Here is a 57,671-nt window from a genome sequence, read left to right on the forward strand (position 1 = left end):
GAAATCCGGTCCGCACGAGGGCGAGGCTCCGGACGAAGCGATCAAGCGAAGCGAGTGAGCCCGAGGTCCCTAGAAAAACCCCTAGGCAGGCGCGTGCGCGCCCGTACCGCAAACCGACACAGGTGGGTGGGTAGAACATACCGAGGCGATCGGGTCAACCATGGTCAAGGAACTCGGCACAATGGCCCCGTAACTTCGGGAGAAGGGGTGCCCGCGCGTACGTGAACGGACTTGCTCCGGGAGCGGAGGCGGGCCGCAGTGGAGAGGCCCAAGCGACTGTTTACCAAAAACACAGGACTCTGCAGAAGCCGCAAGGCGACGTATAGGGTCTGACGCCTGCCCGGTGCCGGAAGGTCACGCGGAGGAGTTAGCCGCAAGGCGAAGCCCCGAAGCCAAGCCCCGGTAAACGGCGGCCGTAACTATAACGGTCCTAAGGTAGCGAAATTCCTTGTCGGGTAAGTTCCGACCTGCACGAAAGGCGCAACGACTTGGGCGCTGTCTCGACCATGGACCCGGTGAAATTGCACTGGTCGTGAAGATGCGACTTACCCGCGGAAGGACGGAGAGACCCCGTGAACCTTCACTGCAGCTTGGCATTGGCCGCTGGTCCCGCGTGTAGAGGATAGGCAGGAGGCATCGATCCGGAGGCGCCAGCCCCCGGGGAGCCGCCCTTGGAATACTGCCCTCGCGCGACCGGCGTCCTAACCCGAGGCCGTCGACCGGCTCGGGGACCGTGCCAGGCGGGCAGTTTGACTGGGGCGGTCGCCTCCTAAAGGGTAACGGAGGCGCGCGAAGGTCCGCTCGGGACGGTCGGCAACCGTCCTTTTGAATGCAAGAGTACAAGCGGGCTTGACTGCGAGGCCCACAAGCCGAGCAGGTGCGAAAGCAGGCTCTAGTGATCCGGCGGCCCCGAGTGGGTGGGCCGTCGCTCAACGGATAAAAGGTACTCCGGGGATAACAGGCTGATCTTGCCCAAGAGTCCACATCGACGGCAAGGTTTGGCACCTCGATGTCGGCTCATCGCATCCTGGGGCTGGAGCAGGTCCCAAGGGTACGGCTGTTCGCCGTTTAAAGCGGTACGCGAGCTGGGTTCAGAACGTCGTGAGACAGTTCGGTCCCTATCCTCCGTGGGCGCAGGAGAATCGATGGAGGCTGCCCCCAGTACGAGAGGACCGGGGTGGACGCACCTCCGGTGAACCGGTTGTCGACCAACGGCACGGCCGGGTAGCCGCGTGCGGCGCGGATAACCGCTGAAGGCATCTAAGCGGGAAGCCGTTCCAGGGATTAGTTCTCCTTCCGGTAAGGGCCCAGGTAGACTACCTGGTCGATAGACGGCAGGTGCAAGGCTGGCGACAGCCTCAGCCGAGCCGCACTAATCGCCCGAGCTCTTCCGGAACCGCACCTCGCGGCCCGCGGGACTTCGCGCTCGAAAGCGCGGTCCGGGCACGAGGATGCCCCCGAGTCAGATCTCCCCTATGCGCCATGCGGCCCCCAGGGCACGTGTATGCGATACCGGACACCGTAACGGTGGGCGCCGCCCACCGGTCAGCGGCCAGAGCATGGGGGGCACGCCCGGTCCCGTTCCGAACCCGGAAGCTAAGCCCCATCGCGCCGAGAGTACTGCGGGGCCAGCCCGTGGGAGGCCAGGGCGCCGCTGACCGGTGGACGGCACCGAGCCGTCGCAAGACTTGAAGAAGGGGGAGGCCGCGAGGCCTCCCCCTTTTTTGCGTTTGATAGAGAGCTGTAATACAAGAACTCGCCTTCGTTTAGCTTGTCTTACTGTTTGGCTGTATTTTGAGTCCTTCTTTTGTATTTGCGCGATAATAACTCCCATTGGCGTTAGGGAGGGCTTGATGTTTACCGTATTTGTCTTGGGCAATATTGCTTCGGGTAAGTCGACTGCCTGCCGCTATCTCGAATCTCATGGCGCCATGCTTATCGATCTGGACGAGCTTGCCAAATCGCTGTATGTGCCAGACTCCGATATCGTCAATGCCCTCGCTGAAGAATTCGGTTGGGACATTCTAGACGGGGAGGGCGGCATTCGCCGCGATGTCCTCGCTGCTCGAGCTTTCGCCTCTCCTGATACAGTTGCGCGGCTCAACGGCATCGTTCATCCGGTTCTCATCGAACAGCTGTCACTGAGGATTCTTGATCCGGTTTGCTGCACGGTTTCGTCCCCCCGTTATCCCTTTGCGGTTGTCGAGGTTTCTGCCCCGACTGGGTTTGAGGATGCTTTTGGCCTGGCTGATGAAATTCTGGTTATCAGTGCCCCTTTGGCAGTTCGTCGCGTGCGTGCCATTCATCGTGGTATGGAGTCCTCTGATTTTGATGCTCGCTCTGCATGCCAACCTGATGAGGCTTCGCTTTGCCATCTCGCTACGACGGTAATCGATAATGCGGCAGGCGATAATTCGCTCTTTGAACAACTGGATGCATGGCTTGCGCGCCATGGCTTCGTGGATGTAACGGATAAGGAGGAGGCCGATGCCTAAGACACGTTTCTTTACGTGGTATCGCGTGGCGCCACTTGCCGTTGTGTTCGTCTTCGGCCTTATTTCGCTCGTCTACTCGTATGCTCCTGCCGCCTTCTTTAAGCCTTTGTATCCAATTGACTACGAGGCGTATGTAAAGCAATCGAGCATTTCGCACAATCTTGATCCATATCTGGTGTGTGCTGTCATAAAGTCGGAATCGAATTGGGATCCCGAGGCTGAGTCGAATCAAGGCGCTCGGGGGTTGATGCAGCTGATGCCCGAGACTGCCCAGGATATGATTGCCAAGGGTCTTGTCGATGGTGGCGAGTACTCGGCCGACAACCTTAACGATCCGGCTACGAACATCGAGTTTGGCTGTGCGTATCTTTCGTATCTTCTAACGTATTTTAACGGGTCGACTGACAGTGCCATTGCCGCCTATAACGCCGGCATGGGCAATGTCGACGGATGGGCGCAGCAGAGCACCTCGCTTCATAATGCAATCACCTTTCCCGAGACGCAGGCGTATCTGATTCGTGTCAATAATGCCTGGGTTCGCTACAAGACCCTCTATCCCGATCGGTTCGTATAGGACTATGCCTGCCGCCTGCGTATACTGCAGATGTATGAGTTAGGAGTATCCATGGCGGATTTTGAAGTTGAGCGTGTTGGCGGAGAGCTCAAACGTTTTGGCGTTGAGGGCTCTGATGTGCCGTTTAAGGTCGTGTCTCCCTATGAGCCTGCAGGTTCCCAGCCGAAGGCCATTGAGTCGCTTGTGAAGGGTGTGAGGGACGGAGACCGCTATCAGGTTTTGCTTGGCGTGACCGGTTCGGGCAAGACCTTTACCATGGCCAAGACCATCGAAGCTCTCGGTAAGCCAACGCTGGTCATGGCCCCCAACAAAACCCTCGCCGCACAGCTTGCGAGCGAGCTCAAAGAATTCTTTCCCAACAACGCTGTGGTCTACTTCGTCTCGTACTACGACTATTATCAACCCGAGGCATATGTACCGCAGAGTGATACGTATATCGAGAAAGACTCGTCGATTAACGAAGAGGTCGAGATGTTGCGCCATCAGGCGACGGCATCGCTGCTTTCTCGACGGGACGTGATTGTCGTCGCATCGGTCTCGTGCATCTATGGCATCGGTTCTCCTGAGGACTATGCGGGTTTGGCGCCGAACGTCGATAAGAAGGTGCCGCTCGAGCGCGATGACTTTATCCATGCGCTCATCGACATTCAATATGATCGCAATGACTATGATTTGGCGCGCGGTACCTTTCGCGTGCGCGGAGATGTCGTCGACGTGTATCCGCCCTATGCCGAGCATCCGTTGCGGTTTGAGTTCTTTGGCGACGAGGTTGAGCTGATTGCCGAGATCGATGAGGTTACCGGTGAGATGTTGCGTGAGTACGAAGCGATTCCCGTGTGGCCGGCTTCGCACTACGTGACCGAGAAGCCAAAGGTGAAGGCGGCCCTGAAATCGATCAGCGAAGAATGCGAAAAGCGCGTGGCGGAGCTCAAAGCGACCGACAAGTTGCTCGAGGCACAGCGCCTGCAGCAGCGGACCGATTATGATCTCGAAATGCTCGAGACGATGGGCTTTTGCAACGGCATCGAGAACTACTCGCGCCATCTGGATGGACGTAAGCCGGGCGAGCCGCCGTTTACCCTGATCGACTACTTTCCCAAGGACATGCTTTGCATCATCGACGAGAGCCATGTGACGGTGCCGCAGATTCGCGGCATGCACGAAGGTGACCGTTCGCGTAAGGTGACCCTGGTGGAGCATGGTTTTCGCCTGCCCTCGGCGCTCGATAACCGCCCACTTCGTTTCGATGAGTTTGAGGCGAGGATTCCCCAGTTCATCTACGTTTCGGCCACGCCGGGTGACTATGAGCTGCGTGTGAGCCAAAATGACGTTGAACAGATCATTCGTCCGACCGGCCTGCTCGATCCCAAGATCGACGTTCGTCCGGTCCGAGGCCAGATTGACGATCTTGAGGACGAGATTCGCGAGCGCGTGGCCCGCAAGGAGCGCGTGCTGGTGACCACGCTCACCAAGCGCATGGCCGAGGATCTGACCGATCACCTGCTCGACGCCGGCATTAAGGTCAACTACATGCACTCCGACACGGCGACGATGGACCGTGTCGAGATTCTGCGAACGTTGCGCGAGGGCAAGATCGACGTTTTGGTTGGCATCAACCTGCTTCGCGAGGGTCTAGACCTTCCTGAGGTCTCGCTGGTGGCAATTCTCGACGCCGATAAGGAAGGTTTCTTGCGTAACCGCCGTTCGCTGATTCAGACGATTGGCCGTGCGGCCCGCAATGCCGACGGCGAAGTCATCATGTACGCCGACGTCGTGACCGATTCGATGAAAGAAGCCATCGAGGAGACGCAGCGCCGTCGTGAGATCCAGATGGCCTACAACGAAGAACACGGCATTGTGCCCAAGACGGTGCGCAAGGCCATCAACGACATTTCGAGCTTTATTGCCGAGGCCGAAAAGACCGTGGGGTCCAAGGGACGCTCGAAGGGCGACTCTCTGGGCCATGGTGCGTTCTATACACCCGATGAAAACGGCGAGGGCGAGGTGCCAGAGACGGTGACGCCTGAACAGACGCTTGCCGAGCAGCTGGAAGGGCTGCCGCATGACGAGCTGGTGCGGATCGTCGAGACCATGGAGGAAGATATGCGTAATGCCTCCGCCGCCATGGACTTTGAGGAGGCGGCGCGCCTGCGTGATGCCGTCGTTCAGATTCGGGCGATGCTTGAGGGCGCGTCCGAGGACGAAACGATTGAGCGCCTGCGCTCGCAGGCCCGCAAGGGTTCCACGTTCGCTTCGGGCAGAAAACGCCAGGGCGCGCGATTTAAGAAATAGGGTACAGGCCCCGCGCTTCTCGTTGAGCTCGGGGTCTGTGTCTTTAGTGTGCTAGAGGTCTGCAATCAGGGCTTCGGCGCAACGGATACCATCAGTGGCGGCGCTCATGATGCCGCCGGCATATCCTGCTCCCTCGCCGCAAGGGTAGAGGCCTGGAGTCGCCACGGCGTGACACGCGCGATCTCGGGTGACGGTGATCGGGGAGCTCGAACGCGTCTCCACGCCGGTAAGCACGGCATCGGGACGGTCGTAGCCCCGTAGCCTTTTTCCGAGCAGGGGAATTCCCAGGCGAAGCGACTCGACGATATGCTGCGGTAGCGCCTCGTCAATTGCTGTCCAAGTCACACCGAGCGGATAGGTGGGCTTAACCTTTCCACATGCCGTGCTGGGACGTTTTGCAAGGAAATCGCCGACGAGCTGTGCCGGTGCATTCCAGTTAGAGCCGCCCAGGCGGTAGGCAGCCTGCTCGCAAGCGCATTGGAGTTCAATGCCCGCGAGAGGGTCATCGCTGGGAAGGTCGTCGGGCGTGACGTTAACGAGCAGGGCGGCATTTGCGTTGCGTCCGTTACGGGCATTGAGGCTGGCCCCGTTGACGCACAGGTGGCCCGGCTCGGAAGAGGCGGCGACAACCTGCCCGCCGGGGCACATGCAAAACGAGAACACGCTGCGCCCGTTGGGGAGATGGGCGACAAGCTTGTAGGGGGCTGCTCCGAGGGCGGGATGTCCCGCCGAAGGGCCATATTGAGCGCGATCGATATCGAGCTGTGGGTGCTCGATGCGTACGCCCATGGCAAAGGTTTTTTGCGCGAGGGCTACGCCATGGTCCTTGAGGAGCTCGAATACGTCGCGGGCGGAATGGCCGCAGGCAAGGATAAGGTGCTTCGTGGCGATTTGCTCAGTCGCGGCATGTTGAGACGCCTGGACATCGATGCCGGTGATGGCGCCGGACGCGTCGGCGCGAATGTCAACGAGCTTTGTTCGATAGCGGACGACACCTCCGAGCCGTTCGATGCGCTGGGAAATATTGGTGACAACAGTGGGAAGGATGTCGGAGCCAATGTGCGGCTTGGCATCCCATAGAATGTCTCGGGGTGCACCAGCTTCGACGAAGGTGTCCAGGATAAGGCGATGGGCGGGATTTTTGGTTCCCGTATTGAGCTTGCCATCCGAGAAAGTCCCCGCACCGCCCAAGCCAAACTGGATATTGCTCTCGGGGTCGAGGGCGCGCTCCTTCAGAAAGAGGTCGATTGCCTGCGAGCGGCGAAGCGCTGGGTCGCCCCGTTCGATAAGCAAGGGCTTCAGACCTGCTTCGGCGAGGGTAAGTGCGGCGAAAAGGCCAGCGCATCCGGCGCCGACGACGACGGGGCGCTCTTTGGGCGCGCCGGAAACGGGGGAGGGGAATGAAGGCTTATTGTCTTCTATCGTGCGCACGTGTGAGCGGTCGCGCACAGCAACGCTGTCGAGCACTGTCTGCTCGATGTCTGGGCTCGTCAGCTCAACACGAAAGCTCAGGATAAAATGAACGTCTCTTTTTTTGCGGGCATCGATGGACTTGCGGTGGAGCTCGATGGACTTGATCTCGGAGTCTTTGCAGCGCAGGACGCGTTTGACGACTCGCTTGCCAACGATAAGGCAAGCTTTTTCATCGCCGGCTTCATCGAGCGACGCAGTGACTTGGGTGATTTCGATCATCGAGGTCTCCTTAGATGCAAGAAAGAGGCCGTCCGGTGTCCCAGACGGCCCGAATGCGTTTTGATTATAGACTGCGCGGCTATAGGCTGCTTGCAGCGCGAATACCCGAGATCCAAGCCCACGCAAGGTTGAAACCGCCGCAATCGGCATCGATGTCGAGCGCCTCGCCACAGATGTAAAGTGGGGTGCCTGCCGCGTTGCTCACGCAGAGGTTGGGAGCTGAGACGCTCTCGATGGGCACGCCGCCGCGCGTGACCTGGGCCGAACGCTCCTCTGTCGTTCCCTCGACGAGCAGCTTAAAGTGCTCGAGGATTGAGACCAGATGGATGGCGTCGTGCGACCCGGGGTGGCACTGTTCGAATGCGGTGCAGACAACGCGAGAGAACTGCGGGGCGAGCATACCGTCGAGCCAGCGGGGGTCGCGGGGCGAAAAGCCGCCGAGCAACTCAACTCGCTGGTTGAGCATATCGAGCAACTCGTCTTTGGAGAGGTCGGGGAAAACGTCGAGCAGAATCGTGTCGCCACGCTGGACGCGACGGGAGAGATTAAAGGCGGCAACGCCCGAGATGCCAAAGGTTCGGAAGAGCACTTCGCCGTCTTCGCGCCAGAGCTCCTCGTGATTGCGGGTGAGCGTCAAACGGGCGCGGACGCGCAGGCCATCCAGTGTCTTGAGCGCAGTCTGGTCGCCGAAGACCGATGCCGACACAGGGCAGAGGACGGGGTGCTGCGGTGTGAGGGGAAGATTGAACGTCTTCGCGATGTCGGCAGGGTTGCCGCCCGTAGCGATAATTACGGCCTTTGCCTGCAGCGTCTCGTTCTTGCGAGGGGTGTCGGCGAGCGCCTTCCGAAGCGAGCGGAGTTCCGATTTTCGGTCATCGTGCTTTTTTGCCTTGAGTGCTCGCGCGGGACGGTCTATTTGGAGTGCCCAGCCCTCGGGGGCTTTGAATGCCGAGGCAACGTTTGCTCCACATACCAAGGTGATACCCAGACGATTACAAGCGTTGAGAAGCGCATCGCGCACCGATTCGGCACGAAGGGAGCGCGGATACAGCCGGCCCTCCTCGGAGGTCGTCATGATGCCCAGCGAGGAGAAGAAACTGCCGAGCTCTTGCTCAGGCTGGGGACCCATGACGGATTCGACGAATGCGGGGTGGTTGTACCGCTGGAAATCAATTGATTCGTTGGAAAGGTTGCAGCGGCCGTTGCCGGTCGCAAGAAGTTTAAGGCCGCAGGCAACATCGCGCTCAACGATGCAGGCGCTTTTGCCTGCGCGTGCGGCCGTAACGGCGGCGGCGAGACCCGAGGCCCCGCCGCCGATTACCAGGACGTCATAGAAGGCGCTCGCGTTCACTTAGGCCTCGGCGGTCTCGTGCGGGGCAATGGCCTCGACGGCAGAGACGGCCTGGGGCAGCATGTGTGCGGGCAGTGCGGTCTCAACCTCGCCCTTATCGCAAGCCTCGGCGAGTGACGGATTGATGGGAAGCTGACCCAAGATGTCGAGGTTGTAACGCTCGGCGACCTCGGGGAGCTTGCTCTTGCCAAAGACTTCGATCTTCTTGCCGCAATCGGGGCACTCGATATAGCTCATGTTTTCGACGATTCCCAGAATGGGGACGTTCATCTTCTCGGCCATGTTGACCGCCTTGGCGACGATCATCGAGACCAAGTCTTGCGGGCTCGTGACGATGACGATGCCATCGACGGGCAGCGACTGGAAGACCGTGAGGGCGACGTCGCCCGTTCCCGGAGGCATGTCGACTAGCAGGTAGTCGATGGGGCCCCATGAGGTTTCGCTCCAGAACTGCCTGATGGCACCCGCGATAACCGGACCGCGCCAGAGGACGGGGTCGGTTTCGTTTTGGAGCAGCAGGTTAGAGCTCATAACCTTAACGCCGTGCTCGGAGATTTCGGGCAGCATAAGGTTGCCGAGGGCATGGACGTGACGTCCGCTCATGCCGAACATCTTAGGGATAGAGGGGCCGGTAATATCGGCATCGAGGATGCCGACTTTGTTGCCGCGGCGGGCAAGCTCGGTGGCGATGGCGCCGGTGACGAATGACTTGCCGACGCCGCCCTTACCGGAAAGCACGGCGATAACGCGCTTGACCTCGGACAGCGTATTCTCCTCAAATTGCGACGGCGACGTTTGCCCGCCGGCTGCCTGTGCGTGCTCGCAACCCATGTAAGACTCCTTATGAATGATATTGGGACCAGGATCCCACGATGTGACACGAGCGTCATTGTACCCTCGTTTGCGAGCGGGAGTCATTCATGATGCGTGGTAGGTGATCGACGGTATTCGAAAGTACGTTCCGAGCGTGCAGTCTGCGGCGTCAGGCAACGCAAAAGGTCTGCGAATCTTGTATTACGAACATCTGTGCGCGTCGAGTGCGCTAAACTCATCGTCAGTGTGATTTGAAGTTGTAGGAGGCAAGGAGCTTCCATGTCTGATTCTTCTATCGTTATTCGCGGCGCGCGCGAGCATAACCTGCGCGATATCGATGTTTCCATTCCGCGTGACCAGCTCGTGGTCATAACCGGTCTTTCCGGATCGGGCAAGAGCTCGCTGGCGTTCGATACCATCTATGCCGAGGGCCAGCGCCGTTACGTCGAGAGCCTTTCGAGCTATGCGCGTCAGTTTTTGGGCCAGATGGACAAGCCCGATCTGGACTCGATTGACGGCCTGTCGCCGGCTGTGTCGATCGATCAGAAGACGACGTCCAAAAACCCACGCTCCACGGTGGGCACCGTAACCGAGATTTACGACTATCTGCGCCTGCTGTTTGCTCGCGTGGGAACGCCGCACTGTCCTGAGTGCGGTCGTGTCATTGAACGTCAGACGACCGATCAGGTCGCCGATAAGGTGCTGGCGGCGGGGGAGGGCCGTCGCGCGTTTGTGTTGGCGCCAGTGGTTCGTGGACGCAAAGGCGAATATGCCAAGCTGTTTGAGGACCTGCGTGCGGAGGGCTTTAGCCGCGTGCGCGTCGACGGCGAGGTGCGCTCGCTTGACGACCCTATCGACCTGGACAAGAAGTTCAAACACGACATTGAGGTCGTGGTCGACCGTATCGTGATTCGACAGAACTCCCTGGGTCGCATCGCCGAGTCCGTTGAGCAGGCGACGGCACTGGCGCACGGTAACGTGAACGTGTACATGCTGCCCGACCGCGACGCTCCCGAGGGAACCGAGGGCGAGCTGCTGGAGTATTCGCTGGCACTGGCGTGCCCGGAGCACGGGCATTCCATCGACGACCTGCAGCCGCGCGATTTCTCGTTCAACGCGCCCTATGGTGCATGTCCCGAGTGCGATGGCCTGGGCTTTAAAAAGACAGTCGATGCCGAGGCGCTGATTGAAGACCCCTCAAAGTCGATTGCCGACGGAGTCTTTGGCAGCCTGTTCGGCAACTCCAACTATTATCCGCAGATTTTTGCTGCGGTCTGCAAACACTTTAAGGTGAGTGCCGATACGCCATGGGAGGACCTGCCCCCGCGGGTGCGTCGTGCGTTTTTGGATGGCATGGGCGACACGAAGATTTCGGTCGACTATCAAAAGCTCGATGGGCGTCGCAGCCAGTGGGACACTAAGTTCTCGGGTGTGCGCAACATCCTGTACGAGCGCTACAGCGAGACGACGAACGAGAACACCAAGGCTCGCTTGGAGAAATACATTCGCGAAGAGCCATGCTCGAGCTGTCACGGTGCTCGCCTGCGTCCCGAGATGCTTGCCGTCACCGTAGGCGGCAAGTCCATTTACGATGTCTGCTGCCTGTCGTGTCGCGAGTCGCTCGAGTTTTTTGAGGGCCTGGAGCTTACCGAGCGTCAGCGGTTTATCGGCGGGCGCATCGTCAAGGAGATCCTGGAGCGCCTGCGTTTTCTGGTCGACGTCGGACTCGACTATCTGACGCTCGATCGTGCCTCGGCGACGCTTTCCGGCGGTGAGGCCCAGCGCATTCGCCTGGCAACGCAGATCGGCGCCGGCCTCATGGGCGTTCTGTACATTCTGGACGAGCCGTCGATCGGCCTTCACCAACGCGATAACGAGCGCCTGATCAAGACGCTCGAGCGCTTGCGCGATATCGGTAATACCGTTATCGTCGTCGAGCACGACGAAGATACAATTCGCGCTGCCGACTACGTGATCGATATGGGTCCCGGTGCGGGCGTTAACGGTGGACACGTGGTCGCCGCGGGAACGCCTGCCGATATCATGGCGTGCCCCGATTCCATGACGGGTGCCTATTTGACCGGCAAGCGGATGATCCGCGTGCCCGATGAGCGCCGCAAGCCCGGCCGTGGCTGTCTTAAGATCACGGGTGCCCGCGCCAACAACCTCAAAAACGTTACCGCCAAGATTAAGTTCGGTACGCTCACGGTCGTTACCGGTGTTTCGGGATCGGGCAAGAGCTCCCTGGTCACCGATACGATTGCGCCCGCTCTTACGAATGCCATTCATCGTTCGACGCGTCCCGTGGGGCCGTACAAGAAGATTGAGGGCATCGAGTGCATCGATAAGGTAATCGATATCGACCAGTCACCGATCGGTCGCACACCGCGTTCGAACCCTGCGACCTATATTGGCCTGTGGGATGATCTGCGTGCGCTATTTGCAAGCACGCCGGAGTCGAAAGCGCGCGGCTACTCGCCGGGACGTTTCTCCTTTAACGTAAGCGGCGGTCGCTGCGAGGCGTGCAAGGGCGATGGTCAGATCAAGATCGAGATGCACTTCCTTCCCGATATCTATGTCCCCTGTGAGGTATGTGGCGGCAAGCGTTATAACCGCGAGACACTCGAGGTTACCTACCGCGGCAAGACAATCTCGGACGTGCTCGACATGAGTGTCGCCGAAGCGCTGGCTTTCTTTGGGAATATCCCGCAGATTAAGCGCAAACTGCAGACCCTATATGACGTGGGTCTGGGCTACGTGAGCTTGGGCCAGCCCGCTACGACGCTTTCGGGCGGCGAGGCGCAGCGCGTGAAGCTCGCCAAGGAGCTCCATCGTCGTCAGACAGGCAAGACGTTCTACATTTTGGACGAGCCCACAACCGGCCTTCATTTTGAGGATGTTCGCCAGCTGCTCGACGTGTTGCAGCGCCTGGTCGATGCGGGCAACACGGTTCTGGTGATCGAGCACAACCTTGATGTCATCAAGGTTGCCGACCGCCTGATCGATATGGGCCCCGAGGGCGGCAACGGCGGCGGAACCGTCGTGGTCTCAGGCACGCCGGAGCAGGTCGCGGCATGTTCGCAGAGCTACACGGGCAAGTTCTTGGCGCCGCTGCTCAAGCGTGACTGTGAGCGTCAGGCGCAGCTCGACGCGCAGTAAAGAGACGTTGTAGTACCGACGCGCCACCGATTCCTTCTGATTCGGTGGCGCTTCTGTGTGTCGAGATGGCATATGCGGCGGAATTGGCCCTATACTTAATCTTTATGTCGCTCTGCGAGGGAAAGGATGTGCCATGGCAAAGGCTGTTAAGACGCCAAAAACCAATGCGATGCGCGAGCTGGAAAGCGCCGGCATCTCCTATGTTCTCCATACGTACGAAGACGGTGGCGATGAATCGTCAGGTCTGGGCGTCGCGATTTCCGAGCAGCTTGGCGAGGAGCCCGGTCAGGGATTTAAGACCCTGGTCTGCACGACGCCGTCCAACGACCATGTCGTGTGCTGCATTCCTGTTGCCGACGAGCTCGACCTCAAGGCCGCCGCGCGCGCCGCAGGCGAAAAGTCGCTGACCATGATGCATGTCAAAGATTTGCTTGCCGCGACGGGGTATGTCCGCGGCGGTTGCAGCCCGGTCGGTATGAAAAAACGCTTCCGGACGCTGATCGATGAGACATGCGTCCTTTGGGATACCATTTTTATCTCGGGTGGCAAGCGCGGCTATCAGCTTGAGCTTGCTCCCGATGACTTAGTTGCATTTTGCGGGGCGACGGTTGCCCCGATCACGAGAGAGGACTGAGCGATGCCGCAGGAAGAACCAAAGTCCGGCGCTCACTTTGCAAAAGGGTCGGCTCCTCAGGCGCCCGCGCCCGAGGCCGCTTCGATCGATAGCGAGATTCGAAACGCCTGGTCTGCTGCCGCTGACCCGGGCGAGACGGCCGTGTACTTGCGTGCCGCCGGTGCCGGCACGGCGCTTCCCCGTACGGTTCTTTCTTCGGCTCGTCCCGATGAGACGGCTGTCTTTTTGGCCGCCGCTCAATCGAGCGCCAGCGTGATGCCGACCGCCTCTGAGGCTCCTCGTGCGCCGCGTCCCGATGAGACGGCGGTGTTTTTGATGGCGGCCCAGGGAAAGAGCACGCCGCAGAGCGCTCCTGCCGCTCGTTCCGCCAAACCCGCGGCTCATGATGATGGCGAACCGCTTCTTTCGGATGACGAATGGTCGCCGCTTGGTTCGACCGATCCCATCGAGGGCGTGGCCATCGACGGTGATGACGACTGGGATCCTCTGTCGTTTTCTGCCCGAACCGTCGCCGCCAAAGAAGTTGACACGGTGTTTGGCGACCACGCCATATTCGATGATGATGCCGTATCCGGTAACAACATGCCGAACAGCGATGACGCCGCACCTGCTGATGACGCCGTTTTGGTTGACGATCCCTTTGCTATGACCGGCTCCTTTGCCCTCGTGGACGATTTGCTGCCACAAGATGAGGTTCATGAGGACTCTCAGGACGACGTAGACGATATGGGTTCGTCGGACTACTCCACGGTTGGTCGTTCTGCTGGCCTCATGACCGTGCTGACCATCGTGTCGCGCGTCACCGGGTTTATCCGCACGTGGGCCATGGCGGCCGCCATCGGCATGTCGCTGCTCTCGTCCTCCTATCAGGTTGCCAACAACCTGCCCAACATGCTCTACGAGCTCGTGATGGGCGGCATGCTCGTTACGGCGTTTTTGCCGGTGTATATGGGCGTGAGGCGCGAGCAGGGCCGCGAGGCATCGAACGAGTATGTCGGCAACCTGCTCGGTATTCTGCTTCTGCTGCTGGGCGGCATCTCGCTGCTGGGCACCGTGTTTGCTCCCGGCTTTATTTGGACGCAGTCGTTCCTTTCGGGCAATGGCGGCAGCATGGATACCGCTGCGTTCATGTTCCGCTTCTTTGCTATCCAAATTCTGTTTTATGGCTTGGGCTCGGTGTTCTCGGGCGTTCTCAACGCACACCGCGACTACTTCTGGTCGACGTTTGCCCCGGTTCTCAACAATGTCATCGTCATCGCCAGCTTTATGGGCTTTGCTCCCGTGTCTGCACAATTTGGCGAGCAGGCCGGTATTATCTTGATCGCAGCTGGCACGACCCTCGGCGTCTTTGTCCAGATGGCCTGCCAGATTCCCGCGCTTGGCAAGCATGGCGTGCATCCTCATATCCATATCGACTTTAAGGACCCCGCGCTGCGACAGACGATTGCGCTTGGTATCCCGACGCTGCTCGCCACGGTATGCATGTTTGTCTCGACCTCCATTACCAATGCCGCCGCGCTGGTGGTGCAGCCCGAGACCGGCCCTTCCGTCATCGCCTATGCGCGCCTGTGGTACACGCTGCCCTACGCGCTGATTGCCGCCTCGCTTTCGACGGCGCTCTATACCGAGCTCTCTCACGACGCACAGGAGAAGGATTACGACAGCGTCCGCACGGGCATTTCGCGCGGTGTCGCCCAGATGCTCTTCTTCCTGATTCCGTTTGCACTGTATCTGATCGTCTTCGCCCGTCCGCTCAACATGATCTACTGCGCCGGCAAGTTCGATGAATCCGGCGTGGCGCTGGTGTCGGAGTTCCTTATCTATCTGGCACTTTCCTTGCCGCTCTACGGCGTGGTCGTGCTGATGCAGAAGAGCTTCTCGGCCCTGCTCGATATGAAACCTTATAGCCGCTATTGCCTGTACTCCGCTATCGGTCAGGCCGGTTCGGTGCTGCTGTTTGGCGTGGTGCTGGGCTACGGTATGCCGGCAATTGCGCTTTCGTACGTCGTTGACTACGTTGTCTTGGTCGGATGCTCACTGTGGTGGCTGCGCCGTCGCCTGCATGGCCTTCAGGTCAAGTCTATCCTGCACGGCGGTTTCTTCGGCCTATTGTTCGGTGTCTTGGGTGCTGCCGCGGGCGCCGGCGTCATGTGGGCACTCGAGCACTTTGTCGGAGTGCTTGGCAGCTCGATCCTAATTACCCTGGGCTACGTTTGTGTTGCAGGCGTCGTCTCGCTCGCTGTAACTTTTGGCCTTGCCTTCGTCTTTAAGATGCCCGAGGTCTCGGCGCTGCTTCGTCGCAAGTAGGTGCGCGTGGCAGGTCACGAAAACATTCCAACACTTGCCGAACAGGTTTCGCGCGTTCCCACGCAACCCGGCTGCTACCTTTGGAAAGATGCCAAGGGCGATGTCATCTATGTGGGCAAGGCAAAAAATTTGCGTGCCCGTATGCGTCAATACGTGACGCTGCAGGACGAGCGCCAAAAGATCCCGCTCATGATGCAGCTGGTGGCGAGCTTTGACTATATCGTGGTGGAGACCGAGCACGAGGCATTGGTGCTCGAGCGCAATCTGATTGGCCAGTACCATCCGTACTTTAACGTCGATCTCAAAGACGATAAAAGCTATCCCTTTATCGCCATCACCAAGGGCGATTTGTTTCCGGCAATCAAATACACGCGAGAGCGTCATAAACCGGGAACGCGCTATTTTGGCCCCTATACCGATAGCCGCGCGGCGCGTGAGACCATCGATACGCTACGCAAGGTTATTCCTATTTGCTCGGCATCCTGTGCGGAATGGCGCCGCTGCCGCCGCATCGTCGAATCTCATAAGGGCGAAGAAGACATCGTCAATATGATTTGCGCGCAAAACGGGCGTCCCTGCTTTGACTACCATGTCGGGCGCGGGCCGGGCGCATGCGTCGGCGCGATTTCCCCTGCCGACTATGCCAAGAACGTCAAGCGTGTCGAACGTTTCTTGTCGGGTCATCGCAAGGATGTCGTCGACGAGCTTACGTCCGAGATGACGGAGGCAGCCGAGACACTCGATTTTGAGCGTGCGGCGCGCGTCAAGCGTCGCCTGGAAGTCATTAGGGGTCTGGACGATCGCCAACAGGTCGTTTTTCCATCAAGCGTCGATATCGACGTCATCGGCTTCTATCGCGAAGAGACTATCTCTGCCGCCTGTGTCTTTGTCGTTCGTGAGGGCCGAACGGTTCGAACTTGTGAGTTCATCCTCGATAAAGGCCTGGACGTCGACGAGGAAGAGCTTCAATCGGGCTTTCTTAAGCGCTATTACGACGAGACGGCTGATATTCCAGCCGAGATCAATCTCTCTGTCGAGCTTGAGGATGCCGAAGCGTTGGGGGAGTGGCTTGCGGGCAAGCGCGAGCGCTCTTGCCATCTCCATAGGCCGCAGCGCGGCGAAAAGCACCGCCTGCTCGATATGGCTTCCAAAAATGCGCGTCATGCCCTCATGCGCTACATGATGCGCACGGGGTATGCTGACGATCGCACCAATCAGGCGCTTCTGGAGCTCGAAAGTGCTCTGGCGCTGCCTGCGCCGCCGTTGCGCATCGAGTGCTTCGATATCTCGACGTTGCACGGTACCTTTACCGTCGCTTCGATGGTGGTATTTACCAACGGCCGTGCCGACAAGGGCCAGTATCGTCGCTTTAAAATTCAGGCCGAATTGGACGAGGCGAACGACTTCGTGTCGATGTCCGAGGTTCTGGGGCGTCGTTATGCTCCCGAACGCATGGCGGACGAGCGCTTTGGCTCGCGCCCCGATTTGCTCGTTGTTGATGGCGGCAAGCCGCAATTGACCGCTGCAATTAAGCAACTTGAGGCACTCGGCCTCGATATACCAGTTTGTGGCTTGGCAAAGGCCGATGAGGAGGTTTTCGTGCCGTGGGACGAGACTCCCGTCGTGCTGCCGACCGGCTCCGCTTCGCTTTATCTGATCAAGCAGGTTCGCGATGAATCCCACCGATTTGCGATTACGTTCCACCGCGAGTTGCGCGATAAGGCTATGACGGTTTCGGTGCTTGACGACGTTCCAGGCGTGGGGCCCACCAGAAAACGTGCAATTATGCGCCATTTTGGCTCGATGAAGCGTTTGCGCGCGGCCAGCGAGCAGGAGATTGCAGAAGTTCGAGGCGTTCCGGCCGATGTCGCCAAAGCGGTCCACGAGGCACTTGTTGCATGGAATGCCGAGCGCGCCCAGGCATCGGCCAACCGTTCCGAAAGCTAAACGCGCTTCTAAACAACTGATATACATGATTGGCCGATTTTCAATCATTTGTTTCGCGGCGATTACCTGCCGATTTCGGGTTTTATTAACGCTAAAACGTTTGACTCGACATGGTGAATAACACTGCTATCCTGCGGGTTGACGAAGACTGATATCTCACCTCGTCGATACATACTGTCTGTCGAATCATTTGTCAATGAATTCGGTGAACGGTAGTAAATACCGTTCAAGCGTATGTATGTATCGGTCGCCGAGTGCGGCACCTCAGTTGGGTTTGTCGGTAGGTAAGGTATATATCGTCCGCAAGTTGCGCGGGGGCAAGTCTAGGTGCTCCCGGGTAAGATTCTCTATTGATAGGAGAAGACATGGCCATCATCAACAAGGGTATGTCCAGGCGTTCGTTCCTCGGCCTCACCGGCAGCGTCGCTGCTGTCGCAGGGCTTGGTCTCACCGGCTGCGGTGGCAGCTCTAGCGACGAGGGTTCCGCTTCCGGTTCCGCCGATTCCGCCAACCGTGGCGGCGGCGTGATCACCGCTGGTTCCGCTTACGCTCCGTCCAGCTTCGACCCCGCCAGCACCGGCTCCGCTGTGGGCCTGGGTGCTAACTGGCACGTCGTCGAGGGCCTCTACGGCATCGATTACCACGACTACAGCACCTTCAACGAGCTCGCCACCGACGATCCCAAGTCTGTGGACGACACCACTTTCGAGGTCACCATCCGCAAGGGCGCCAAGTTCTCCGATGGCACCGAGGTCACCGCTGACGACGTCGTCGCTTCCTACACTGCTTGCGCCGCTTCCGCTACCTATGCTCCGTTCTTCCAGCCCTTCGAGTCCATCGAGGCCAAGGACGCCAGCACCGTGACGGTCAAGACCAAGGTCCCCAACTTCTCCCTGCTCAAGGATCGTCTGGCCATCGTCCGCGTTACCCCGGCCACCCAGACCGAGGAGGATCGCGCCAAGCAGCCGATCGGATCCGGCCCCTGGATGTACGACTCTATCTCCGATACCGAGATCACCCTGGTTCCCAACCCCGAGTACAACGGTGAGTATGCTGCCGAGGATAAGAAGATCCAGTACAGCATCCTGACCGACCCCACCGCTCGCGTTACCGCTCAGCAGGAGGGCTCCACGCTCGTTATGGAGCTTGTTACCGCTGACGCCGTCGACCAGCTCGAGAGCGCCGGCTGCAAGATCGATAACGTTCAGGGTTTCGGCACCCGCTTCATCATGTTCAACGTCGCCAAGGAGCCTTGGAACAACGTCAAGGTCCGTCAGGCTGTCATGTATGCGCTCGACACCGAGAAGATGGTCAGCAACACTTTCGCCGGCCTTGCCACCGCTGCCAGCTGCTACCTGCCCAAGAGCTTCACCAACTATCATGAGGCTTCCACGGTGTACAAGACCGACGCCAAGAAGGCTAAGAAGCTCATTGAGGAGTCTGGCATCACCCCGGGTGCCATCACCCTGCGCACCACCGACAACGAGCAGATCAAGGGCATGGCCGCCCAGGTCAAGAATGACCTCGACGCTCTCGGCTTCGATGTGACCATCCAGACCGATACCTCGCCGGCCACCTACGCTGCCATCGACGGCGGCGAGGCCTACGATATCCTCCTTGCCCCTGGCGATCCTTCCTGCTTCGGCGCCGACCCCGACCTGCTGCTCAACTGGTGGTACGGCGACAACGTCTGGATGCAGACCCGTTGCCCGTGGAAGGAGTCCGCTGAGTGGCAGAAGCTCCACGGTCTCATGGACGAGGCTCTTGCCGCTGAGGGCGATGAGCAGCAGAAGAAGTGGAACGAGTGCTTCGACATCATTGCCGACAACGCCGTTCTGTACCCCGTTGTCCACGTCAAGACCGTCTCCGCTTCCTGGGACGATCCGTCCACTGCGCCCAACGGCGAGGCCCTCGATGGCTTCAAGGGCATCGGCACGACGAGCATGTCCTTCAGGGGCGTTGCGACCGTCAAGGCGTAAGACTCGCTTGAGTCTGTATGCAGGATGTCGGTCGTTGGGACCGTATCCTCATAGTTGAAACAAAGACCCGGGCGACCTCGATGTCGCTCGGGTCTTGTAATGAGTATCCGTACTCATATACCAGTTGGTCCTACCGACAAAAGAAAGGGGAGAGAACGTGAACAACTTGCTACGTTTGATTGGAAGGCGTCTTGTGGCGCTGCCGATCATGGCATTGGGCGTCACCGTCCTGGTGTTCTTCCTTATGTCGTTCTCCAAGACCGACCCCGCCTACACGGCGTTGGGTGACGGTGCCTCGCCCGAGGCGGTTGCCGAGTACCATGAGAAGTATGGTCTGGACGACCCCTGGCCTGTGCGCTACGTGCGCTATATGGGCGATTTGATCCATGGCGACATGGGCACCTATGGTGCTGCTCGCAACTCCGTTGCCAAGCGCATCTCCACGGCCCTGCCCGTCACGATGCAGCTGACCTTCATCGGCCTTGCCATCGGTGCGGTCGTTTCGTTTTTACTCGGCGTCATCGCGGCACTGTATCGCGACAAATGGCCGGACCAAGTGATCCGCGTCTTTTCCATCGCCGGCTTGGCAACCCCGTCGTTCTGGCTTGCCGTTCTGTTGATCCTGCTGTTCTCTTCCTACCTTAAGGTGCTTCCGGCATCGGGTGCTCTGCCTCACTTCACCACGAATCCGGCTGGCTATCTGGGACGTATGATCATGCCCGCTATCGCCTTGGCATTTCCGCTGACGGGCCAGATGACTCGTATCGTGCGTACCGCCATGGTCGAGGAGCTCGATAAGGATTATGTCCGTATGGCTCGCGGCGCCGGCGTTCCCGAGAAGGTCGTCGTCGGCATCAACGTTCTTCGCAATGCGCTGATCACCCCGGTCACCACCCTCGGTCTTAAGATCGGTTACCTCATGGGCGGCGCCGTCGTCATCGAGGTTATCTTCAACCTCCCCGGCATGGGCACCGCGATTCTGCAGGGCGTTCAGGGCAACGAGGCGAACCTGGTTCAGGGCGTCGTTATCGTCGTTGCTCTTGCCTTCATCATCATCAACATCGTGGTTGACATGCTCTACCTGCTCATCAACCCGCGCATCAGGACGGTGTAGATTATGGTAAAGATTCGAGAGAAGCAAACCGAGCAGCTCGAGAAGGCTGCCTCCAAGGGGCTCAAGCTCGGTGGCTGGAAGAAGATGACGCTGTCTTCTAAGATTGCCGCCGTCGTGTTGGTGCTGGTCGCCCTGACTGCGATTCTGGCGCCCCTTCTTGCCCCCTATAGCCCGGTCGAGATTTTTACGGCTCGCCAGGCTCCCGGCAACGGATTTATCTTCGGTACCGACGATAAGGGTCGCGACATTCTGTCGCGCATGCTCTACGGTGGTCGTTACTCGCTGATTATCGGCTTTGGCGCCACTGCCATGGCTCTGGTCTGCGGCTCGGTCGTGGGCGCCCTTGCGGCGGTTTCGCGCAAGGCCGTTTCCGAGACGATCATGCGTATCCTGGACATCATCATGTCCATCCCGGGCATCGCCCTCGCGGCCGTCTTCGTCTCCATCCTGGGCAACTCCGTGCCGTCGATCATCTTTGCCATCGGCTTTATGTACACTCCGCAGATTGCCCGTATCGTGCGCGCCAACATCGTGTCCGAGTACGGCGAGGACTATGTCCGCGCGGTCATCGTTTCCGGCGCCAAGGCTCCGTGGATTTTGATCAAGCATGTTCTGCGTAACTGCATCGCCCCGATCATGGTCTTCACCGTTACCCTGGTCGCCGACGCCATCATCTTCGAGGCCTCGCTGACCTTCATCGGCGCTGGTATCCAGGAGCCCACCGCTACCTGGGGCAACATCCTCGCCGACGCCCGCGGCGGCGTGCTCGCCGGCCGTTGGTGGCAGGCGCTGTTCCCGGGCCTGGCCATCATGATCACCTGCCTGGCGCTCAACATCCTCTCCGAGGGCATTACCGACGCCATGGCCGCTGCTCCCTCCGCCGCCCTGGATCCGACCGATTCCTCCAAGCGTCGCGAGGCCGACCTGCTGGTCTCCGACCCCGTTCGCGCCTACAAGGAGCAGGCCCAGTCCCTCTCCGCTCGCCTTGGCGCCCTGCGCGATGTCGAGCTCAAGCGTGACGATCGCCATGTGCCCGACGAGTCTGTCGAACCGATCCTTTCGGTCCGCGATTTCTGCATCCAGTTTGAGCATCACGGCGATATCAACGTCGTCGACCATGTCAACTTTGACGTCCGTCCTGGTCAGACCATGGGCCTGGTGGGCGAGTCCGGTTGCGGTAAGTCCATCACCACGCTGGCCATCATGGGCCTGACCGACGACGATGAGCACCTTTCCGGCGAGGTCCTCTGGGAGGGCCGCGACCTGCTCAAGATGAGCAAGAAGGAGTGGTTCGGCCTGCGCGGTACCGATATCGCTATGGTCTATCAGGACGCCCTGTCCTCGCTCAACCCCTCCATGCTCATCTCTGCCCAGATGAAGCAGCTCACCAAGCGCGGCGGCACCCGCAGCGCCGAGGAACTCCTGGAGCTCGTGGGCCTCGACCCCAAGCGTACGCTCGAGAGCTACCCGCATGAGCTTTCCGGTGGCCAGCGTCAGCGTGTCCTGATCGCTATGGCCCTTACCCGCGACCCCAAGCTGGTCATCTGCGACGAGCCCACGACCGCTCTGGACGTTACCGTCCAGAAGCAGGTCATCAAGCTGCTCAACGACCTTCAGGCCAAGCTCGGCTTTGCCATGATCTTCGTCTCGCATGACCTGGCGCTGGTCGCCGAGGTCGCCCATAACATCACGGTGATGTACGCCGGTCAGGTTATCGAGCAGGCGCCCACCAAGGAGCTGCTCACCAACCCGATCCACGAGTACACCCGCGGTCTTCTGGGTTCCGTTCTGTCCATCGAGAGCGGTTCGGGCCGCCTGCACCAGGTGCCCGGCGCCGTTCCGAGCCCGCGCGATTTCCCCAAGGGCGATCGCTTCGCGCCCCGCTCGAGCCATCCGCGTATTGGCCTGGACACCCGTCCGGTCTTCAAGCGCGTGCCCGGCACCGAGCACTTCTATTCCGAGCTCCCCGACGAGGTGCTCAAGGCAAATGGTTTGACCCCTCACGCGGAGGTGATGTAGATGAGCGAGACCGCAGTCAACGGCGTCGAGCCGATCATCTTCCTTGATGACGTCCACGTCACCTTTAGGACCCGTACCGGCTCGATTCTGCACCCTAACCTGGTTCACGCCGTCCAGGGTGTAACGATTAGGCTCATGCCCGGTCAGACGATCGGCATCGTCGGCGAGTCCGGTTGCGGTAAGTCCACCACCGCCAACGTCATGTGCGGCCTGCAGGCCCCCACGAGCGGCAAGGTCTACTTTAAGGGCAAGGACGTTACCAAACGTACCGCCGAGGACCGTCGCCACATGGGTCGCGTCATCTCGGTCGTGTTCCAGAACCCGGCCACGGCACTCAACCCCCGTATGGTCGTTCGCGAGCAACTGCTCGACCCCATGCGCGTCCACAACCTGGGTACCGAGGCCGAGCAGGAGAAGCGCGTCAAGGAGCTCTTGGAGCTCACCGGTCTGCCCAGCTCCGCCGCCGAGGTTCTTCCCGGCCAGCTTTCGGGCGGCCAGCGCCAGCGCGTCGCAATTGCCCGTGCCCTGTCGCTGAACCCCGATGCCATCATCGCCGACGAGCCCACCTCGGCTCTGGACGTTTCGGTTCGCGCGCAAATTCTGAACCTGCTGACCGACCTTAAGAAGGAGCTCGGCCTGGCCATGGTGTTCATCAGCCATGACATCCAGACGGTCCGCTATATCTCTGACGACATCATCGTTATGAATGGCGGCAAGATCGTCGAGCAGGGCGAGGCCAAGCAGGTCTTCCAGCACCCTCAGGACCCCTACACCAAGATGCTGCTCGGTGCTGCGCCGTCGCTGCTGCATCCCAAGCTCGGCGAGTAGCCTCGCTTTCCCTCCCGTGCGCCCGGTTCCCTTGCCGGGCGCACCTCCGTTGCGATTTCGAAAGGTTGGGTTCACGAGCCATGCCAAGTGCTCAGGAGCTACAACAGCAATTTGGTGGGTATCGGGGCGCCATGCCCCGTCCATCAGATTTCGATCTCTTTTGGAAGGACCGCATGGCCGAGGCCGACGCCGTCGGACTTGACTATGCGATCGAGACGGCATCGGTCACCGATGCCGTGACCTGCCAGCTTTTCGACCTCTGGTATACCGGCATGTGTGGCGCTCGCCTGCATGCCAAGTACCTTAAACCCGTCTCGGACGAGCCCGTGCCATTGGTACTTCAGTTCCATGGGTATCCGGGTGCAAGCCGCAGCTGGTTTGAGCAGGCGTCGTTTGCGGGCATGGGCATGGCACTCATCGCCCTCGACTGCCCCGGCCAAGGAGGTCCCTCCGAGGACATTGGTGGATTTGAGGGCACAACGGTCGCGGGCCATATCGTCGCCGGTATCGACGGCGATCCGGCCAACCTCTACTATGTCCGCTTGCACCAAGATATTCGCATCCTGTGCCGCATCGTTCGCGAGCTCGAGGGCATCGATCTTGCCCGTGTGTTTGTGAACGGCGCGTCGCAGGGCGGCGGTTTGGGCATTGCGACCTGTGCACTTAACAGCGAGCTTATCAATCGCGCCGCCATCCTCTATCCCTTCCTGTCGGATTTCCGCCTGGTCTGGGATTTGGATGCCGACGACATTGCCTACGAGGGCCTGCGCTATTGGTCTCGCTGGTTTGACGAGGACTCGACTCGTATCGACGAAGCCTATGCCAAGCTGGCGTACTTCGATTCCAAGAACTTTGCCCCTATGGTCAAATGCCCCGTGCTGTTTGGCACCGGCACAGCCGATACCGTCTGTCCGCCAGCGACGCAGTTTGCGGTCTATAACAACCTGACCTGTGAAAAGCGTCATGAGTTCTTTGAAGGCTTTGGCCACGAGGAGATTCAGGATTTTGACGATCTGATCATTCCGTTTTTCTGCAAGGGAGGGGAGGCTCATGTCTAAGTGCGAGAGCAATGTCAATGAGCTGATTGTCTCCGACCTTGTGGGGATTCCCGGAACGGTCTCGTCAAGGCTCGCTGATTTCCGGGATTGGCGCGGTGATGCTTCTGCGGATGTTTCCGAATTAGAGATAGCCGCTTCGGACCTTGAGGTTTGCGGGCCGAGTATTACGGCGATCGATTTCGCCAATCCGTATGCCCGCTACTCCGAGGTTTCCTTTGAGCTTAGTGGCGATGTGGTCCACGCGCGTTTGATCGAGCCTGCCGGTCGCGCCCGAGCATCCGAGCTTGTGCCGCTATGTCTGATGTTTCACGACATCGACCGACCCGTGCGGGGATGGCATCACATGACGAGGTTTGCGGCCATGGGATATGCCGTGCTTGCGCTGGACGATGAGGCGATTGGATCCAGCGAGCTGCAGCAGGGGATTGCCTCTCCTGCTTTTGTCAAGCGCGTCCGTTGGGGTTGCGCGATGGCGAAGGTGGCGCGCAATCTTGATGGTGTGGACCCCGACCGCATCTTTGCATGGGGCGAGGGCCTTGGCGGCGGAGTCGCGCTGGCGGTTTCTGCTCTGGACGAGCGGGGCCTCGCCTGCACGGCGGTTGCCAATCCAATTCCCGGTGGCCTCGAGGCGTTGTCGTCTCGGGTGCGTGGATCGGTGCTCATGGGCACATCGCTCATGGATGCCGTGAGTGATCCCAAGGGCCAGTTTGCCGTATTCAACGGTCTTGAGTGTGACCGGAGGCATATCATCTATGCCAAATACGCTCATGAGCGCATCAACGCGTTCGAAAACGAAGTCATCGACTTTTTTAACCAAACGTTCTACCCGTGTTCTTTGGCCTAGACGGCCTGGACACTGCCAACAAGAGTGGGTGGCATAGGGCCGCCCGCCAGACAACTAAGGAGATTCTTGTGGCAACTCAGAAATTCACCGGCGTTATCCCTCCCGTCGTTGTTCCCGATACCGAAGACCACCAGCTCGACGTTGCCTCCTTTGAGCGCAGCATCAACCGCATGATCGATGCCGGCGTCGATGGCCTGTTCTTCCTGGGCTCTTCGGGCGAGGTCGTTTTCTCCACCGATGAGCGTCGTCGCCAGATCATCGCCGAGGCCGTTCGTATCGTCGACCACCGCGTGCCCGTCCTGGTCGGCATCATCGATACCGAGACCGAGCGCATGATCGAGCACGGTAAGGTCGCTCAGGAGCTGGGCGCCGATGCGCTTGTCGCCACCTGCCCGTTCTATGCCCTGCAGGGCATGACCGAGGTCGAGGAGCACTTCCGCATCCTGCACGAGGAGCTCGACCTGCCCATCTTTGCCTATGACATTCCCGTCTGCGTTCACACCAAGCTCCCCTGGAAGCTCCTTGCCAAGCTCGGCGCCGAGGGCGTCCTTGCTGGCGTCAAGGATTCCTCGGGTGATGACATCTCGTTCCGCTATCTCGTTCAGGAGAACGAGAAGAACGGCCATCCGATGAGCATCCTCACCGGTCACGAGGTTGTTGTCGACGGCGCTTACCTCGGTGGCGCCGACGGTTCTGTCCCGGGCCTTGCCAACGTTGAGCCCGAGGGCTACGTGCGCCAGTGGAAGGCCGCTCAGGCCGGCGACTGGGCTACCGTCAAGGCCGAGCAGGATCGCCTCAATGAGATTTCGCACATCTGGGACGTCACCTCGGGCGTCCAGGGCTATGCCGGTGGCGTCGGCGCCTTCAAGACCGCTATGAACCTCATGGGCATCTTCGACAGCCCGACCATGCCGCGCCCGGTGAAGGCCATGACCGGCGAGAACGTCGAGGCGATTAGGAAGGTCCTTCAGGACAACGGTCTCCTGTAAAGCTTCCCAGGCACCCGACCTCGCCGTTCAACCGTGTGGCCATGACCCATTAGGTCAATGGCCACACGGTTTCTCGGCGATCTCGGACACCTGGAAAACCTTTACTGCGCTGTGACGGCTAGCCTGACGGCGCATTTCCTGTAGTTGTTTTTATCTCCGAAGGAGAGCGACATGGAGAACAAGTACGTCTGCTCTGTCGATATCGGCGGAACTAAAATTGCGACTGCCATCATGGAGTACCCGGCTGACGGTAGTGTGCCCCATCCCGTTTTTGAGGCCGAGATTCCTACCGAGGCCCAGGAGGGCGGCGAGGCCGTCTTCCAGCGTATCGAGGCGTCTATCAAGGCCGCTCTTGAGGCGAATCCCGATGTCGAGGTTCTCGGTGTCGGTATCGGTGCCGCAGGCGTCGTCGATCCCAAGACGGGCGCCATTGCTTATGCCAATGAGATCATGCCCGGCTGGTCCGGCGTTCAGTTGGGGCCGCGTCTGCGCGAGGACCTTGGTCTTCCCGTTGCCGTTGTGGGCGACGTGCAGGCTCATGCTCTGGGCGAGGCCCACTGGGGCGTCGGCAAGGGCAAGTTCTCCGTCTTGTGCCTGGGAATCGGTACGGGCATCGGCGGCGCATATGTCGAGAACGGCCGCGTGATGCAGGGCTTCCATGGTGCTGCCGGCCATATGGGCCATATCGAGTGCTCGGCTGCTGCCGGAATTCCCTGCGCCTGTGGTCGTTCTGGCCATCTTGAGTCGGTAGCCTCGGGCACCTCGATTGGCCGTGTGTACGACGAGCGCTTCGGTCGAGTTGACCCCAGCCGTCCTTCGGTCGGTCGCGATGTGAACGACCTGTGCCGTGCGGGCGACGCAAAGGCGACCGAGGTCATCCATGACGCCGGCTTTGCGCTGGGCGCCAGCTTGGGCTCGCTTGCCAACATCTTGGATCCCGAGGTCATCGTGCTTTCGGGAGGTGTGATTCACCAGGGTCCCGATTGGCGTTCGCAAACGTGGAAGGACTCGGTGCACGAGGGCTATGCCAGCCAGGCGCTCGACCCGCTTCAGGACACGCCGATCCTCATCGGTTCTCTGGAGGGCGACGCGCCGCTCATCGGCGCCGCCGAACACCTTCTTGCGTCGTTGAAGTAAACATAACTACCAAGTGCGCCTTCTGAGGTGCCGCAGATTGACGTGAAAGAGGAGCGAAGCGTACTTCGGTACGCGAGCGACGGTTTGAACGTCAAGGTGCGGTGTCTCAGAAGGCTGTTTTGAGAAAGGTTGAGTCGAACATGACCGTTGATCCTTTGATCCAGTCCCTAAAGGGCAAGCTCGTCGTGAGCGTTCAGGCGTATATGGGCGAGCCGCTTCGTACGCCCGAAACCATGGCTCAGATGTCTCGCGCCTGCGAGCTTGGCGGTGCTGCCGCTATTCGCTGCCAGGGTCTTGCCGACATCGCCGCCATTAAGGGCCGCTGCGAGGTCCCCGTCATCGGCTTGTGGAAGGATGGACACGAGGGCGTCTACATCACGCCGACGCTGCGTCATGCTCGCGCCTGCGTTGCCGCCGGTGCCGACATCGTGGCAATTGATGCCACTGATCGCCCACGTCCCGATGGCAAGACCATCGAGGACACCTTCCGTCCGCTGCACGAGGAGGGCGTGCTCCTGATGGCCGACTGTGCCACCATCGAGGATATTCGTCGTGCTGTCGATATGGGCTTCGACCTGGTGTCCACTACGCTTTCTCATGGTGTTGCCGCTATCGATTGCACCATGGCCGACGGTCCCGACCTGCCGCTCCTGCGTCAGGCGACCGAGGAATTCCCCGGTCTTCCCATCATCTGCGAGGGCCGCGTGCACACGCCCGAGGAGGCCCGCGCCGCAATTGATGCGGGCGCCTGGGCAGTTGTCGTGGGCACCGCCATTACGCACCCCACGAGTATTACGAGTTGGTTCAAAGCCGCGCTTGAGGCGTAAGACGGACCTCGTATCCGCTTGGGGCGGTATACTCAATAAAGGCAATTGATCGCGCGGGATCCGCTGGCCGGGTCCCGCGCTTGTTTTAGGAGGCACACATGCAAAAGGGAGATGCCATGGATGCGGCGGAGCGCTCGGAGCGCATCCCCGATATCGTCATCATCACCGGAATGTCTGGATCGGGCCGAACGCAGGCCATGCATGTGTTCGAGGACATGGGCTATTTTTGCATTGATAACCTGCCTCCGCGTCTGATCGCCCAGCTTGCCGAACTCGTCGGCATCAATACGGGCGTGGGCAGGCATCTTGCCGTCACCTGCGACCTGCGCAGCCAGGGCTTGTTCGATGAGCTGCTCGATGCCGTTGCCGCACTCGAGGAGCGCGAGATGAGCTGTGACATCGTGTTTCTCGAGGCCTCTGACGAGGTGCTGATCCGTCGTTATAGTGAAAACCGCCGCCGCCATCCCATTGCCAAGCCGGGGGAGACTACGGCCGATGCGATTCAGCGCGAGCGCCTGCAGCTGCAGGGCGTTCGCGACCGAGCTGACATGATTATCGATACGAGCCGCTTGCGCACCTCTGCTCTGCGCAACAAATTGCGCATGGCGTTCTCCGAGTTGTCCGACCAGCAGCTCATGGACGTTCACGTGTTCTCGTTTGGCTTTAAGCACGGTATGCCCGTCGAGGCGGACATTATGATCGACGTTCGCTTCCTGCCCAATCCGTTCTACGATCCCGAGATGCGCACGATGACCGGTCTCGATAAGAAAGTCTCTGACTTTGTTCTGGACCATCCCAAGACCCAGGAGTTCTGGAAGGCCTGGACGCAGCTGCTCGATACGGTCATGCCCGGCTATATCGCGGAGGGCAAGCCACAGCTTTCTATTGCCATCGGTTGCACGGGCGGTCAACACCGCAGCGTTGCCATCGCCGAGGCCACAGCACGTTATTTGGAAGGCGCCCAGTATCACGTGAGCATTTCTCATCGCGACCTGTCGCGCGCCAACACGAAAGCATAGGCCTGCATGTCGTTTACCGCCGAGGTGCGTGACGAGCTCGCGCGCTGCGAACCCGAATGTGAATACTGCGATTTGTCTACGCTTGCCGCCCTGACGCGTGTGAGCGGTACACTTTCGCTGGCCGGCTCCGGGCGGTATCGTTTGACGGTCGCGACCGAGACGGGTGCCGTCGCGCGCACGATGATCACACTGACGCATCGCATCCTTAAGCTCAAAACGGAATTCACCGTTCGTAAATCGGTCTTGCATAAGGTCCGTAACTATCTCATTACCCTGCCCGATCAACCCGACCTGGACAAGGCTCTGGTGCTGCTGGGCATCCTCGACCGCAGGGGAGGGCTCGTCGCTGGTGTTCCCCGGCACATCGTTGCCCGTCCCTGCTGCAGGCTTGCCTACATCCGCGGCGCGCTCATCGCCGGCGGTTTCGTGGCCGATCCCCGCGGCGACTTTCATTTGGAGATCGCGGTGCAGGGCGAGCAGTATGCCCGGGGACTTTGCGATCTATTGGAGCAGATTGGGGTCCATGCGCGCGTTAACGCGCGGCGCGGGTCCTTTGCCGTCTACATTAAGAGCGCCGAGGAGATCGAGCAGCTTCTAAAGCTGGTCGGCGCCAAGCGCAGCGTTGCCGAGATCGAGGAAGCGCGCGCGGTCAAATTGGTTAAGAACGACGTAAACCGTCGCGTGAATGCCGAGCTGGCCAATCAGACCAGAAGTGCGGGTGCCGCCCAGCATCAGCTTGCGTTGATCGATGAGCTCGAACAGCGGGGTTTACGCGACACGCTTCCGGACGCCTTAGCAGTCTTTTGCGACCTGCGCGAGCGCTATCCCGATCTGTCACTGCGCGATCTGGGGGAGATGGCTGACCCTCCCTTGTCGAAGTCGGCCCTCTACCATCGAGTTTTGAGGCTTGAAAAGCTCATTGAAGCAAACAGGTAGTTTGAAGTATCGACTTATATACGGATTTAGCTGCTATTTTATTCTTTAAAACGTTTTAACGTAAATTTGATTTTCAATTTCGAGCATTCTCGTGAAATTCAAGTCAAAAAAAAGGTATATTAGGCGAGTGGTTAGTTTGTGGGCCTCAACGGCGGGCGCTGTAGCTCGCGGGGGCCTTACGAAAGGAGACACAATGGCAGTAAAGGTTGCTATTAACGGCTTCGGTCGCATCGGTCGTCTGGCTTTCCGTCAGATGTTCGGTCATGAGGGCTCCGAGATCGTCGCTATCAACGACCTCACCTCTCCCGATATGCTCGCTTACCTGCTGAAGTACGACTCCACGCAGGGCAACTACGCTCGCGATCACGAGGTCGTTGCTGGCGAGGATTCCATCACCGTTGACGGCAAGGAGATCAAGATCTACAAGGAGGCCGACGCCAACAACCTGCCTTGGGGCGACCTCGACGTCGACGTCGTTCTCGAGTGCACCGGCTTCTACACCAGCAAGGCTAAGGCTCAGGCCCACATCAACGCTGGCGCCAAGAAGGTCGTCATCTCCGCTCCGGCTGGCAGCGATCTGCCCACCATCGTGTACAACGTCAACCACGAGACGCTGACCGCTGAGGACAACATCATCTCCGCCGCTTCCTGCACCACCAACTGCCTCGCCCCGATGGCCAAGGGTCTGAACGACTTCGCTCCCATCGTGTCCGGCATTATGACCACCATTCACGCCTGGACCGGCGACCAGATGCCGCTCGACGGCCCGCAGCGCAAGGGCAACAAGCGTCGTAGCCGCGCCTGCGCCGTTAACATCGTCCCCAACACCACCGGTGCTGCCAAGGCTATCGGCCTGGTTCTCCCCGAGCTCAACGGCAAGCTCATCGGTGCCGCCCAGCGCGTCCCGACGCCGACCGGTTCCATCACCAACCTCTACGCTGTCGTTGACAAGAAGGTCACCGTCGACGAGGTCAACGCCGCTATGAAGGCCTACGCTGCCACCATCTCCGAGACCTTCGGTTACAACGAGGACGACATCGTCTCCACCGACATCATCGGCGAGACCCATGGCTCCATCTTCGACGCCACTCAGACCATGTGCTCTGACCTCGGCAACGGCCAGACCCTCGTTCAGGTCACCTCTTGGTACGACAACGAGAACTCTTACACCTCTCAGATGGTCCGCACCATCAAGTACTTCGAGAAGTTCGTTGCTTAATTTAGCTTTTAGCGAATAGCTCGTTGAGCGTCTAAAGAAGGGCGCGGCCTTATAGGGCTTACACCCTAGGGTCGCGCCCTTTTTATAGGAAATCGTCTGCCGTAATGGGAGGCAGACACGTACGAAAGGTAGAAGCAAACATGGCCTTTACCAAGAAGACCGTCCGCGACATCGATGTCGACGGCAAGCGCGTTCTCGTCCGCGTTGACTTCAACGTGCCTATCAAGGATGGCGTCGTTGGCGACACCACCCGTATCAAGGCTGCCCTGCCCACCATCAACTATCTCGTTGAGCACAACGCTCGCGTCATCCTCATGAGCCACCTCGGCCGTCCCGATGGCACCGGCTTCCAGCCCGAGCTGTCCCTCGAGCCCGTCGCCAAGAAGCTCGCCGAGCTCTCTGGTCTCGACGTTGCCTTTGTCGCCGACACCTACGGCGAGAAGGCTGCCGAGGCTGTCGCTGCCGTCGAGCCGGGCAAGGTTCTCGTTCTCGAGAACGTCCGCTTCGATAAGCGTGAGAAGAAGAACGATCCCGAGATCGCCAAGAAGCTCGCTTCCTATGGTGACGTCTTCGTTCTCGATGCCTTCGGCACCGCTCACCGCGCCCAGGGTTCCGTCGTGGGCCCCGCCGCTTACCTGCCTGCCGTCGCCGGCTTCCTGCTCGAGAAGGAGGTCGACACGCTGACCGGCATCTTCGCCGAGCCCGAGCGCCCCTTCGTCGCTATCGTCGGCGGTTCCAAGGTTTCCTCCAAGATCGGCGTTCTCGATCACCTCATCGACTCCGCTGACACCCTGATCATCGGTGGCGGCATGGCCTACACCTTCTTCCTGGCTCAGGGCCTGACCGTCGGTCAGTCCCTCAAGGAAGAGGACTGGGTCGAGCGCGCCGGCGAGATGCTCAAGAAGGCCGAGGAAAAGGGCGTCAAGATCCTGCTCCCCATCGACAACCGCGTTGCCGATCACTTTGGCGAGGACGCTGTCCCCGAGGTTGTCGCTTCCGACGCTATCCCCGACGATCGTGAGGGCATGGACATCGGCCCCAAGACCGAGGAGCTCTACGCCGAGGCCGTCAAGGGCGCCAAGACCGTGTTCTGGAACGGCCCCATGGGCGTCTTCGAGTTCGACAACTTCGCTCACGGCACCCAGGCTATCGCCGAGGCCGTCGCCGAGGCCGACTGCACCTCGATCATCGGCGGTGGTGACTCTGTCGCGGCTGTCAACAAGTTCAACCTGGCCGACAAGATGAGCTGGATCTCCACCGGTGGTGGCGCTTCCATGGAGCTCGTCGAGGGTAAGGCCCTGCCCGGAGTGGAGGCGCTTCTCGATGCCTAATCGCACCCTTCTTATTGCTGGTAACTGGAAGATGAACAACGACGTCGCCGAGGCCGCCAAGCTCGCCGACGAGCTGGCTCAGGCTCTGCCCGAGGTTCCGGCTGGCGTCGAGGTGCTCGTCTGCCCTCCGACCATTGACATCACCACGGTTCATGACCGCATTCAGGCTGCCCCCATCGCCCTCGGTGCACAGAACGTGTACTGGGAGGCCAAGGGTGCCTTCACCGGTGAGTCCTCTTGCGACATGCTCAAGTCCGCTGGCTGCACCTACTGCATCATCGGTCACTCCGAGCGTCGCGACTACTTCCACGAGACCGACGAGGACCAGAACAAGAAGGCCAAGGCTCTCGTTGCCGCCGGTCTTGTTCCCGTCTTCTGCTGCGGCGAGTCCCTCGAGGTCCGCGAGGCTGGCACCTATGTCGAGCATGTCGTGAACCAGGTCAAGGCTGGCCTTGCTGGTCTTGAGATCACCTGCCCCAAGCAGGTCGTCGTCGCCTACGAGCCCATCTGGGCCATCGGCACCGGTAAGACCGCTACCGCTGAGGACGCTCAGGAGGTCTGCGGCGCTATCCGTGAGACCCTCAAGGAGATGTTCGGCGAGGAGCTCGCTAACGGCATCCGCGTTCTCTATGGTGGCTCTGCCAAGCCCGGCAACATTGCCGAGCTCGTCGCCAAGCCCGACGTTGACGGCGCCCTCGTGGGCGGCGCTTCGCTCAAGGCTGCCGACTTCGCCTCTATGGTCGTCAAGGCAGGCGAGTAGGACATATGGCACAGCGTCATCTTCCTGCACTCCTGATTATCATGGACGGCTGCGGCCTTGCTCCGGCCGATGGCGAGAACGCCGTCGCCGCTGCCAAGACGCCCTTCCTTGATAGCCTGTACGAGAAGTATCCCCACACTACGCTCGGCGCTTCGGGCGAGGACGTGGGCCTTCCCGACGGTCAGATGGGCAACTCCGAGGTGGGTCACCTCAACATCGGTGCCGGCCGTATCGTGTTCCAGGAGCTTTCGCGCATCAACAACGCCATCAAGGATGGCTCCATCGCCAAGAACGAGGTCTTCGTCAAGGCTATGGACGACGTCAAGGCTGACGGCAAGACGCTCCACCTCATGGGCCTTATGAGCCCTGGCGGTGTTCATTCTCACATGAACCACGTCGAGGCTCTGGTCAAGATGGCTGCCGAGCATGGTGTCAAGACCGTTCGCGTCCACGCCTTCATGGATGGCCGCGACGTTGACCCGCAGTCCGGTGCCGGTTACATGAGTGAGTTCTGCGCCTTCCTGGCTAAGATCTCCGAGGAGACCGGTTGCGACGCTCGCGTTGCCACCGTCTCGGGCCGTTATTGGGCTATGGACCGCGATAATCGTTGGGAGCGCATCCAGCGCGCCTACGACGTCATGGTCAACGCGTCCGATGCTGATACCGACCCCGTTGCCGGTATCAAGGCGTACTACGAGAAGGATCCGCGCGGCGACGAGTTCGTCGAGCCCTTCGCTGCCCACAACGAGGGCATTCACGAGGGCGACGCGGCCATCTTCTTTAACTTCCGTCCCGACCGCGCTCGTCAGATGACTCGCGTGTTCACGGATAAGGAGTTCGACGGCTTTGAGCGCGAGCAGATCAAGCTTTCGCACTTTGTGACGATGACCGAGTACGACCCGACGTTTGACGTCGAGGTCGCCTTCCCCAAGACGTTCCCCGAGAACGTTCTGGCCGACGTTATCGCCGCCAATGGCCTGAAGCAGCTGCATACCGCCGAGACCGAGAAGTACGCCCACGTGACGTTCTTCCTCAACGGCGGCATCGAGGAGCCCAAGGAGGGCGAGGAGCGCGTGCTCGTCGCTTCCCCCAAGGTCGCTACCTACGATCTGCAGCCCGAGATGAGCGCTCCCGAGGTGACCGAGAAGCTCGTCGCCGCCATCAACGAGGATCGCGCTGATTTCTACATCGTGAACTTCGCGAACTGCGACATGGTTGGTCACACCGGTGTCTTCGACGCCGCCGTTAAGGCCGTCGAGGCTGTTGACGATGCCCTGTCCAAGGTTGTCCCGGCGATTCTCGCCAAGGGCGGCTTTGCGCTGATTACCGCCGACCACGGCAACGCCGATCACATGTTTGACGTTGCTTCCGACGGTTCCAAGCATCCGTTTACGGCTCACACCACCAACCGCGTGCCGTTTATCATCGTTGATGAGAAGGCCAAGCTCACCGGTATCGAGGACGGCCGTCTCTCCGATATCGCTCCGACCATGCTCACCATGGCTGGTATTGAGCCTTCCGCCGAGATGACGGGCCGCGTGCTCGCCACCGAGGCCTAAGTGAAAACTCCAAGCGTTTTCATGCGAGGGGGTTGCCCAAATTCGGGCAACCCCCTTTTTGGTATTTCTGCCATTTCTACCCCGTCCCTAAATGGCAGGTGGGGGAGTGTTGGAGGTTGTGGTACAGTACTGGAGTTTGAATTGTTCTATTAAGGAGCTTATCTATGGGTCCGTTCCAGATTCTTCTGTTTGTCGTTTGGGCTGTCTCTGCCGTGGCGCTGACGATTCTCGTCCTGATGCATTCCGGTAAGGGCACCGGCGTTTCGGATATGATCGCTAGCTCGCTGTATAACTCCAGCTCTGCCACGGGCGTCATGGAGCAGAACCTCGATCGCCTGACGGTAATTATGGCCGTTGTTTTTGCCGTGTGCGTCGTCCTGTGCATGTTCTTCTTCCCGCAGGGCATCGTCGGCTACTAAGCATCGGCGTATATACGTTTGAAAAGGGTCTCGCATGTGCGGGGCCCTTTTTGTTTACAGACTTGTAACAGAGCCAGAATATCACCACATACTTCGCCCAACTAAAGAAATTCTCGACCGTTAACCGGAATTAGCCCCAAATTGTGCATAAAATGCGCTACTGTATTGCAAAACGTTGGCCCGCATTGCATAACCAGCCATAACGGCGGACCGCGTTTGAATGGTTCGATTGGGCTGTCTCGACGTTGCCCGGCCGAATTCACTTTGTCCTATCTCATAAGGAGGATGGCATGGCTGATTCTATGTTCCACCAGCCCGTTATGGGTCGTCGCGCCTTTGTTGGCGGCACCCTCGCTGCGAGCTCCATGGCTTTTCTTGCCGCGTGCGGCAAGAAGGGCGGCGACGCTTCCGGATCTGACTCCGGTTCGACGCTGAACTTCTACATCAACAACCCGGTCTGCATCGACCCCTACAACGTCCAGGAGGATCAGGGCACTCAGGTCGAGTACCAGCTCTTCGACGCTCTGACGGAGTACGACCCCGAGAAGGGCGAGATCGTTCCGCTGGCTTGCGAGTCCTTTGAGGCTAACGACGACGCCACCGAGTTCACCTTCAAGATCAAGAAGGCTAAGTTCCACAACGGTGACGACGTTACCTCCAAGTCCTTCAAGCTCGGTTGGGAGCGTCTAGTCAACACCAAGTCGGCCATCGCCACCGAGTATGGTCCTTCCGAGGTCTCCTATCACCTTTCCATGGTTGAGGGCTATGACGATCTGCTTGCCGGCAACGCTACCGAGCTCAGCGGTGTTACTTGCCCCGACGATGAGACCCTCGTCGTCAAGCTGTCTTCCGCTTACGCCGACTTCCCCTTCGTCGCCTCTCACCCGGCTCTGTCCCCGGTTCCCGAGTGCGCCGAGTCCGATGTCAAGAGCTTCTACCTTGCCCCGGTCGGTAACGGCCCGTTCATGATGGACGGTAAGTGGGAGGATGGCCAGGAGATCAACCTCAAGAAGTTTGACGATTACTATGGCGACAAGGCCAAGATCGATGGCATCCACTTCCAGGTCATCAAGGACATGGAGACCGCTTACAAGGAGTTCCAGGCCGGTAACCTCGATGTCTGCGACGTTCCCGTTGCTCAGATCGACGCCGCCAAGAAGGACCGTGGCGAGTCCAAGGACGGCTACACCATGGGTGACGGCGAGCATATGCTGCTCGGTGCCGAGCCTTCCACGTACTATCTGACCTGCAACACCACGGCCGAGCCGTTCAATAACGCCGACCTGCGCAAGGGCATCTCCCTGGCCATCAACCGTGAGGCCATCTGCAAGACCATCTTCAAGGGCACCCGTACCCCCGCCGACGGTATTGTTCCTCCGGGAATCGCCGGCTACAAGGAGGGCGCATGGGAGTTCTGCGCCTATGACGTCGACAAGGCTAACGAGTACCTCGACAAGGTCGCTCCCGCTGGCGCTAACGGCGATCGTGGCATTAGCGTGACCCTTTCCTACAACCAGGACGGTGGTCACAAGGAGATCATGGAGTCCATCATCGGCGACCTCGCTAAGGTTGGCGTTACCGCTGTCTCCGATACCCCTGAGTGGTCTGCCCTGCTCGAGCAGTATCAGAACTTCAACTATCAGTTCGGCCGTCTGGGCTGGATCGCCGATTACCCGGTCATGGACAACTTCCTGTACCCGCTGTTCCACTCCGACTCCCTCGGTGGCGACAACCGCTCCGGTTACAGCAACCCCGAGTTCGATGCCAAGGTCGACGAGGCCCGCACCACGGTTGATGACGAGGAGCGCATCGCCAAGATGCGGGAGGCCGACGCCATGGTCGCTGCTGACTGCCCGGTTATCCCGGTGATGTTCTACACGCACACCATCGCTGGCTCTGACCGCGTCAAGCATCTCTATGTTGATCCGCAGAAGCACGCCGATCTGGGTACCGCCGAGCTCGCCTAAGGGTTTTGCAGCTTCCGTGAGGGTCAAGTATTTACGTAGACCTCATGGGAAACATACAGTTCTCCCTAACCTGGGGTAAACTGGCTGATGGTAATTTTGGGATGCCGGTCTGGCGATCGGCATCCCATTTAGGTTAATCCCTAGATAGGGGAGTGGTATGGGTAAGTACATCGTTAAACGTGTGCTTCAGTTCATCCCGGTGTTTTTGGGCGTTACGCTGATTCTGTTCGCCCTCCAGAATATCGTGCCGGGAGATCCGATCAAGCTGATCGGTGGAGACAAGGCTCTGTCCCCCGAGGTGGAGCTTCAGCTTCGCGTTCGCTATCACCTGGTCCAGACGGACGAGGACGGCAACGCGATCCTTGACGAGAACGGCGACCCCGTTCAAACGTCGCTCGTGGACCGTTACTTGTATTACATGAACGGCCTGCTTCATGGCGATCTGGGCAATTCGTACCAGCGCAAGCTGCCGGTTACGGAAATCTTTGCCCAGAAGTATCCGTATACGGTCAAACTTGCCGCGTGCGCCATCGTGCTCGAGGCAATCATGGGTATCGGTGCGGGTATCATTTCGGCGGTTAAGCGTTATTCCTTCTGGGATATTTTGGTAACGCTCACCACGTCGATTCTCGTTGCCGTCCCGGCCTTCTGGCTCGGTATGTTGCTGCAGCTGTTCTTTGGCGTCATTCTCAAGGACGCCACGGGCGGTGCATTCTCCATGCCGATCTCGGGTGCCGGCGGTTCCAGCTCTCAGTATCAGGATTGGATGCACTATGTGCTTCCGACCATTACGCTGGCTTCGGTTTCGACCGCTTATGCCGCCCGCATTATGCGCTCGCAGCTGCTTGACGTCATGAACCAGGATTACATCCGTACGGCAAAGGCCAAGGGTCTCTCCAATCGCGCGATCATTATCAAGCATGCGCTTAAGAATGCACTCATCCCCGTCGTTACCTATATTGGTGTCGACTTCGGCGGCATGCTTTCGGGCGCCATCCTGACCGAGACGGTCTTTAACTGGCCCGGCATCGGCTTCGAGGTCTACCGCGCCATTAGCATGCGCGACTGGCCCATCGTTATGGGCGGCGTTACGCTCATTGTTGTCGTCGTTATGGTGATCAATCTGCTCGTCGACATTAGCTATGCATTCCTCGACCCGCGCATCCGCCTTGGCGGTCCGTCGGATAAGGCCTAAGGGAGGTACGTCTCATGCAGGAAACTGATTCTCAGTCTCAGGAGCAGGCTACCGCCACCAAGGCCGCATCTGCTCCCGCCAAGTCTCGCACGCTGTGGGGCGACGCTTTTAAGCGTCTTCGTAAGAACAAGCTCGCCGTTATCGGTGTCTGCTGGATCATCATCGTTGTTGTGGTCGCCCTGACCGCCGATCTGTGGGCTAAGCCCTGGCTCGGCTCTCCTACGGCTTCTGACTCGACCACCATGGCCGAGACTTCGCTGCTGGCTCCGTGTGCCGAGCACCCGTTTGGCACCGACTCTCTTGGTCGTGACATTCTCGTCCGTGTTATCTACGGTGCACGCGTTTCGCTTTCCGTCGGTATTATGGCCACCGCCATCTCTACGGTGATCGGTCTGGTCATGGGCGCCCTGGCCGGTTTCTATGGCGGCATCTGGGATACGATCATCATGCGCTGTGCGGACATCTTCCTGGCGTTCCCGTACGTGCTGTTCGTTGTTGCCATGATTGCCGTTATCGGTCGTGGTCTTCAGAATGTCTTTATCGCCATCGGCATTCTCGGCTGGCCCTCGATTGCCCGTGTCTTCCGATCTGCGATCCTAACGGTCAAAGAGAACGATTATGTTGACGCCGCTCGCGCTATGGGTGCATCCGATGCGCGTATCGTTATGCGCCATATCTTCCCGAACTCCGTTGCTTCTATCGTGGTCTATGCGACCATGAACATTGGTGGCGCTATTCTGACCGAGTCCGCTCTGTCCTTCCTCGGCATGGGCGTTATCCCGCCTACGCCTTCGTGGGGCTCCATGATTCAGGACGGTCAGCAGTATCTTCTGACTGCTCCCTGGATGATGATCATGCCCGGTCTGGCAATTCTCTCGACGGTGCTCGCCTTCACCCTGCTGGGTGACGGTCTGCGCGACGCCCTCGACGTCAAGATGAAGGACGCATAAGGATGAAGAAGAACAAGAACTATGTGGACCTGAAGGACCAGCCGGTTCCCGAGGGCCAGCATCTGCTCGAGGTCGATGACCTTAAGATGTATTTCCACACCGAGGATGGCGTCGTTCGCGCCGTCGACGGTGTGTCCTACACGCTCGATCGCGGTGAGACCCTGGGTGTCGTCGGCGAGTCCGGCTCCGGTAAGTCCGTGACCGCCATGACCATCATGGGCCTCATCTCGATGCCTCCGGGAAAGATTGAGGGCGGCGACGTTCGCTACCGCGGTCGTTCGATCCTCGAGATGACCGAGGAAGAAATGCAGCATATTCGCGGCAACGATATCGCGATGATCTTTCAGGATCCTATGACCTCCTTGAACCCGGTCTATAAGATCGGTAAGCAGGTGGGCGAGGGTCTTCGCTTGCACCGTGGCTATTCCAAGCAGGAGGCGCTCAAGCGTGCCACCGAGCTTTTGGACCTCGTTGGCATTCCCGAGCCCGAGAAGCGTGTCAACGAGTACCCGCACCAGTTCTCCGGCGGTATGCGTCAGCGCGTCATGATCGCCATGGCCCTTGCCTGTGATCCCGATATTCTGATTGCCGACGAGCCCACGACTGCCCTGGACGTTACCATTCAGGCTCAGATTATTGAGCTTATGCAGGAAATGCAGGAGAAGAACGGCAACGCCATCATCATGATTACCCATGACCTGGGCGTTGTCGCCGATATGGCCGACAAAATCATGGTTATGTACGCCGGCCGTCCTGTCGAGTTCGGTACTGCTGAGGAAATCTTCTACGAGAGCCGCCATCCCTACACCTGGGGTCTTATTCGCTCCATCCCGGAGCAGGCCATCGATGAGAAGAAGCCGCTGACGCCGATTCACGGCAACCCGCCTTCGCTCATGAACCTGCCCGAGGGCTGCGTCTTCTCTCCTCGCTGCCCCTATGCGACGGACAAGTGCCGCAAGCAGCGCCCCGAGCGCGTTGTTACCGAGTCCGGCCACTATTCTGCGTGCCATTATTCCGGTGACCCCGAGTTCCTCAAGAACGCCCCTGAGACGTCCCGCACGCGCAAGGATTCCAAGAAGGGAGGCGAGGCGTAAATGGCAGACAATAACGAGCGCACTCCGCTGCTGAAGGTCGAGCATCTTTCTAAGGAGTTCCCCGCCGAGTCCGGCATGTTCGCCAAGCGTTTTTCCAAGCGCGTCGTCTCTGCTGTGAATGACATTTCGTTCGAGATTTATCCGGGCGAGACCTTTGGCCTGGTCGGCGAGTCTGGTTGCGGTAAGTCCACCACGGGCCGCACCATCATGCGCCTGACGAAGCCGACGGCAGGTAAGGTGTTCTTCCAGGGCAAAGATGTTGCCGAGATGAGCAAGCACGAGATCAAGGATATGCGTCGCGAGATGCAGTTTATCTTCCAGGATCCCTATGCTTCGCTGAACCCTCGTATGACGATTGGTGAGATCGTCTCCGAGCCCATGACCATTCATGGTGTGGGTACCAAGGAAGAGCGTATCGAGCGCGTCCGCGAGCTTCTCGACGTTGTCGGACTGAACCCCGAGCACATTAACCGCTATCCTCATGAGTTTTCCGGCGGCCAGCGTCAGCGTGTCGGCATTGCCCGTGCATTTGCGCTTAAGCCCAAGCTGATTATCTGCGACGAGCCGGTTTCCGCTCTGGATGTGTCCATTCAGGCCCAGGTTCTGAACCTGCTGAAGGAGCTCCAGGACAAGTTCGGTACGGCTTATCTCTTCATTGCTCATGACCTCTCTGTCGTACAGCATATTTCCGACCGTGTTGCCGTTATGTACCTGGGCAAGATGGTTGAGGTTTCGGACTGGAAGACGCTCTACAGTGAGCCGCACCACCCGTACACGCAGTCGCTGCTGTCTGCTGTGCCGGTGCCCGATCCGGATATCCAGAAGACTCGTAAGCGCATCATCCTTGCCGGCGACCCGCCGTCACCGCTGGATCCGCCGACCGGTTGCCGTTTCCACACTCGCTGCCCGATTGCGCAGGGTATCTGCTCCGAGAAGCTGCCTGAGTTTAAGGAAGTCGCCCCGGGCCACTGCTGCGCGTGCCACTTCGCGGAGCCGTTCCCGATCAAGGAATCGCACATCGACCTGTAGCCGGTTGTTTTCGTCCGGGCCCGTGCTGGACTTAGTTTTCAGAACGTCCTCGACCATGGAAACCCCCTTATCCTGCTCCTTCGGAGCTGCGGATAAGGGGGTTTCCTGGTCTGCGGAATGTTCTGAAAACTAAGTCCAGCACGGGCCCTGTGTTACCGCTGCAGGGGGGGGGCGATTCCTTGATCGCTCACTTAATCTAATGGGATAGTTAGTGAGGCCGGAGCAAAAGCTCCGGCCTCCTTATATAAGGGCTCGGCAAAGCCGAGCCACTAAATTTATATCAGCCCCAGAACATATTTGAGAACTGTGCCCGGAGTACATACTCCTAGGGCCGGAATGAGGTTGCTTTCCAACGCATTCCGCAGGGGGCGGCATTATTTTGTAGCGCGAAGCGCGAATCAAAATAATGCCGCATGCCCGAGGACGCGTTGGAAAGCAACCTCATTCCGGCCCGAACAGGTCCGTCTACCAGCGCATTTACAAATTCGTAAACTTTTTTGAAAAAAGTGCTTGCACAGTTCTCGAATCATAGGTTATTATCTTCCTCGTTGAACGCGCGGGTCCAACAAAACGAACCGCGAATCAACAACATAGCATGTCGGAGTGGCGGAATTGGCAGACGCGCTAGCTTGAGGTGCTAGTGACCGCTTTTTGGTCATGCGGGTTCAAGTCCCGCCTCCGACACCATCGCATTTGAGAAGCCTCTTCGGAGGCTTTTTTGTTACCGATAGACGGTGAGGTCCACGATGGAAACGCTTGAACGCAACGAGTGGGCAGACGTTGCCCAACTAGTCGAGATCACGAGCGATGCTGTCATCATCTGCGAGCTCGACGGAACCATTCTGCATGTGAATAATCGCTTACTTGGTTTGATGTGCGAGGAACGCGCCGACGTCATCGGCGGAGATGTTAAAGACGTCCTGTACTCGTCCGCTTTTGAACGTGCGACGGAACATCGTCTGCCATTTGAAACTGATGGCTCCGAGAACGAACTGATGCTCAAGCTGAGTGACGGCTCTTTTATTCCCGTCTTGGTTCGTGCGGGCTCCGTAACGCCTCCACACATCTTTGGGCGCCGCGCACCACGTGTCCTGGTGGTGCTTCACAGTATCGAGGAACAGTATTCTCACGACCGGCAACTCAAGCGTGCGCTTTCGGAGCTTAGAGTGGCGAACAAGCGCCTCTCTGGCACGCTCTCGGTCATTATGAGTACCGTGGGCTCCGATGAGCTGCCCAGCCTACTTGATACCGTTTTGAACCAGCTTGTAGGAACGCTCGATGCTTCGGGTGCCGCTATCTATTTTTCTGAGAGCGGTGGTTTTAAACTTCGCGGTGTTTCCAAGGAGCTGTACGACAGCTACCTGCCTGAGTTTTTGCCGTATGGCGCTGGCATTCCGACGTATGTTCTTCGTGAGTCGCGTGCCTGTCGCTTGTCGATTCAACAGGACCTTGAGGGTGATAAGGTCGCCTCCGGTATGTTCATGGATCTGGACAATCGTTCTAAGCACCTGTTGCGCATGCAGGATATGCCTCCGTACCGCAGCGAGATCTGTCTTCCCGTTTTTTACGGTACGCAGATCCTTGGCGTGCTGGAAGTTGGTTGGAAACGCCCTCAGGCACCGCTCGCCTATGACGTTAATGTGCTCGAGGTCATTTGCGATTACCTGTCTATCCAGCTGGTCGGCATGGCATCGAGCCTTCGCTCCCGTCGCACGGCCGAGCTTGGCCGCTCGCTCAATGTCTTGCGTGACGAGTTGTTTACCTTTCTAGACGATTCCGCCGCGGCTACCCAGGTGGTATCGTCCGAGATCTGCAATATGCTCAACTGCCATTTTTGCCCTATTGAGTATGACGCCAGTCTGGATTCCTACGTCATAGATTTTGAAGGCGGCAGCCGCGTTGCTTTGCCGGACGATCCCGAGAAGCTTTTCTTTTCCACGACGGCGCCAGCGGCACGTCTGGGGGCTGGCCCTGATGGCTTTGAGGCATCTGTTTTGGGCGGCACGAGCGCCGAGGACCTTAAACACGTCCGTATAACTCGCGTTGACGAATCGATGCCTATGGGAGGCTGGCTTAGGGCGCATGGCCTGCCTTGCCAGGGTCTCTACGTCGACGCCGGCATCGAGGCGGGGCGCCCGCGCTCTGAGGGCGATGGCAAGCACAGTAACGACGCGATCGTTCCTGCTTCTGTTGCGAAGGGCCCGACGACGCGCGCGCTGCTGCTTCGTGATGGTAGCCAAGAGCCGATTGATGACCTTGAATATGACTACTTGGTGCACTTGGCTCATGACTTTGAACTGATCTATGAAGGCGAATCTCAAAAGCGTGAGGAGCGCCATATCGCTCAGACCCTTCAGATTGGCATGAGAAATTCACTGGGGGATGTTCCGGGAATCGCCGCCGATTCGGTGTACCTGTCGGCCACGAACTCGGCGTTGGTCGGCGGCGATTTCTATACGCTCATCCGTCTTCCCGACGATTGCGCCGTCATGATTCTGGGCGATGTGTCTGGCAAAGGCATTGAGGCTGCATCGATGTCCGCGCTCGTCAAGACGGCCCTGACGGCATATGCCTGGGAGGGCGCTGGGCCGGCCCGCATGGCACGCTCCCTTAACAGCATGCTCATGGGCTTTTCAAGGGTCGAGACGTTCGTGACGGCCTTTATCGCCAAGATTGACCTTAAAGCCGGACGTGCAACGTATTGTTCGGCGGGCCATCCTCCGACCATGGTCATCAGGCCAGAGTCGATGCCGCTGGGTGGCGGCGAGGCCCGTGGGGGGGAGGTCGAGCTGCTTGGATGCCAATCGGGGGTAATCGGTGCCTTTGAGAGCATGGTATACGAGACAGGCGTGTTTACGTTCGCTCCTGGTGACATGCTATTTATGTACACCGACGGAACAATCGAAGCGCGTGACCGCTCGGGTGCTTTCTTTGGCGAGCAGCGCCTTCGCGACCTTCTGCTCTCTGTCTCGGGTGAGGGCGTGTCGGGCATTTGCGGCAAGGTCTTGGGCGAGCTTGACCGATTTACCGAATCGGCGCTGGACGATGACATTGCATTGGTGTCCCTTGAGTTTTTACGGGGTCGTTCATAGACGACGCTGGGCGGGCTGAATCCGTACGGTTGGGGAAACGAATGCATCGAGTGGGCTTTTTTGGGGAACCATGGTCGTATGAATGAGTGGAATGACATAGTGGTTTTGACGCCACCAGGCGATATCGACATCGCCACGGTGCCTGCGCTGCGTCGGCGGTTGGATGCTTTGATTGGCCGCGGCGTGCGTCGTGTCGTCATCAACTGCCAGGCTGTTAGCTTTATCGATTCGACGGGCTTGGCATTCCTGCTTACGCGCGCTCGTGAGCTCATGAGGCGAGAAGGCCTGCTTTCGCTCGTCAATGCATCAGGTGAAGTTGTTCGCTTTTTGGAGATTGCCCGTCTTGTCGATATTCTTCATGTCGCGGGGCCGGCACGGGAGTCTATTCCCGCCATTCCGGTGGGGGAGCTGCCTCGCTGGAGTAAGAGCGTCGAGGTCCGTCAGGGTATCGAGAATCTTCCATACTACCGACATCGCATCGCCGAACTCCTTGAATCGCTTCCGTTGCGCCGTGACGAGCGCTACGATGTCGCGTTGGCGTCGGGGGAGGCGCTGGGTAATGCCTATGACCATGCGGGCGGTATCGGGTGCGTCCTGACGGTTCAGGCCTATGGCGATCGCGTTGTGGTTGAGGTGCTTGATCGAGGTGCCGGCTATTCTATCGATGAAACGAGCGAACCGGTCGCATCAGAGGAGCGCGGCCGTGGTATCAAGCTTATGCGTATGCTCGTCGATAACGTGGAGGTTGCTCGTCGTACGGACGGCGCCGGCACGCGCGTGCAGATGGTGAAGCTGTTTAGCGGAGCGCTGGAGTCGTGTGCCTAGCCAATCGCTTTAGCGCGTTTAGCTACTAAGAACATGCGGCAGACAAGTTTTTTGAAAAAAGTACTTGCGTCTTTTGGACAACTCGCGTAAATTAATAACCCGCAAGCGGACATGGCTCAGTTGGTAGAGCACAACCTTGCCAAGGTTGGGGTCGCGGGTTCGAGCCCCGTTGTCCGCTCCATTGCATTTCTGGACCGTTTAAGCGGTCCTTTTTCGGCGAAGTGGCCAAGTGGTAAGGCAGAGGCCTGCAAAGCCTTTACCCCCGGTTCGAATCCGGGCTTCGCCTCCAGGCAACATCCGGGCGCTCCGGCGCCCGTTTTGTTTTACATATGCGGACATGGCTCAGTTGGTAGAGCACAACCTTGCCAAGGTTGGGGTCGCGGGTTCGAGCCCCGTTGTCCGCTCCAAACGCAGCAGCCCGACTACTACGGTAGCCGGGCTTTTTCGTACCCATCGCTTGGGCTCGAACCCGAGAGGGAGCGAGCGTTAAGCAAACGCGGAGCGTTTGTAGCGAGCTGGCGAGGACGCCGGCAGGCGGCCGAAGCCGGTGCGGATCCGCGAAGCGAATACGCAGACGCCCCGTTGTCCGCTCCAACTATCTTACGCGGTTCTAACGAACCGCGTTTTTTGTTGACGCTGTGCGAGCCCCGGGCACCCCATCTTGCCCCTCAATCGTCGGTCGCGTACATAAAGTACGCTTCCCTCCTCTTTCGCGGCAACTTGGGGCACCCGGAGCCCGCTCGCTGTCGTGGCCGGAGGAGTGGGCCTTCCGTTCTTTTCACTGATCGATCGATTCGTCCCAGGAGACTCGAACCCGAGAGGGAGCGAGCGTTTGGGGCGTGGCTGTGGCGTTGTTTGCCGCGAATGTCCGCTTTGGGCGTATCATCGTGGGCATCTCGCAAAACCTCGTTGCAAGGGAGACTCATCCCATGGCTACAGAAAAGTCCTCGTCGCGCCCATGGATGTCCGATGCCGCGATCTATCAGATCTATCCGCGCTCGTTTAAGGATTCGACTGGTTCGGGTCTGGGCGATATCGCGGGCATTACCCAGCAGATGGACTATCTTGAGCAGCTGGGCATCGAGGCTATCTGGCTGAGCCCGTTTTACCCATCGCCTCTTGTCGATGGCGGCTATGATGTGGCGGACTACTGCGATGTCGACCCACGTCTCGGCTCGCTTGACGACTTCGATGACATGATCGCTGCGGCTCATGCGCACGGCATCAAGGTCATCGTCGACATCGTGCCCAACCATTCGTCCAACCAGCACCCCTGGTTCAAAGCCGCTCTTGCCGCCGGCCCCGGATCACCCGAGCGCGCCCGTTATATCTTCCGCGATGGTCGCGGCGAGCACGGCGAGCTGCCTCCCACCAATTGGAATGCCAACTTTGGCGGCCCCGCCTGGACGCGCGTCGCGGACGGTCAGTGGTATCTGCACATGTTTACGCCCGAGCAGCCGGACTTTGACTGGTCGTGTCCCGAGGTTCATGCGTTCTTTTGCGACGTCCTGGCGTTTTGGAGCGATCGAGGCGTCGATGGCTTTCGCATTGATGTGGCGCACGGTCTCGCCAAGGATCTCGACCGCGATGACCTCGACCGGTGGCATCTCGCCGAGGGCGATGACATGGTTGAGGACGGCACCCATCCGCTGTGGGACCGCAACGAGGTCCATGAGATCTATCGCGAGTGGCGCCGCGTATTCGACCGTTATGATCCGCCGCGCAGCGCCGTTGCCGAGGCGTGGGTTCTGCCCGAGCGCCAGTATCTCTACGCACGCCCCAGCGAGCTTGGCCAGACATTCAACTTTGAGTTCGCCAAGGCCACTTGGACCTATGATGACATGCACGCTGCAATCGAGAAGGGCTTGAAGGCGGCCATCGAATCCGATTCCGCCTCGACCTGGGTACTCTCCAACCACGACGTGCCGCGCGTGGCGACACGCTATGCCCTGCCGCAAATCAAGGCGACGCGCTACCATCAGATTGCGCTCGACTGGCTCTTACGCGACGGGTCGTCTTATGACGAGGACCGTGAACTCGGCGAGCGCCGCGCGCGGGCAGCCCTTTTGCTTGAGTTGGCGCTTCCGGGCTCGGCATACGTGTATCAGGGTGAGGAGCTCGGCCTTTTTGAGGTGGCTGACATCCCGTGGGCTGCACTCGAAGATCCCACTGCGACCAATACGCACGGACCGAAGCGCGAGAAGGGGCGCGACGGCTGTCGTGTGCCCCTGCCGTGGGTGGCAGCGGACGATCCCGCGCAGGGCGGATCGTTTGGGTTTTCACCGGCGGACGCCGATGCGGCGCCCCATCTGCCACAGCCTGCATGGTTTTCCGATTACGCTGCCGATAGGGAAGAAGCGGACCCGGCATCGATGCTTGCGTTCTATCGCGACGCCCTCTGGCTGCGGCGCAAGCTGCGCGGGTGCGCCAACGATCTTGCGTGGCTCGATCTTGACGGGTGCACCGGCCTTGCGGATGGTGCCGAGGGCGCTGAGGGCGGCGTCATCGCCTATCGCCGCGACAACGGCTGGGCGTGTGTGACGAACTTCGGTGCAGCACCCGTGGAGCTGCCGGCGGGTAGGGTCCTGCTCACCTCATCACCGCTTGCAGATGGCAGGCTCGCGCAGGACAGCTCTGCCTGGATCATGCTCGCTGAGTTGTAGGGGGCCTCTTGCGGCGAGCTTGCGTTTGCCTACACCTTCCGTGGTGGCTGATGTCTTCGCGAGGTTCGCGAGGGCGTCGCAAAACTTTTCAAAAAAAGTTCTTGTATTTGGGTGGATCATCCCGTATATTAAATCTTCGCAGGCGGACATGGCTCAGTTGGTAGAGCACAACCTTGCCAAGGTTGGGGTCGCGGGTTCGAGCCCCGTTGTCCGCTCCATTTGGGCGTTTAGCTCAGGGGGAGAGCGCTTCCCTGACACGGAAGAGGTCAGAAGTTCAAATCTTCTAACGCCCACCAAATGTTCGCAGCTCAGAGGCTATGTCCTCTGGGCTGTTTTGTTTTGCCACCAAGCACGCCGCCAAATAAGCCGCCAAATATTGATCCAAGGTCTGTACGCGATGGTCTTCGCATCCCGTGGGGGCGCCGGCAGATTGCATGTGTCCTGGTCCATCGTGACCGCAACATGTTGGTCAAGCATAATCTTTTGGATTCTTTTGGCGTGAGCGGCTTGGTTTTGGTAGGATTTGTCAGCGGCTTGACTAAGGGGGTTTTATAACTGCCATGCAGGTAGCCGTGTTGGTAACGTTTTACCGACTTGTCAAATACCCCTCATTTTTAATGCGTCTGCAAAATGACCAATTGCTTTGACCTGCTGAAACACTATATGTTGTGTTTGACCTAAAAAAAGAATACAGGATATAGATGCTTCTTTGTCGTATGATAGATGGCGGACAGAGAACGAAGACCTTAACTGCCTCTTTTGAACGTGTCCTTGAACCGCTTGATTGGCTCTAGGGAATGTCCGCATGGAGGCTTATGGTTTATCGAGAACACAGATTGCGCGACGGCGCCGCAAGGCAGGGGCAGGCCCTGCCGGGCATCGTTTGGCTCTGAAGCGCAATGAGGCTACGACGCGAAAGAAGGCAAGAGGATGAAGATCATCAAGCGCAGCGGCACCGAGGTTGTCTTTGACATCGATAAGATCGTCAATGCCATCCGCGCCGCAAACTTGGAGGTCGAGGAGAGCTCTCGTCTTACCGACCGCCAGGTGGTTTATGCGGCGCAAAACGTCGCCGAGGCATGCGAGAACGCGGGCCACACCGTTTCGGTCGAGGAGATCCAGGATTTGGTCGAGGACGAGATCATGCGTCTCGACTGCTACGAGGTCGCCCGCCACTACATCATCTATCGCTATGTTCAGAGCCTGAAGCGCCAGAAGAACACGACCGACGACAAGATTCTGTCGCTGATCGAGTGCAATAACGAAGAGGTCAAGCAGGAGAACTCTAACAAGAACCCGACCGTCAATTCCGTCCAGCGCGACTATATGGCCGGCGAGATTTCAAAGGATCTGACTCAGCGTGTGCTGCTGCCCCAGGAGATCGTGGATGCCCACAATGAGGGCCTGATCCACTTCCACGATTCTGACTACTTTGCCCAGCACATGCATAACTGCGACCTGGTGAACCTGGAGGACATGCTCCAGAACGGCACCGTTATCTCGGGCACGCTGATCGAGAAGCCGCACAGCTTCTCGACTGCCTGCAACATCGCGACGCAGATTATCGCCCAGGTTGCTTCCTCCCAGTACGGCGGCCAGTCTATTTCGCTGACCCATCTCGCCCCCTTTGTTGAGGTGAGCCGTCAAAAGATTCGCGGCGAGGTTGCCCGCGAGCTCGAGGAGCTCGGTGTTTCGGCATCTCCCGAAAAGGTCCGCGAGGTTGTTGAGGACCGCCTGCGTGACGAGATCCGTCGCGGCGTCCAGACGATTCAGTATCAGGTCGTGACCCTTATGACCACGAATGGCCAGGCGCCGTTCGTGACGGTCTTTATGTATCTCAATGAGGCCCGTACGCCCCAGGAGAAGCACGACCTTGCCATGATTGTGGAGGAGACGCTTCGTCAGCGCTATGAGGGCGTTAAGAACGAAGCCGGCGTGTGGATCACCCCGGCATTCCCCAAGCTCATCTACGTGCTCGAGGACGATAACATTCGCGAGGATTCGCCGTACTTCTATCTGACCAAGCTCGCCGCCAAGTGCACCGCCAAGCGCATGGTGCCCGACTACATCTCCGAGAAGAAGATGCGCGAGCTTAAGCTGTCTAAGGGCGAGACTGCCGGCAACGGCGATTGCTACACCTGCATGGGTTGCCGCAGTTTCCTGACGCCCGACCGTTCGGGCAACGGCTTTAACAATGTCGCCAACGCGCTGAACTATGACCCGACCAAGCCTAAGTACTACGGTCGCTTTAACCAGGGTGTTGTGACCATCAACCTGCCCGATGTCGCGCTGAGCTCGCATCAGGACATGGATAAGTTCTGGAAGATCTTCGACGAGCGCCTTGAGCTGTGCCATCGTGCCCTGCTGTGCCGTCATGAGCGCCTGATGGGCACGCTTTCGGATGCCGCGCCGATTCTTTGGCAGTACGGCGCCCTGGCGCGTCTGAAGAAGGGCGAGACGATCGACAAGCTGCTCGTGGGCGGCTATTCCACCATCAGCCTGGGCTATGCCGGCCTGTATGAGTGCGTCAAGTACATGACGGGTCACAGCCACACCGAGAAGGAGGGCACGCCGTTCGCCATGGCCGTCATGCAGCGCATGAACGACAGGTGCGCGGAGTGGAAGGCCGAAAGTGATATCGATTTCTCGCTGTACGGTACGCCGTTGGAGTCGACGACCTACAAGTTCGCCAAGTGCCTGCAGCGTCGTTTTGGCATTATCCCGGGCGTGACGGACAAGGGCTACATTACTAACAGCTATCACGTCCATGTGTCCGAGGAGATCGATGCCTTCGACAAACTTAAGTTTGAAGGCATGTTCCAGCAGCTTTCGCCGGGCGGTGCTATCTCCTACGTTGAGGTTCCCAACATGCAGGACAACCTCAAGGCTGTCATTCGCGTGATGCAGTACATCTACGACAACATCATGTACGCCGAGCTCAACACCAAGAGCGATTACTGCCAGGTGTGCGGCTACGATGGCGAGATCAAGATTGTCGAGGATGACGGCAAGCTGGTGTGGGAGTGCCCCAGCTGCGGCAACCGCGACCAGGAGAAGATGAACGTCGCTCGTCGTACGTGCGGCTACATCGGTACCCAGTTCTGGAACCAGGGTCGAACCGAGGAGATCCGCGACCGCGTGCTGCATCTCTAATAACCATCCCAGGCCGCCCCGTAGCGAGGCCCCGGACCTTTACTCGCTATTTCGGACAGTCCTGGCTCACGACGGAGGCGCCACTGGCGCCTCCTGTTCGTGCGGAACTCATATCGAGCAAAGGTCCGGGGCCTCGCTACAGGGCAGCCAAGTTGATGTAGCTGAGATGCAGCGCGCAGTCTGCTCACTCCTCGAAGTTCTTAGCGGAAATAAGTCGAGTTGCAGCTGCGATTTACTTGCGATGGTGGTTGAGCCGCAACCCAGTTTTTATTGGACCTCGAACCCTATGCTCGATGTTCGCTTCGTTCATTGAGTTACCCTTTGCATGAGGCCGGGACATATCGTCCCGCCCGCAGTTTCGCAGGCCGCAGGCCGAGAATGTTTGAGGACGGGATGATATGTCCCGGCCTCCCGGGAGAGTTACCTATGAACTACGCGAACATTAAGTATTTCGACATTGCTGATGGAGAAGGCGTTCGTACTTCTCTGTTTGTAAGCGGGTGCCGTCGTGGCTGCAAGAATTGCTTTAACTCCGTCGCGTGGGACTTTGCTGCGGGCGAGCCCTTTGATCGTGCCGTCGAGGACAAGATTATCGAGAGCCTCGATCATCCCTTTATTGACGGCCTGACGATTCTGGGCGGAGAGCCCATGGAGCCCGAGAACCAGGCGGGGCTCGTTGAGTTTGTCGAGCGTGTTCGTGCCGCTTATCCTGCGGGGTCAGGAAAGACCATTTGGTGTTTTACCGGCGACGTGCTCGAGGAGCTTATGCCGGGTGGTCGTCACCATACCGAGGTCACGGACCGTATCCTTGCCTGCCTCGACATGTTGGTGGATGGCCCGTTTGTTCAGGATCTTTATGATATCTCGTTGCGCTTTAGGGGCTCGAGTAACCAGCGTGTGATCGATATGAACGCTACGCGCGACCGCGCCGTGCGTGAGGGCGTTGCGCTTTGCGACGCTGTGGAGCTTTGGCGGGACGATCCAGTCTATTCGACCCATACTATGTAGCTTGTGGTCGATGCCGGAGGGCGTGGTACCATAGCGCGAACGTGAAATCGGAAAAGTGAGGCCCAGATGGTCGATCAGGAAAAAGTCGAGGCCGCCATTAAGCTGTTGCTTGAGGGCATAGGCGAGGACCCAACTCGTGAGGGCCTGCTGGAGACCCCGGCGCGCGTTGCCCGTATGTATGGTGAGATCGCCGGCGGCATGGACCAGAGTGCCGAGGAGCACCTGTCCAAAACCTTTGCCGTCGCTTCGAACGATTTGGTTATCGAGCGCGACATTACGTTCTACTCGCTGTGCGAACATCATCTGCTGCCGTTTTATGGCAAGGCCGCCATTGGTTATATCCCTAACGGTCGGGTGGCTGGGCTTTCCAAGCTCGCCCGCACGGTTGAGGTTTATGCCCGCCGTCTTCAGCTGCAGGAGCAACTGTGCACACAGGTTGCCGATGCCCTCATGGATTATCTCGCTCCCCAGGGAGCGATTGTGTTGATGGAGGCCGAGCATATGTGCATGACGATGCGTGGCGTGCAAAAGCCCGGCACCAAGACCGTGACGCTTGCTCGCCGCGGCGTCTTTGAGACCGATCCCGCGCTCGAGGAGCGTTTCTTTAGGATGCTGGGCCGCTAACCATGAGAGTCGTCAACGACTTTACATCGAAGACCGATGAGGGGACGTCGCGTCGCGGCTTTATGGCTTCGGGCCTGGCCCCCTTTGGTGCCATGCCTCGCATTGATTACATTTGTGCCAACGGGCTGTTCCGGCGGCACCTGGGCAACATCGTACAGTTGGAATCGGGGCGCATCTTCTGCCGCCACGGTATTGACCATCTGCTCGATGTCGCTCGCATTATGTGGATCAAGAATCTCGAGGAGCAGCTCGAATTTGACCGCGAGGTCATCTACGCCACGGCACTTCTTCACGATATCGGCAAAGATGAACAGTATGAATCGGGTATATCCCATGATGTTGCAAGCGAACGCGTCGCTGATGCGATTCTCGGCGGCATGCCCGATGATGTGGCGTTTGAGCCGGCCGATGCCGCAGCCATTAAGACGGCCATTCTGGGCCATCGAAAGCTGCGCGTGAACAGCCAACCGCTTGAGCGTCTGCTCTATGCGGCCGACAAAGCGTCGCGCGCCTGCTTTGCATGCCCCGCGCGCAATGCTTGCAACTGGAGCGATGATAAAAAGAACCTGTCGATTCGCGTGTAGTTAGTTTGCGCGGTTGGGGTTCAAAACGAAGGAGACGATCGCGTTGAGTAACAAAAAACTGCCCGAGAATGCAACCAAGACTGAAGGTGCTGAGCTCGCCCGCCGTGGAAGGGGCGAAATATCCACCGCAACGGCGGTGCCTCACGTGAGCTATGATGATCTGCGCCATGCCGATCGTATTGTCATTGACGGCCTTGAGGTTTTTGCCAACCATGGCGTGTATCCCGAGGAGAACGCGCTGGGTCAGAAGTTCATCGTGTCCCTGGTGCTCTATGCCGACCTGCGTGCAGCGGGGGAGCACGATAGCCTGGATGCCTCGATTGACTACGGCTCGGTGTGCCATGATGTCGATGGCTATCTGCGCGAGCATACGTTTAAGCTCATCGAGGCGGCAGCCGAGGGGACAGCCCAGATGCTGCTGCGTCGTTACCCTCTGCTGCTTGGCGTGCGCGTTAAGCTCGATAAGCCTTGGGCGCCCGTCGGTCTTCCCCTGGCAAGCTGCGGTGTCGAGATCGAGCGCGTGCGCTAACTGGCCCTACAACTCGTTGACAGGTGGTTTTTTGAGTCGCTGAGACAGTGCTCTATTGTTGGGGCAGTATGTGTCGAGCAGGACGTGGAACCGCTGGTTGTGGCTTGGCTCGAGCAAGTGGACGAGCTCGTGGGCGACAACCATGTCGAGGCATTCGATGGGATAGGCGGCAAGTTCGCGTGCGATGCGAATGGCTCCGGTCTTGGGCGTGCATGATCCCCAGCGCGTTTTCATGCCGCGCACGGAAACGCGGGATACGGCGACGCCCATTGCGATTTCGTATGCGTGCACCATATCACGTAGCGCCGATGTGACTTCGGACGTATAGAGCTGATCGATGTGGGTCTGGAGTTCTTTGGGCGTTAGGCCGTCGAGGGCTGTGCGCTGCTTTGCCTGCGTGCACCCACTTGGCTCGTCGGCACCCATAAAACTTGCGAAGGTGGCCTGCTTGGGCCGCGGTGCGGGTGATGCAAAGTTGTGGTCGAGTGCATCCTGAATGGTGATGGGTTTGCCCCAAAGCCCAATGATGGACGAGGGACTGAGCGGCTCTCGCGCCGTCGCCTGACGTTGCTCGCGCTGGGCAAGTCGGCTGATAATCCAGGCGCTGTTGCGCTTCACAAACGCTTCGATACGCTCGCGGCTGGCACCGAGCGGTGCACTGGCGTGGACCTCACCGCTCGAAGTGACGCGTAGGTTGAAGTTCTTGACGCACTTTTTGGTAACGACGACGGGGATGGGCGTCCCATCCGGTCGGGATGCGGAAATCGTAAACTGCTGCGTCAAAAGCGGTCCTTTGGATTGGGGACGGGCCGGCATGTCGACCGTTCGGCATGCCGGCCCGCTCAAGGGATGTGAAATTAATAACGCTCAAAGAAGGCAAGCGCGTTGTCGCTGCAGAGCTTTTGCATCACGGTCTTGCCAAAGTGCTTGGAGAGCATGTTCTGGAATTCGGGCATCTTGCTGGCATCGGAGAGGAAGGCGGGTACCGTGGCGCCGTCCCAGTCGCCACCGAGTGCGATGACGTCCTCGCCACCCAGGTCGAGCCAGTGCTCGATATGGGCTGCCAGCTGGTCGAAGGTGACATCTGCGGCGGTCTCGTCGGTTGCTTCGTTAGATAGGAACTCGCTGCAGTAGTTGAGGCCGACGATGCCGCCCATGTCGCGAATGGTACGGAACTGGTCGTCGGTAAGGTTGCGTTTGACGCCGCAAACCGCACGGGAGTTGGAGTGGCTGGCGACGAAGGGGCGCGTGGCGCGGGCGGCAACTTCGTCAAAGCACTCGTCGTTAAGATGGGAGACGTCAAGCACCATGCCGGCGTGCTCCATCTGCGTAAGCGCCTCGATGCCGGCGGCGGTGAGGCCGGCGTGGGTATCGTGTCCGCTCGCGAGCGGTCCCTGCGCATTCCAGCTGAGTGATGACATGAGCACGCCCAAGCTCTTGAGCACCTCGATCAGCGCGGGGTCCTCGGCAAAGAACGTGGCGTTTTCGATGGTGTGGATGCAGGCGACCTTGCCCTCCTTGAGCGCGGGGCGAATGTCTGCGGCGCTGCGCACGTTGACCATGCGGTCGTGATTGAGCATTGCCTGGCCGCTCATATGCGCCATGATTTGCGCCTGGAAGCACGCGGCGTGGGCGGCGGGAATCTCGTCGGGGACAAACGTGGCGAAACATTGTGCCCACGGCGTGTTGCCGATCTTTGCGAGCGAGATGGCGCAGGCGTTACCCTCGATGAGGTCGAAATCTTGCGGATGCGTTTCGTCGCCGGGGAAATAACCGTCGGTGCCGGCGGTAAAGCGCAGGTCGAGATCGAGCGTGGCCCAGCCGATGCGGTCGGCGGTGTCGCAGTGCAGGTCAAATACGGGATATGCCATAGTTCCTCCGGTTGCAGCGTTTCTTTGCAAACTGTCCTTGAATTGTATGACTAGGGTATAGTTAGCGCCATATGTTCATGGCGGCCCGCGTTGTGTGCCGCCCTTATCACGGAGGTTGCCATGTCCAACCAGGGCAAGAAGGTTAAGACTCATTATCGCGGCACGCTCGACGACGGCACGCAGTTCGATAGCTCCTACGATCGCGGCGAGCCGCTGGAGTTCACTTGCGGCGCCGGTCAGATGATCAAGGGCTTCGACGCCGCCGTGGTCGACATGCAGGTGGGCGAGAAGAAGACTGTGCACATCCCGGCTGCCGATGCCTACGGCGAGCACAACCCCGAGATGGTCCTGACCTTCCCGGCCGAGCAGGTTCCCAATATCGAGCAGATCGAGAAGGGCATGAAGCTCTTCCTGTCCACGCCGAGCGGCATGCCCGTCCCCGCCGTGGTCATCGACGTGACGCCCGAGGCAGTGACGCTCGACGCCAATCACGAGCTCGCCGGTAAGGATCTCAACTTTGATATCGAGCTCGTCGAGGTTGAGGACTAGTTGATGTCCGTGGACCTGGAATCTACGGAGCGCTTGGGAAATCTCAACGACCCGTCCTATGAGCTCCTGCTTCGTCGGGAGCTGGGCGGCATCTTTGAGATTGACGAGCTGCTGCTCGATTGGGACCAGGCTGATGCGCGCGCGTTTGTGGGCGTGACGGAGCTGGGACGCACGCTGAATGTCCGGCTGGATGCCGCAGATGTTGAGCGTCTTGCCGACGGCGACGTGCTCGCTGTCGACCGCACGGGCGCGGTGTCCGTGGCGGTTGTCGTGCGCCTGCGCAGCGCCGAGGTCTATTTGGTCGAAGTCGACCACATGGATCCGATTGCGCTTGCGCATGCGTGCTGGGAGATCGGCAACATGCATGCGCCACTCTTCCGGGGCGACTCGGATGACCATATCGTGCGCATGTATACGCCGGTACAACCGGTTTTGGGCCGCATGCTGCTGGGTATCGAGGGCGTTCGGCTCTCGGTAGTCACGCGCGAGCTCGATGCCAGTCGGCGCTTTGCGTCGAGTGCGGCGGATGCCGTTGTGAGTATGGCTCCAGACTTTACGATCGTAAAGAAGGCGCGCGGTTAACGTGCGTATAAGTAAGGCGGACTTTGAGAGGCAACTATTCAAAGTCCGTCTTTCTGTTGATGAGATGCTGTGGGGGAAAGCATATGGGTCTTGAGGGAATCAAGCTGATTGCATGCGATTTGGACGGCACGTTGCTGCATCCGGGGGAGCGCGAGCCGCGTTCCGAGGCCTTTGAGCTTATCGATGAGCTGCATCGTCGCGGTATCGTGTTTATGCCGGCGAGTGGCCGTCAATATGCGAGCCTGCGCTACCTGTTTGCCCCGGTGGCCGATGAACTCGCCTATGTATGCGAAAACGGAGCCCTGGTCATGAGCGAGGGGCGTGCCGTGGTCAAGCGTTCTATGGAGCGTGGCCTGGCCATGGATATCGCGAATGCCGTGGTTGCGTACCCCCATGCCGACGTGACCCTTTCGTGCGAGGGACACCTCTACACCATGAGCAGCAACGATGCGTTTGTTGACCACCTGCGTTATGAGGTTCATTGTGATATGGCGGTAGTCGACCGTCCCGAAGACATTGACGAGGATGTCATTAAGATTGCCTTCCAGACGCCCGAGGCGGAGCAGCCGGCGGCGCTGGAGTATTTTGTGCGTCGCTTTAGCGACCGGGTCGATGTGATGACGTCGGGAACCGAATGGACCGACTTTATCGGCT

General features: G+C 59.1%; 44 protein-coding genes, 6 tRNA genes and 2 rRNA genes (2 of these 52 only partly in view). 47 read left to right on the forward strand and 5 right to left on the reverse strand.

Translation table 11 applies throughout. The features are described from left to right. The 5 genes from DW821_RS05555 to uvrB all read left to right on the forward strand — a co-directional run. Nucleotides 1–1,396: ribosomal RNA gene (locus DW821_RS05555) — 23S ribosomal RNA — on the forward strand; it begins 1,632 nt to the left of the window's first position. Nucleotides 1,397–1,544: 148 nt separating this feature from the next. After that, nucleotides 1,545–1,660, forward strand: a 5S ribosomal RNA gene (gene rrf / locus DW821_RS05560). A gap of 193 nt (nucleotides 1,661–1,853) precedes the next feature. Then, nucleotides 1,854–2,495, forward strand: a complete 642-nt coding sequence (gene coaE / locus DW821_RS05565; RefSeq protein ID WP_118065996.1) for a dephospho-CoA kinase — start codon at nucleotides 1,854–1,856, stop codon at nucleotides 2,493–2,495. Continuing rightward, the gene (locus tag DW821_RS05570) at nucleotides 2,488–3,069 is read left to right on the forward strand and encodes a lytic transglycosylase domain-containing protein (protein ID WP_055251807.1); all 582 of its coding nucleotides are present in this window, start codon (nucleotides 2,488–2,490) and stop codon (nucleotides 3,067–3,069) included. The genes coaE and DW821_RS05570 overlap by 8 nt, the downstream gene beginning before the upstream one ends. Nucleotides 3,070–3,120: 51 nt before the next feature. After that, nucleotides 3,121–5,361 carry an excinuclease ABC subunit UvrB gene (gene uvrB / locus DW821_RS05575; protein WP_118065998.1) on the forward strand — a complete coding sequence of 747 codons (2,241 nt, stop codon included), beginning with the start codon at nucleotides 3,121–3,123 and terminating at the stop codon, nucleotides 5,359–5,361. 51 nt (nucleotides 5,362–5,412) lie between these two features. On the opposite strand, the gene DW821_RS05580 is transcribed toward uvrB, so the two are convergent. The 3 genes from DW821_RS05580 to DW821_RS05590 all read right to left on the reverse strand — a co-directional run bounded on the left by DW821_RS05580 (nucleotide 5,413) and on the right by DW821_RS05590 (nucleotide 9,235). Then, complete coding sequence (locus DW821_RS05580; RefSeq protein WP_118066000.1) at nucleotides 5,413–7,053, reverse strand: NAD(P)/FAD-dependent oxidoreductase; 1,641 nt, start codon at nucleotides 7,051–7,053, stop codon at nucleotides 5,413–5,415. Between the two features lie 79 nt (nucleotides 7,054–7,132). Beyond that, complete coding sequence (locus DW821_RS05585; RefSeq protein ID WP_118066002.1) at nucleotides 7,133–8,404, reverse strand: NAD(P)/FAD-dependent oxidoreductase; 1,272 nt, start codon at nucleotides 8,402–8,404, stop codon at nucleotides 7,133–7,135. Next, nucleotides 8,405–9,235 (reverse strand): Mrp/NBP35 family ATP-binding protein, encoded by an 831-nt coding sequence (locus tag DW821_RS05590; RefSeq protein WP_118066004.1) that lies wholly within the window; start codon nucleotides 9,233–9,235, stop codon nucleotides 8,405–8,407. It lies immediately after the preceding gene. Between the two features lie 261 nt (nucleotides 9,236–9,496). On the opposite strand from DW821_RS05590, the gene uvrA reads away from it, so the two are divergent. From uvrA to folB, 39 genes are all read left to right on the forward strand, one after another. Then, complete coding sequence (uvrA, locus tag DW821_RS05595) at nucleotides 9,497–12,376, forward strand: excinuclease ABC subunit UvrA (RefSeq protein ID WP_118066006.1); 2,880 nt, start codon at nucleotides 9,497–9,499, stop codon at nucleotides 12,374–12,376. A gap of 133 nt (nucleotides 12,377–12,509) precedes the next feature. Then, nucleotides 12,510–13,010: a Cys-tRNA(Pro) deacylase gene (ybaK, locus tag DW821_RS05600; protein ID WP_118066008.1), complete on the forward strand. Its 501-nt coding sequence runs from the start codon at nucleotides 12,510–12,512 to the stop codon at nucleotides 13,008–13,010. A 3-nt stretch (nucleotides 13,011–13,013) separates the two neighbouring features. Beyond that, nucleotides 13,014–15,317 carry a murein biosynthesis integral membrane protein MurJ gene (locus DW821_RS05605; RefSeq protein ID WP_233553008.1) on the forward strand — a complete coding sequence of 768 codons (2,304 nt, stop codon included), beginning with the start codon at nucleotides 13,014–13,016 and terminating at the stop codon, nucleotides 15,315–15,317. Between the two features lie 6 nt (nucleotides 15,318–15,323). After that, complete coding sequence (gene uvrC / locus DW821_RS05610) at nucleotides 15,324–17,264, forward strand: excinuclease ABC subunit UvrC (protein ID WP_370221206.1); 1,941 nt, start codon at nucleotides 15,324–15,326, stop codon at nucleotides 17,262–17,264. A 365-nt stretch (nucleotides 17,265–17,629) separates the two neighbouring features. Continuing rightward, nucleotides 17,630–19,243: an ABC transporter substrate-binding protein gene (locus tag DW821_RS05615; RefSeq protein WP_117635938.1), complete on the forward strand. Its 1,614-nt coding sequence runs from the start codon at nucleotides 17,630–17,632 to the stop codon at nucleotides 19,241–19,243. A gap of 157 nt (nucleotides 19,244–19,400) precedes the next feature. Next, complete coding sequence (locus DW821_RS05620; RefSeq protein WP_055251823.1) at nucleotides 19,401–20,357, forward strand: ABC transporter permease; 957 nt, start codon at nucleotides 19,401–19,403, stop codon at nucleotides 20,355–20,357. A 3-nt stretch (nucleotides 20,358–20,360) separates the two neighbouring features. Further along, nucleotides 20,361–22,376: a dipeptide/oligopeptide/nickel ABC transporter permease/ATP-binding protein gene (locus tag DW821_RS05625; protein WP_035138893.1), complete on the forward strand. Its 2,016-nt coding sequence runs from the start codon at nucleotides 20,361–20,363 to the stop codon at nucleotides 22,374–22,376. Next, complete coding sequence (locus DW821_RS05630; protein WP_089573612.1) at nucleotides 22,377–23,204, forward strand: ABC transporter ATP-binding protein; 828 nt, start codon at nucleotides 22,377–22,379, stop codon at nucleotides 23,202–23,204. 80 nt (nucleotides 23,205–23,284) lie between these two features. Continuing rightward, a complete protein-coding gene (locus DW821_RS05635) occupies nucleotides 23,285–24,262 on the forward strand; it encodes an acetylxylan esterase (RefSeq protein WP_117647499.1) in 978 nt (325 codons plus the stop codon). Beyond that, nucleotides 24,255–25,106: an acetylxylan esterase gene (locus DW821_RS05640; RefSeq protein WP_118066012.1), complete on the forward strand. Its 852-nt coding sequence runs from the start codon at nucleotides 24,255–24,257 to the stop codon at nucleotides 25,104–25,106. The genes DW821_RS05635 and DW821_RS05640 overlap by 8 nt, the downstream gene beginning before the upstream one ends. A gap of 68 nt (nucleotides 25,107–25,174) precedes the next feature. Next, a complete protein-coding gene (locus DW821_RS05645; protein ID WP_089573615.1) occupies nucleotides 25,175–26,095 on the forward strand; it encodes a dihydrodipicolinate synthase family protein in 921 nt (306 codons plus the stop codon). Between the two features lie 171 nt (nucleotides 26,096–26,266). After that, a complete protein-coding gene (locus DW821_RS05650) occupies nucleotides 26,267–27,232 on the forward strand; it encodes an ROK family protein (RefSeq protein ID WP_118066014.1) in 966 nt (321 codons plus the stop codon). Between the two features lie 140 nt (nucleotides 27,233–27,372). After that, complete coding sequence (locus DW821_RS05655) at nucleotides 27,373–28,059, forward strand: N-acetylmannosamine-6-phosphate 2-epimerase (RefSeq protein ID WP_117773757.1); 687 nt, start codon at nucleotides 27,373–27,375, stop codon at nucleotides 28,057–28,059. A gap of 98 nt (nucleotides 28,060–28,157) precedes the next feature. Then, nucleotides 28,158–29,078: an RNase adapter RapZ gene (gene rapZ / locus DW821_RS05660; protein ID WP_022094878.1), complete on the forward strand. Its 921-nt coding sequence runs from the start codon at nucleotides 28,158–28,160 to the stop codon at nucleotides 29,076–29,078. A gap of 6 nt (nucleotides 29,079–29,084) precedes the next feature. Then, nucleotides 29,085–30,014: a DNA-binding protein WhiA gene (whiA, locus tag DW821_RS05665; protein ID WP_035138886.1), complete on the forward strand. Its 930-nt coding sequence runs from the start codon at nucleotides 29,085–29,087 to the stop codon at nucleotides 30,012–30,014. A 193-nt stretch (nucleotides 30,015–30,207) separates the two neighbouring features. Next, nucleotides 30,208–31,233 (forward strand): type I glyceraldehyde-3-phosphate dehydrogenase, encoded by a 1,026-nt coding sequence (gene gap / locus DW821_RS05670; RefSeq protein ID WP_022094880.1) that lies wholly within the window; start codon nucleotides 30,208–30,210, stop codon nucleotides 31,231–31,233. 140 nt (nucleotides 31,234–31,373) lie between these two features. After that, nucleotides 31,374–32,564, forward strand: a complete 1,191-nt coding sequence (gene pgk, locus DW821_RS05675) for a phosphoglycerate kinase (protein WP_117564871.1) — start codon at nucleotides 31,374–31,376, stop codon at nucleotides 32,562–32,564. Further along, nucleotides 32,557–33,324: a triose-phosphate isomerase gene (tpiA, locus tag DW821_RS05680; RefSeq protein ID WP_022094882.1), complete on the forward strand. Its 768-nt coding sequence runs from the start codon at nucleotides 32,557–32,559 to the stop codon at nucleotides 33,322–33,324. Before pgk ends, tpiA begins: the two co-directional genes overlap by 8 nt. A 5-nt stretch (nucleotides 33,325–33,329) precedes the next feature. After that, nucleotides 33,330–34,883 carry a 2,3-bisphosphoglycerate-independent phosphoglycerate mutase gene (gene gpmI / locus DW821_RS05685; RefSeq protein ID WP_117877273.1) on the forward strand — a complete coding sequence of 518 codons (1,554 nt, stop codon included), beginning with the start codon at nucleotides 33,330–33,332 and terminating at the stop codon, nucleotides 34,881–34,883. Nucleotides 34,884–35,047: 164 nt separating this feature from the next. Continuing rightward, the gene (secG, locus tag DW821_RS05690; RefSeq protein ID WP_006236144.1) at nucleotides 35,048–35,302 is read left to right on the forward strand and encodes a preprotein translocase subunit SecG; all 255 of its coding nucleotides are present in this window, start codon (nucleotides 35,048–35,050) and stop codon (nucleotides 35,300–35,302) included. Between the two features lie 290 nt (nucleotides 35,303–35,592). Continuing rightward, the gene (locus tag DW821_RS05695; RefSeq protein WP_117637997.1) at nucleotides 35,593–37,269 is read left to right on the forward strand and encodes an ABC transporter substrate-binding protein; all 1,677 of its coding nucleotides are present in this window, start codon (nucleotides 35,593–35,595) and stop codon (nucleotides 37,267–37,269) included. A gap of 157 nt (nucleotides 37,270–37,426) precedes the next feature. Beyond that, nucleotides 37,427–38,464 carry an ABC transporter permease gene (locus DW821_RS05700; RefSeq protein WP_117758574.1) on the forward strand — a complete coding sequence of 346 codons (1,038 nt, stop codon included), beginning with the start codon at nucleotides 37,427–37,429 and terminating at the stop codon, nucleotides 38,462–38,464. Nucleotides 38,465–38,478: 14 nt separating this feature from the next. Then, on the forward strand, nucleotides 38,479–39,414 hold the full coding sequence (locus DW821_RS05705) for an ABC transporter permease (RefSeq protein ID WP_117640785.1): 936 nt from the start codon (nucleotides 38,479–38,481) through the stop codon (nucleotides 39,412–39,414). 2 nt (nucleotides 39,415–39,416) lie between these two features. Continuing rightward, nucleotides 39,417–40,508, forward strand: a complete 1,092-nt coding sequence (locus DW821_RS05710) for an ABC transporter ATP-binding protein (protein ID WP_117564867.1) — start codon at nucleotides 39,417–39,419, stop codon at nucleotides 40,506–40,508. Then, a complete protein-coding gene (locus DW821_RS05715) occupies nucleotides 40,509–41,537 on the forward strand; it encodes an ABC transporter ATP-binding protein (RefSeq protein WP_006236139.1) in 1,029 nt (342 codons plus the stop codon). Nucleotides 41,538–42,134: 597 nt separating this feature from the next. Continuing rightward, a tRNA-Leu gene (locus tag DW821_RS05720) sits at nucleotides 42,135–42,224 on the forward strand. A 59-nt stretch (nucleotides 42,225–42,283) separates the two neighbouring features. Beyond that, nucleotides 42,284–44,629: a GAF domain-containing SpoIIE family protein phosphatase gene (locus DW821_RS05725; protein WP_118066016.1), complete on the forward strand. Its 2,346-nt coding sequence runs from the start codon at nucleotides 42,284–42,286 to the stop codon at nucleotides 44,627–44,629. A 78-nt stretch (nucleotides 44,630–44,707) separates the two neighbouring features. Then, the gene (locus DW821_RS05730) at nucleotides 44,708–45,454 is read left to right on the forward strand and encodes an anti-sigma factor antagonist (RefSeq protein ID WP_118066018.1); all 747 of its coding nucleotides are present in this window, start codon (nucleotides 44,708–44,710) and stop codon (nucleotides 45,452–45,454) included. Between the two features lie 105 nt (nucleotides 45,455–45,559). Further along, a tRNA-Gly gene (locus DW821_RS05735) sits at nucleotides 45,560–45,635 on the forward strand. Between the two features lie 34 nt (nucleotides 45,636–45,669). Further along, nucleotides 45,670–45,743, forward strand: a tRNA-Cys gene (locus tag DW821_RS05740). A 42-nt stretch (nucleotides 45,744–45,785) separates the two neighbouring features. After that, nucleotides 45,786–45,861: transfer RNA gene (locus DW821_RS05745), tRNA-Gly, on the forward strand. Between the two features lie 522 nt (nucleotides 45,862–46,383). Then, complete coding sequence (locus tag DW821_RS05750; protein ID WP_233546535.1) at nucleotides 46,384–48,117, forward strand: glycoside hydrolase family 13 protein; 1,734 nt, start codon at nucleotides 46,384–46,386, stop codon at nucleotides 48,115–48,117. A 142-nt stretch (nucleotides 48,118–48,259) separates the two neighbouring features. Then, nucleotides 48,260–48,335, forward strand: a tRNA-Gly gene (locus DW821_RS05755). A 3-nt stretch (nucleotides 48,336–48,338) separates the two neighbouring features. After that, a tRNA-Val gene (locus tag DW821_RS05760) sits at nucleotides 48,339–48,413 on the forward strand. Between the two features lie 634 nt (nucleotides 48,414–49,047). Continuing rightward, complete coding sequence (gene nrdD, locus DW821_RS05765) at nucleotides 49,048–51,270, forward strand: anaerobic ribonucleoside-triphosphate reductase (RefSeq protein ID WP_117640824.1); 2,223 nt, start codon at nucleotides 49,048–49,050, stop codon at nucleotides 51,268–51,270. Between the two features lie 426 nt (nucleotides 51,271–51,696). After that, nucleotides 51,697–52,278, forward strand: coding sequence for an anaerobic ribonucleoside-triphosphate reductase activating protein (gene nrdG / locus DW821_RS05770; RefSeq protein ID WP_055251392.1), 582 nt, complete (start codon nucleotides 51,697–51,699; stop codon nucleotides 52,276–52,278). 66 nt (nucleotides 52,279–52,344) lie between these two features. Then, entirely contained in the window at nucleotides 52,345–52,902 is a 558-nt protein-coding gene (folE, locus tag DW821_RS05775; protein WP_055251394.1) for a GTP cyclohydrolase I FolE, read from the forward strand. A 2-nt stretch (nucleotides 52,903–52,904) separates the two neighbouring features. Continuing rightward, nucleotides 52,905–53,486: an HD domain-containing protein gene (locus DW821_RS05780; RefSeq protein ID WP_172622418.1), complete on the forward strand. Its 582-nt coding sequence runs from the start codon at nucleotides 52,905–52,907 to the stop codon at nucleotides 53,484–53,486. A gap of 43 nt (nucleotides 53,487–53,529) precedes the next feature. Next, nucleotides 53,530–54,015 (forward strand): dihydroneopterin aldolase, encoded by a 486-nt coding sequence (gene folB, locus DW821_RS05785; RefSeq protein WP_199584295.1) that lies wholly within the window; start codon nucleotides 53,530–53,532, stop codon nucleotides 54,013–54,015. Nucleotides 54,016–54,021: 6 nt separating this feature from the next. On the opposite strand, the gene DW821_RS05790 is transcribed toward folB, so the two are convergent. After that, nucleotides 54,022–54,798 (reverse strand): M48 family metallopeptidase, encoded by a 777-nt coding sequence (locus tag DW821_RS05790; protein WP_158567548.1) that lies wholly within the window; start codon nucleotides 54,796–54,798, stop codon nucleotides 54,022–54,024. Between the two features lie 74 nt (nucleotides 54,799–54,872). Beyond that, nucleotides 54,873–55,886 (reverse strand): dipeptidase, encoded by a 1,014-nt coding sequence (locus DW821_RS05795; RefSeq protein ID WP_118066022.1) that lies wholly within the window; start codon nucleotides 55,884–55,886, stop codon nucleotides 54,873–54,875. Between the two features lie 120 nt (nucleotides 55,887–56,006). Between DW821_RS05795 and DW821_RS05800 the strand changes: the two genes are divergently transcribed. From DW821_RS05800 to DW821_RS05810, 3 genes are all read left to right on the forward strand, one after another. Beyond that, nucleotides 56,007–56,435, forward strand: coding sequence for a peptidylprolyl isomerase (locus DW821_RS05800; RefSeq protein ID WP_117817160.1), 429 nt, complete (start codon nucleotides 56,007–56,009; stop codon nucleotides 56,433–56,435). A gap of 3 nt (nucleotides 56,436–56,438) precedes the next feature. Further along, nucleotides 56,439–57,017, forward strand: a complete 579-nt coding sequence (locus DW821_RS05805) for an urease accessory protein UreE (protein ID WP_118066023.1) — start codon at nucleotides 56,439–56,441, stop codon at nucleotides 57,015–57,017. 83 nt (nucleotides 57,018–57,100) lie between these two features. Further along, nucleotides 57,101–57,671 carry the 5' portion of an HAD-IIB family hydrolase gene (locus tag DW821_RS05810; RefSeq protein WP_158567549.1) on the forward strand. Its footprint extends 227 nt past the window's final position, so 571 of the gene's 798 nt are visible here — the first part of the coding sequence; the start codon lies at nucleotides 57,101–57,103; its stop codon lies off the right edge, out of view.

This window comes from Collinsella sp. AM33-4BH, from assembly GCF_003469205.1.
GTDB lineage: Bacteria > Actinomycetota > Coriobacteriia > Coriobacteriales > Coriobacteriaceae > Collinsella.

Coding starts and splice junctions, on each gene's coding strand:
- coaE (WP_118065996.1), top strand. CDS start 1,854: ATGTTTACCGTATTTGTCTTGGGCAATATTGCTTCGGGTAAGTCGACT.
- DW821_RS05570 (WP_055251807.1), top strand. CDS start 2,488: ATGCCTAAGACACGTTTCTTTACGTGGTATCGCGTGGCGCCACTTGCC.
- uvrB (WP_118065998.1), top strand. CDS start 3,121: ATGGCGGATTTTGAAGTTGAGCGTGTTGGCGGAGAGCTCAAACGTTTT.
- DW821_RS05580 (WP_118066000.1), bottom strand. CDS start 7,053: ATGATCGAAATCACCCAAGTCACTGCGTCGCTCGATGAAGCCGGCGAT.
- DW821_RS05590 (WP_118066004.1), bottom strand. CDS start 9,235: ATGGGTTGCGAGCACGCACAGGCAGCCGGCGGGCAAACGTCGCCGTCG.
- uvrA (WP_118066006.1), top strand. CDS start 9,497: ATGTCTGATTCTTCTATCGTTATTCGCGGCGCGCGCGAGCATAACCTG.
- ybaK (WP_118066008.1), top strand. CDS start 12,510: ATGGCAAAGGCTGTTAAGACGCCAAAAACCAATGCGATGCGCGAGCTG.
- DW821_RS05605 (WP_233553008.1), top strand. CDS start 13,014: ATGCCGCAGGAAGAACCAAAGTCCGGCGCTCACTTTGCAAAAGGGTCG.
- DW821_RS05615 (WP_117635938.1), top strand. CDS start 17,630: ATGGCCATCATCAACAAGGGTATGTCCAGGCGTTCGTTCCTCGGCCTC.
- DW821_RS05625 (WP_035138893.1), top strand. CDS start 20,361: ATGGTAAAGATTCGAGAGAAGCAAACCGAGCAGCTCGAGAAGGCTGCC.
- DW821_RS05630 (WP_089573612.1), top strand. CDS start 22,377: ATGAGCGAGACCGCAGTCAACGGCGTCGAGCCGATCATCTTCCTTGAT.
- DW821_RS05635 (WP_117647499.1), top strand. CDS start 23,285: ATGCCAAGTGCTCAGGAGCTACAACAGCAATTTGGTGGGTATCGGGGC.
- DW821_RS05640 (WP_118066012.1), top strand. CDS start 24,255: ATGTCTAAGTGCGAGAGCAATGTCAATGAGCTGATTGTCTCCGACCTT.
- DW821_RS05650 (WP_118066014.1), top strand. CDS start 26,267: ATGGAGAACAAGTACGTCTGCTCTGTCGATATCGGCGGAACTAAAATT.
- DW821_RS05655 (WP_117773757.1), top strand. CDS start 27,373: ATGACCGTTGATCCTTTGATCCAGTCCCTAAAGGGCAAGCTCGTCGTG.
- rapZ (WP_022094878.1), top strand. CDS start 28,158: ATGCAAAAGGGAGATGCCATGGATGCGGCGGAGCGCTCGGAGCGCATC.
- whiA (WP_035138886.1), top strand. CDS start 29,085: ATGTCGTTTACCGCCGAGGTGCGTGACGAGCTCGCGCGCTGCGAACCC.
- gap (WP_022094880.1), top strand. CDS start 30,208: ATGGCAGTAAAGGTTGCTATTAACGGCTTCGGTCGCATCGGTCGTCTG.
- pgk (WP_117564871.1), top strand. CDS start 31,374: ATGGCCTTTACCAAGAAGACCGTCCGCGACATCGATGTCGACGGCAAG.
- tpiA (WP_022094882.1), top strand. CDS start 32,557: ATGCCTAATCGCACCCTTCTTATTGCTGGTAACTGGAAGATGAACAAC.
- gpmI (WP_117877273.1), top strand. CDS start 33,330: ATGGCACAGCGTCATCTTCCTGCACTCCTGATTATCATGGACGGCTGC.
- secG (WP_006236144.1), top strand. CDS start 35,048: ATGGGTCCGTTCCAGATTCTTCTGTTTGTCGTTTGGGCTGTCTCTGCC.
- DW821_RS05695 (WP_117637997.1), top strand. CDS start 35,593: ATGGCTGATTCTATGTTCCACCAGCCCGTTATGGGTCGTCGCGCCTTT.
- DW821_RS05700 (WP_117758574.1), top strand. CDS start 37,427: ATGGGTAAGTACATCGTTAAACGTGTGCTTCAGTTCATCCCGGTGTTT.
- DW821_RS05705 (WP_117640785.1), top strand. CDS start 38,479: ATGCAGGAAACTGATTCTCAGTCTCAGGAGCAGGCTACCGCCACCAAG.
- DW821_RS05710 (WP_117564867.1), top strand. CDS start 39,417: ATGAAGAAGAACAAGAACTATGTGGACCTGAAGGACCAGCCGGTTCCC.
- DW821_RS05715 (WP_006236139.1), top strand. CDS start 40,509: ATGGCAGACAATAACGAGCGCACTCCGCTGCTGAAGGTCGAGCATCTT.
- DW821_RS05725 (WP_118066016.1), top strand. CDS start 42,284: ATGGAAACGCTTGAACGCAACGAGTGGGCAGACGTTGCCCAACTAGTC.
- DW821_RS05730 (WP_118066018.1), top strand. CDS start 44,708: ATGAATGAGTGGAATGACATAGTGGTTTTGACGCCACCAGGCGATATC.
- DW821_RS05750 (WP_233546535.1), top strand. CDS start 46,384: ATGGCTACAGAAAAGTCCTCGTCGCGCCCATGGATGTCCGATGCCGCG.
- nrdD (WP_117640824.1), top strand. CDS start 49,048: ATGAAGATCATCAAGCGCAGCGGCACCGAGGTTGTCTTTGACATCGAT.
- nrdG (WP_055251392.1), top strand. CDS start 51,697: ATGAACTACGCGAACATTAAGTATTTCGACATTGCTGATGGAGAAGGC.
- folE (WP_055251394.1), top strand. CDS start 52,345: ATGGTCGATCAGGAAAAAGTCGAGGCCGCCATTAAGCTGTTGCTTGAG.
- DW821_RS05780 (WP_172622418.1), top strand. CDS start 52,905: ATGAGAGTCGTCAACGACTTTACATCGAAGACCGATGAGGGGACGTCG.
- DW821_RS05795 (WP_118066022.1), bottom strand. CDS start 55,886: ATGGCATATCCCGTATTTGACCTGCACTGCGACACCGCCGACCGCATC.
- DW821_RS05800 (WP_117817160.1), top strand. CDS start 56,007: ATGTCCAACCAGGGCAAGAAGGTTAAGACTCATTATCGCGGCACGCTC.
- DW821_RS05805 (WP_118066023.1), top strand. CDS start 56,439: ATGTCCGTGGACCTGGAATCTACGGAGCGCTTGGGAAATCTCAACGAC.